Here is a 57049-nt window from a genome sequence, read left to right on the forward strand (position 1 = left end):
GACGACTGGCTGCGGTTCACGTCATCGTTCGGATGCACGAGGCGCGCTTCGCCACGCTCGCCGCCGAGCAGCTCGCTGGCGCGGTTGGCGAGTACCTCGTTCATGTTCATGTTGGTCTGCGTGCCTGAGCCCGTTTGCCAGACCACCAGCGGAAATTCGTTCGGGTGCTTACCGGCGATGACCTCGTCAGCGGCATTGACGATGGCGTTGGCCTTGTCCGCGGAGAGCAGCCCCAGGCGCTGGTTGACGACGGCGCTGGCACGTTTGATGCGGGCGAGCGCGTCGATCAGCTCGCGCGGCATGCGGTCGCCGGCAATGTCGAAGTTCTGCAGAGAGCGTTGCGTTTGTGCGCCCCACAGGTGGTCGGCAGGGACTTCAATGGGGCCAAAGGTGTCGCGTTCGGTACGGGTCGTCATGGCAGAGGAATGGCACGGGGTGACTGGGATGAACGCTCCAGTATAGGCAGAGCGCGGTGTCCTTGTTGGTGGTAGGGGCGGTATGGCGGCACGTTACGCAATCCGGCGCGCCGGGTACACGGTTTGCGGGCACAGGCGAGGCGCGCCACAATGACGGCTGCGTCGCATCCAGCAGCCTCTGCCCCGCCCCATGCCCACCACGCCCTCCGCCTCCGTCGACCCATCGCTCAAACCGCTGCTCTGGCTGGTGGCGATGGGTCTGTTCATGCAAACCCTCGATTCCACCATCGTCAACACCGCCTTGCCGGCCATGGCCCGCAGCCTGTCGGAAAGCCCGCTGAAGATGCAGTCGGTCATCATCGCCTACACGTTGACGACCGCCATGCTGATGCCGGCCTCGGGCTGGCTGGCCGATCGCTTCGGCACGCGAAAGATGTTCTTCGCCGCCATCTTCCTGTTCACCATTGGCTCGTTGCTGTGCGCGGAATCGCGCAGCCTGACCATGCTGATTGCCGCGCGCGTGGTGCAAGGTGTGGGCGGCGCGTTGCTGATGCCCGTGGGGCGGTTGACCGTGCTGCGCGTGGTGCCGCGCGAGCAGTTCCTGCCGGCCATGAGTTTCGTCACCATCCCGGGGCTGATCGGTCCGCTGATCGGCCCGACGCTGGGAGGCTGGCTGGTGGAGGCCGTGTCGTGGCACTGGATCTTCCTGATCAACATTCCCGTGGGGGTGATCGGCGCGCTGGTCACGCTCAAGGTGATGCCCGATGTGCACGCTGAAGACGACAGCCGCTTCGACTGGTCGGGCTATCTGATGCTGGCCTTTGGCATGGCGGCGGTGTCGTTCTCGCTCGACGGGCTGTCGGAGCTGGGCTTCAAGCACGCGACGGTGCTGGTGCTGGTGATCTTTGGTCTGGCCGCGCTCACGGCTTACTGGCTGCATGCGGGGCGCGTGGCCGGGCCGCTGTTTCCGCGCACGCTGTTCGGCATTCCGAGCTTTTCCATTGGTGTGCTCGGCAACCTGTTTGCACGTATCGGCAGCGGCGGGATGCCGTTCCTCATTCCGCTGCTGTTGCAAGTGAGCCTGGGGTACACGCCGCTTCAGGCCGGGCTGATGATGGTGCCGGTGGCCGCCGCCGGCATGGCCGCCAAGCCTTTGGGCACCTGGGCCATCAAGCGCTACGGCTATCGCCGCATGCTGTCCGTCAACACGGTCATGGTCGGCCTGATGATGGCCAGCTTTGCCGTGATGACGCCCAACGTGCCGGTGTGGCTGCGCATCGTGCAACTGGCGATCTTCGGCACCTTCAACTCGATGCAGTTCACGGCCATGAATACGCTCACGCTGAAGGACCTGACCGGCCCGCTGGCCAGCGCGGGCAACAGCATGCTCTCGATGGTGATGATGCTGTCCATGAGCCTGGGTGTGGCCGCCGCCGGCGCACTGCTGACGGGCTTTACCGACTTCACCGCCGGGCCGGAGGGACGCGACACGCTGGCGGCGTTCCACAAGACGTTTGTCTGCGTGGGCGTCATGACCTGCGCGGCCGCGTGGATCTTTGCCCAGCTCTCGCGCTTCGAGTCAACGCACGTCGTCAAGCGGCCCGAGATGGAAGTGCACTGAGGGACGGTGCACTTCGGCGATTCGGCGGACTACTTTTTCCAGTAGCCGCGCATCTTCTTGCTCAGGTCAACCTTGGCGGCGGCAAGCGCTTCGGCTGCGGGGTCTGCGCCCGGCTCCGGTTCCGGCCATGCGCACGCTTCGAACAGCGGCAGCAGCGCAGGCGGAATGAAGCGCGTGCGCGACGCATAGATGTGCCGGTCGCCGTTGGGGGTTTGCTGCGTGACGTAGAAGCGCTGCGGCACCAGGATGTCCAGATGCTCACGCGCACGTGTCATCGCCACGTAAAGCAGCCGGCGTTCTTCTTCCAGTTCTTCGTGCGAGCCGGCGCCCAGATCGGCCGGCATGCAGCCGTCCACGGCGTTCAGCACATACACCGCTTTCCACTCCTGACCTTTCGATGAATGGATCGTCGAGAGGATCAGGTAGTCCTCATCGCGATACGGGTCGCCCGATTCATCGCTGGTCAGCTCGGGCGGGTCGAGCGTCATTTCGGTCAGGAACCGCTCGCGCGTGGCGTAGGTGGCGGCCATGCGGGCGAGCTGGTCCAGATCGCCCTGGCGCACGGCCGCATCGTCGTGCAGGCGCTCCATGTGCGGGGCGTACCAGGCGCCGACGGCTTCGAGTTCAGCGGCCCATTCCAGGCTGTCTTTGGGCGTACGCAGGGTTTGCATGAGCGCCAACAGCGCAGACCAGTCGCCGGCCAGCCGTGCCGGCGGGTCGTAGGCGAGCAGCGCGGCAATCGGGTCCGCCGCTTCCGCCATGGCGTCGAGCACGCGTGCCGCCGTGGCCGGGCCAGCGCCCGGCAGCAACTGGATCACGCGAAACCCGGCAATGCGGTTGCGCGGGTTCTCGGCCCAGCGCAGCACCGACAGCACGTCCTTCACATGCGCGGCTTCCAGAAACTTGAGGCCGCCGTATTTCACGAACGGGATGTTGCGGCGCGTGAGTTCGATCTCCAGCGGCGCGCTGTGGCTCGCGGTGCGAAACAGCACCGCCTGCGATTTCAGCGTCAGTCCGCCTTCTCGGTGATGCAGCACCCGCTCGGCCACGCAACGGGCCTGTTCGGCCTCGTCACGCACCGAAATCAAACGCGGACGATGCGTCGATGCGCGGTCCGTCCACAACGTCTTGGCAAAGCGCTCCGTGGCAAAACGCATCACGCCATTCGAGGCATCCAGAATCGGTTGCGTCGAACGGTAATTGCGCTCCAGCAGCACTGTGTGCGCCGGCCGCGAAAAGTGCCGCGGAAAATCGAGGATGTTGCGCACCGTCGCCGCGCGGAATGCGTAGATCGATTGCGCGTCGTCGCCCACCACGGTCACACCGCGGCCGTCCGGGCGCAGCGCACGCAGGATGGACGACTGCAGCCGGTTCGTGTCCTGGTATTCGTCGACGAGGATGTGGTCGAAGCGCGCGCCGATCTCAGCGGCCAGGTCTGCGTCAGACACCATCGCGTGCCAGTAGAGCAGCAGGTCGTCGTAGTCGAGCACGTGCTGCGCCTGCTTGGCTTCGACATACGCATCGAACAGCGTGCGCAATTGCGTCTCCCACATCGCGCACCACGGAAAGTGGTGCTTGAGCACGGCGTTCAGCGGGCTCTCGGCGTTGATGGCGCGCGAGTAGATCGCGATGCAGGTCTGCTTGAGCGGGAAGCGGCGTTCCTTGGTCGACAGGTTCAGTTCATGGCGCACGACGTTGAGCAGATCGGCCGAGTCGCTGCGGTCGTGGATGGTGAAATCGGGCGCGAGGCCGACGCGGTCGGCGTATTCGCGCAGCAGGCGCGCGCCGATGCCGTGAAAGGTGCCGGCCCAGGGCAGCGTGGTCTTGTATGACGTGCCCGCGGAATTGAGCGCGTTGTTCGATCGCTCGCCCTGCATGGCCCGCGCGAGCAGGTGGCCGGCCCGGTTCGACAGTTCGCTCGCCGCGCGGCGGGAAAACGTCAGCAGCAAAATGCGTTGCGGATCGGCGCCGTTGGCCACCAGATGCGCCACGCGCCAGCCCAGGGTGTGCGTCTTGCCGGACCCAGCGCCGGCCAGCACGAGCAGCGGGCCGGTTTCCGCCGCGTTTGCCCCGGAAATACCGAACTCGACCGCCTGGCGCTGCTGGTCGTTCAGCTGGGCCAGGTAACCGGGCGTGGCCGGCACAGTGGCGGTGTCTGGGGTGGGGGAAGCGGCAAGCACGGCAGGGCGTCACAAAAAAATAACTGTATGAATATACAGCACTGTGATGCCTGCCTGTGGAAAGTGAGGGTGGTTGACGGAAGGCTGACGGCGATGGCCGATCAGATCCCGTCCCGCAGCTTTTTCGCGAAATCCTGCGGCGATGCCCGGCGGTTGACCGCATCCACCAGATCCGCCAGGAACCAGGGCAGCACGAGCTGCGTGCCCGGATCGCTCAGGCCGACGCGGAGCCTCTCTGTAGCGGCGGCTTCGGCAGGCTTCGCCTGCTGGGCGGCCTGCGGAGGCTGGCTGTGGGCGAGCATCCCTTGCAGATCCTGATCGGTGAAGGTGAACGTTGACGTGGTCAGGGCCGACGCCGTCATCGCTGCGGACATCAGCATCGTGGCCACGACGAGGTGTTTGAGGGTGTTGGCAGGCATCGCGGCCTCCAGGACAAAGCGGTTGGACGAGGGGCGACCGGCGTGCAGCGCGGCGGCCGCAGCAATGATCTACCCTCCGATCCTGGCGGCGGCTTAGGGTTCCGTTTCGCTCAGGAAATCCTAAATGTGGCGCGCAATCCGATCAATTGGCCTGCGGTTGCAGGGCGATCACGGCCATCCCTGCCAACGCAATGGCCGCGCCGCCGATGTCCCAGCGGGTGAGCGTCACGCCGTCGACCAGACGCAGCCACACGAGCGCCACAGCGATATACACCCCGCCGTATGCGGCATAGGTGCGGCCGGCCGCGGTCGGGTGCAATGTCAGCAACCACGCAAACAGCGCCAGCGAGGCGGCTGCCGGCAGCAACAGCCAGATCGGCTTGCCTTGCCGCAGCACGAGCCACGGCAGATAGCAGCCGACGATTTCCGCCATGGCGGTGACGGCAAACAGCACGGCAATACGAAGCAGTTCCAAAACGGGCCCCGAAGCAATCAAGACGTAGACGGCGCCGATTGTGGCATGTGGGGCGGCGCTGCCACGATGGTCACCCGGTCTCAGGCGGGCGAGGCGGCGTGCGCCTCCAGCAGGGCATCGATCTCGGCTTGCGTGCCCGCATACGCGCCGGCGCGCGTGGCGGTGAGGGCGGCCGCTGCAGCCGCTTGGCGCAGGTGTGCCTGCACGGGCGCATCGGGCGACCGCAGCAAGCTCGCCAGCCAAGCACCCATCGCAGCATCGCCGCAGCCGACGGTGTCCGCCACCGGCACGGCAAAGGCCGGTTGGGCGATACGGGCATCGTCTTGCCCGCCGTGCGCCGCTGCCAGCCATTCCATGCCCTCGGCCCCGAGCGTGAGCAGGATGTCGGCCTGCGGCGCGAGGGTGCGCAGCGTGGTCAGCGGATCGGCATCCCCGGGAAACAGGTGGCGCAAGTCTTCATCCGACACCTTGATGACCGATGCGATGGCAGCCATGCGCAGCAGCAGCGGCGCGTAGTGCGGAGCGTTCATCGCCGTGCGCCAGTTCGGGTCGAAGGTGATGCGGGTGCCTTGCGCGGCCAGCGTTTCGGCCAGCGCCACGAGGCGGCTGCCCAACGGCTCGCGCGCCAGGCTGATGCAGCCGAAGTGGGCGATTTCCACGGCGGTTTGCCAGCCGGCGGGCAGGGCTTGCGCATCGAAATGCAGGTCGGCGCTGTCGTCGCCGACGAAGAAGTAGTGCGGCGGCTGGGTCGACGTGACCATCGCCAGCAACGGCGAGCGATCCACGCGCTGCAGATAGCGCAGGTCGAGCCCGGCGGCCTGGGAATCGGCGAAGAGCGCATCGCCGAACACGTCGTTGCTGATGGCGCCGGCATAGCCCGTGGGCACGCCCAGACGCGCTGCCACGCGCGCGACGTTCCAGCATGCGCCGCCTGGCCGGGCGAGCCATTGGCCGTTGCCTTGGTGCAGGAAATCGGTCAGCGCTTCGCCAAAGACGACGAGGCGGGGCAAGGGCGGGGCGTCGGTCATGCAGGCAAGGGGAGATCGGTGGTTTGGGCAGAAGGCGTGACCGGCAGCGGTGAAGCGCGCCGATACAGCGCACGGAATGTCGACAGCCGTTCGGCAAGGCGCGCGTGGCGTGCGGCATCGGGCCGATACGTGGCCTGCACGGGTGGCTTGGCGCAGACGGCCGCTTCGATGCCGCCGTCCGCCATCCAGCCCAGGCGCGCGGCACCGAGCGCGCCGCCGGCTTCGCTGCCGACATGGGTCGTCAGTTCGGTGTTGAGCGTGTCGGCCAGCAATTGCGCCCAGAACGGGCTGCGCGAGCCGCCGCCCACAAACGAGAGCGAGGCCACCTGCGTGCCGGCTGCGCGCAAGGCGTCCAGGCCATCCGCCATGCCGAAGGCGACGCCTTCGAGCACGGCGTAACCGAGCGCGGCGCGGTCGCTGGCATGCGTGAGGTTGTGAAAATGGCCTTGCGCAAACGCATCGTTGTGCGGCGTGCGCTCGCCGCTGAGGTAGGGCAGGAAGAACGGCGCTGACTGGCGTTCGGATTCGGCCAGCGCAGCGATTTCAGGCAGCAGCGTGGCTTCCGGCACACTCGTCAGCCGGCAGAACCAGCGCAGGCAGCTCGCCGCGGACAGCATCACGCTCATCTGGTGCCAGCGCCCCGGCAGCGCGTGGCAGAACGCGTGCACGGCTTGAGCCGGGTTTGGGCGGAAGCGGTCATTGACGACAAAGATCACGCCCGACGTGCCGAGCGACAGAAAGCCATCGCCCGGCTGGGTCGCGCCGATGCCCACGGCGCTGGCCGCGCCATCGCCACCGCCGCCAGCTACGACGACGCCACGCGGCAGCCCCCATGCGTCGGCCACCTCGGGCAGCAAGGTGCCGCTGGCCGCGCTGCCTTCCACCAGGCGCGGCATCTGGCTGCGTGACAAGCCCGTCGCGGCGAGCAGTTCGTCAGACCACGTGCGTCTTGCCACGTCGAGCCACAGCGTGCCGCCCGCATCTGAGGGGTCGGACGCGCGCTCGCACGTCAGGCGCAGGCGCAGATAGTCCTTGGGCAGCAGCACGCAATCGATGGCGCTGAACACGTCGGGTTCATGGCGCGCGCTCCACAGCAGCTTCGGCGCGGTAAAACCGGGCATCGCCAGGTTGCCGGCAACGGCGTGCAGGTCGGGCACGCGGCGGGTGAGTTCAAGGCATTCAGCGGTGCTGCGCGTGTCGTTCCACAGCAGGGCAGGGCGCAGCACGCGGTTGCGCGCGTCGAGCAGCACCGCGCCGTGCATCTGCCCCGACAGGCCGATGGCCCGCGTGGCGGCGAAGGCTTCCGGTGCCGCATTGCGCAGTTTGCCGATGGCGGCGCTGGTGGCCTGCCACCAGTCTTCGGGCGTTTGCTCGGCCCAGCCCGGATGCGGCCGCGATACGGTAAGCGGCTCGCCGGCCGTGCCGACGATGCTGCCCGCCGCGTCCAGCAACAGCACTTTGACTTCCGAGGTTCCGAGATCGATGCCGAGGTACATGAGGCCGCCGGGTCCGGTTGCTTGAACCGTGGATTGTCGCGCGAATCCGCCGTTGCGTTTGCTGATGACTAGCCGGCAGTGGCGGCTTGTTCGACGGCCAGCCACGCCCGCACACGCGCGATGGCGTTGCGGACAAGACCGGTGAGCGCTTCCGTGCCCGCAAGGCTGCCCCACAGGGCAGTGTTCCGGCAGTACACGGCAACCGGGTCGTCGGCCTCGAGCATGGCGTGTGCGGCAACCGGATCGAACAGGCCATCCTGGTAGGCATACGGCAGCGTGCCCGCTTGCCAGCGCTCCAGGAAGACGAAGAACAGCGCCGGCAGCATCGCCGTGGCAAGGGGCACATGCCCGCGCGCAAAGGCTTCCGCCAGCGTGGGCGTGATGAAGCCCGGAATTTTCGAAAAGCCGTCTGCCGCCACGCGCTGGTTGGTGTCGCGGATGTGCGGATTGGCGAAGCGGTCGAGCACGGTGTCGCGGTACGCAGCGAGGTCGATGGGGCTGGGCTGGTTGGCCGTGAGACACGGGATGACATCGTCGGTCACGTAGGCGCTCGCCATGCGGTGGATGGACGGCACGGCCACGCTTTCATCGATGGTGTGCAGCCCCAGGAGCGTGCCGGCCCACGCAATGCAGCTATGGCTGGCGTTGAGCACGCGGATCTTCGCTTCCTCGTACGGCAGCACCGAGGCGACGAACTCCACGCCCACGCGTTCGAGCGCGGGCCGCCCGGCGCGGAAGTCGTCTTCCACCACCCATTGCGCAAAGGTCTCGGCCATCACGGGGCAGCGGTCTTGCCAGCCGGTTTGTGCGGCCACCCGTTGGCGCAAGGCGTCGGTGGGCCGCGGCGTGATGCGGTCGACCATCGTGTTGGGCGTGCTGGCGTGCGCGTCGAGCCATGCGATGAGGTCGCTGTCGCCGGGCTCGCCGCGCAGCGTGAGGAACTGGCGCAGGCCGCTTCGGAAGCGCTCGCCGTTGTGGCGCAGGTTGTCGCAATTGAGCAGCGTGAGCGGAGCGCCGCCGCGCTGCAAACGCAGGCGCAGCAGGCGCGCCAGTGCGCCGTAGAGCGTGCTGGCACCGCCGCGCAGGTCGGCGGCGATGTCCGGCTGCGTGGCGTCGAGCTGGTGCTGCTGGTCGAGGTAGTAGCCGCCTTCCGTCACGGTGAAGGAGATCACGCGCGTGTCGGGTGCCGCGCCGATCTCGCACAGTGCCGCAAGTTCGGCATCCCACGGCACGACCGCGTCGATGGACTGGATGCGCGTGTATTGGCGATGACCGGCGGTGTCGACTGTCTCCAGTGTGTAGGCGCCGTGCTGGGCAGCGAGGTCATGCAGCAGCGTGCCGGCATCGTCGCGGATGTTGGCCAGCGCCAGGTGCCACGATGTGTCGCCGGTCTCGCGAAGGCGATGCAGATACCACGCCTGATGCGCGCGGTGGAAGGAGCCGGCACCCAGGTGCAGCCAGGTGGAAGAAGCGTTGGGGGAAGGCATGGTCGGGGCGTGCAACGTTGTGCGGTGTGAACCTCAGGCGGCCTGTTGGGCCTGCGTGGCCTGCAAGCGCGGCAGCGCGCGGCCGTCGGCGTCGAACAGGTGGCAGTGCGCGGCGTCGGCAGACAACGTGATGGCGCTGCCGTGCGCGAGCCGGGTCGATTCCGGCACGCGCAGCACAAGGCCGTCGGGTGCGGCTTCGCAGTCGGCATGCAGATAGGCCACGTCGCCCAGGGACTCGATATGCGTGACGGTGCCGCGCAGGGTGCCCGCCGCGTCGAGATGCAGATGCTCCGGCCGGATGCCGAGCGTGACGGCATCCCCCGCGCGCAGCTCACCCGGCGACACGGCCACCGGCTGTTGGCCCCCCGCGAGCGTCACGGAAACGCCCGATGCATCGACACGATCGACGACGCCACGCAGGAAGTTCATCTTGGGCGAGCCGATGAAGCCCGCCACAAACTGGCTGGCCGGATGGTGATACAGCGTTTGCGGAGAGCCGACCTGTTCGATGCGTCCGTCACGCAGCACGACGATCTTGTCGGCCAGCGTCATGGCTTCCACCTGATCGTGCGTGACGTAGATCATGGTGGTCTTCAATGCGTCGTGCAGGCGGGCAAACTCCAGGCGCATCTTCACGCGCAGCGCGGCATCGAGGTTGGAGAGCGGCTCGTCAAACAGGAAGACCTTGGGCTCGCGGGTGATGGCGCGACCGATGGCCACGCGCTGGCGTTGGCCGCCCGAGAGCTGGCGCGGCTTGCGATCCAGCAGCGCATCGATGTGCAGCACTTCGGCAGCGCGGCGTACGGCAGCGTCGATGGCTTCGCGCTTCATGCCCGAGAGCTTCAGCCCGAAGGCCATGTTGTCGTACACGCTCATGTGCGGGTATAGCGCGTACGACTGGAACACCATCGCAATGCCGCGTTTGGCGGGTACCACGTCGTTCACGCGCGTATCGCCGATCAGCAGGTCGCCGGCATCGATGCCCTCCAGGCCTGCAATCGTGCGCAGCAATGTCGACTTGCCGCAGCCCGATGGGCCGACGAAGACGACAAATTCGCCATCGGCAATGTCGAGGTTGATGTCGTGCAGGACGGTGTTCTGCTCGTAACGCTTCTGCAGATTGCGCAGGGTCAGGCTGGCCATGGCGAGGTCTCCTTGGGCGTGTTCTGTGTGCGGATCAGGCGGGCGTGGCGAGCGTTGACGTCAGCGCGTCGGCCAGTGCCCGCATGTCGGTAAAGACGTGGCGCGCGCCGGCAGCCAGCAGGCGCTGTGTGGCAACTGCCGGTACATGTGCGACGCCGGCAAAGCCGAATACGGTCAGGCCGGCCGCGCGGGCGGCGCGCACGCCGGTGTCGCTGTCTTCAATGACGAGGCATTGCGCGGGGCTGGCGCCCAGGCCCGCGCAGGCGGCGAGGTACACATCCGGTGCCGGCTTGGGCCGCGGTGTTTCATTGGCGCTATAGATGTGCGGGCCGAACACATCGAGCAGGCCCGCTCTGCGCAGGCTTGCTTCAATGCGCGGACGGCTGCTGTTGCTGGCGACGGCCTTGGGCTGCGGCAGCGCGGCCAGCAGGTTGGCAATGCCGGGCACCGGCTGCGATTGCGTGGCGCAGTCGTGTTCGACATCGGCCAGCACGCCGGCCAGTTGCGTGTCGGACAGATGAAAGCCGATGCTGCTCTGCAGCTCCGTCAGCAGCGCCATCGTGTTCATGCCCAGGCGCGGCTCCAGTACTTCTTCCAGCGCGGCGGATGAGAGATGCGGTACGTGCGGGCCGAGCGTGCGGATCAGTGCGCGCAACGCCACCGATTCGCTGTCGATCAGCACGCCGTCGCAATCGCAGATCAGGTAGGCGGGGGCGCGCGCGTTGGCATATTCGCTGGCATGTGGCGTCATTTCACGGCCCCGAATGTCAGGCCACGCACGAGTTGCCGTTGTGCCAGCCAACCGAGCACGAGGATCGGCGCAATGGCCAGAACCGAGGCCGCCGACAGCTTCGCCCAGAACAGCCCCTCGGGGTTCGAGTACGACGCGATGAACACGGTGAGCGGCGCGGCGTCGATGCTCGTCAGGTTCAGGCTCCAGAAGGCTTCGTTCCACGACAGGATCAGCAGGAGCAGCGCGGTGGAGGCCAGGCCCGGCAGCATCGTCGGCAGCAGCACGTAGACGAGTTCCTGCCAGAGGTTGGCGCCGTCCATGCGCGCGGCTTCCAGAATTTCGCGCGGCACGTCGTTGCAGTAGGTGAAGACCATCCACACGGCAATCGGCAGGTTGGCGAGCGTGTAGACGATGACGAGCGCGGTGATGGAATCCAGCAGCCCCGCCGTCTTTGCCAGCAGGTACACCGGCAGCAGCACGCCCACGGCCGGCATCATCTTGGTCGACAGCATCCACAGCAGCACCTGCTGCGTGCGCTTGTTCGGGAAGAACGCCATCGCATAGCCCGCCGGAATGGCAATCGCCAGGGCCAGCAGCGTGGAGATGATCGACACCGCCAGCGAGTTGCCGAGGAAGCTCGGGTAATGCGCGCGCTCCAGCACCTCGCGGAAGCTGTCGAGCGTCGGCGTGAACAGGAGCGTGGGCGTATAGGCGTCCTGCTCGGTCTTGAAGGCGGTCAGCGCTGCCCAGGCGATGGGGAAGAACAGCGCCAGGGCAATCGCCCACGCCAGCACACCGGCCAGCCGCGTGCGCCAGGTTGAGGTGAGGGTGCTCATTGCTCGTGCACTCCCTTCAGGTTGCGGGCCAGCATGCGGACCAGGAAGAACGCCACCACGTTTGCCAGCACCACGGCCACGATGCCGCCGGCCGACGCAATGCCGATGTCGAACTGCTGCAGGCCGAGGCTGTAGACGAAGTAGGCGAGGTTGGTCGTGGCCGTGCCGGGGCCGCCCGCGGTGGTGGTGTGGATCTCGGCAAAGATCGACAGCAGGAAGATGGTCTCGATCATCACCACCACCGCGATCGCGCGCTTCAGGTGCGGCAGTACGATGTGCCAGAAGATGCGCACGGGGCTCGCGCCGTCGAGCTGCGCGGCTTCCTTCTGCTCGGGGTCGAGCGATTGCAGCGCCGTCAGCAGAATCAGGAAGGCAAACGGCGTCCACTGCCACGCCACGATGATGATCACGGAGAGCATCGGATGCGTCGCTAGCCAGTCCACTGGCTCGGCCCCGAACAGGCGCGCCACCCAGGCGGCCAGGCCGTAGACCGGGTGCAGCATCATGTTCTTCCAGATGAGCGCCGCTACTGTCGGCATGACGAAGAACGGGCTGATCACGAGAATGCGTGCCACACCGCGCCCCGCGAACGGCTGGTCGAACAGCACCGCCAGCAGCGTGCCGGCCACGACGCTGATCACCAGCACCGAGCCGATCAGCACCAGCGTGTTGCCGATGGCCGGCCAGAAGGCGGGGTCCTCGATCAGGAAGCGGTAGTTGTCAAGCCCTGCCAGGCCGGTCTGATCGGGGGTGAGCAGGTTGTAGCGGCTGACGGAGAAATACAGCGTCATCGCCAGCGGCACCGTCATCCACAACAGCAGCACCAGCACCGACGGCGACACCAGCAGCGTCGGCAGCCAGCGCCGCGCGCCGTTTTGTGGTTGTACGGGCTGGGCGGGTGACGGCGTGCCGCCCATGCCGTTCACCCGCGACTCCAATACATGTTCCATGACACCTCCGGGCGCAGCAGCGGCTGCATCACTTCAGATAGCCGCCTTGGCGCATCGCACGCTGCGCCTGCGATTGCGAGACACGCAGCGCGTCGTCCACCGTCGTCTTGCCCGTGAGCGCGCCGGCAATCGCCTGGCCGACCACCGTGCCCAGCGACTGGAACTCCGGAATCGTCACGAACTGCACGCCGGTGTAGGGCACTTTCTGTGCGGACGGATCGTTCGGGTTGGCCGTTTCGATGGCGTGGCGCACGAAGCCCGAGAACGGCGCGGCTTTCTGGTAGGCGGGGTCGTCATACGTCGACGCGCGCGTGCCCGGCGGCACCTCGCCCCAGCCCTGCGCCTTGGCCACGGCGCGGATGTAATCCTTCGATGTCGCCCAGGCCGCGAACGTCTTGGCAGCCTCCGGCGATTTCGACGACTTCGGCACCGCGAGCGCCCAGATCCACAGCCAGTGCGAGCCCTTGGGCGTGCTGGCGATGGGCGCATTCGCAAAGCCCACCTTGTCGGCCACCTTGGAATCCTTCGCGCTGCTGACCATGCCGGCCGCGACGGTGGCGTCGATCCACATGCCGCACTTGCCGCCCGAGAACAGCACCAGGTTTTCGTTGAAGCCGTTGCTGCTTGCACCGGGCGGGCCGTATTTCTTCAGCAGGTCGACATACGTGTTGACCGCCTGTTTCCACTGCGGCGTATCGATCGTCGGCTGCCATTTCTCGTCGAACCAGCGGCCGCCGAACGTGTTGACCATGGTGGATACCAGCGCCATGTTTTCGCCCCAGCCCGCACGACCGCGCAGGCAGATGCCGTACACGCCCTTGGCCGGGTCGTGGAGCTTGGCGGCGAACTTTGCGATGTCGTCATACGTGGGCTGCTCGGGCATCTTCAGGCCGGCCGCGCTGAAGAGATCACGCCGGTAATACGTCATCGAGCTTTCGGCATAGAAGGGCACGGCGAACAGCTTGCCGCCCTGCGAGAGGCCGTCGCGCACCGTCGGCAGCAGGTCAGCCGTGTCGTAGCTGGCGGGCATGTCCAGCGGTGTGAGCCAGCCCTTCTTGGCCCACAGCGGCGCTTCATAGCCGCCGATCGTCATCAGGTCGAACTGGCCGCTGCCGGTCGCGATGTCGGTGGTCACGCGCTGGCGCAGCACGCCTTCTTCCAGCGTGACCCAGCGGAGTTTGATATCGGGATGCGCCTGCTCGAACTGGCTCGACAGTTTCTGCAGCACGATCATGTCGGGGTTGTTGATCGTGGCGATGGTGAGCGTGGTGGGCGCGGCGTGCGCGGAAATGGCGGTGAAGGCCGGGAGGGCAGCGAAGGCGGTCAGCTTGAGTAGCCGGGATGGGCGGGCCATCCCGCGCAGAAGCGTGCGGAACATGCAGTCGTCTCCTTTCTTGGAATGTGGCGATGCGGGCGCACCGCCTGGACTTGCTTCGGGATTTGAGCAATTGTCCGTGTTGTGAGCAAATAATCGGATGCGATGTTGCGCTTGTCAAGCAAATGCTCGTTGAAAGAGCAAAAGCACGCTACGATGCATCCCATATCGCCGAGGTTTTAGAGGAGGCGCTGCGTGTCCAAGCAGCAAGAGAAGCGAGACCAGGCCGCCCGCGCGGCGTGGCTCTATTACGTGGGCAACCACACGCAACACGACATCGCCGAGCAGTTGGGCGTGTCGCGCCAGATCGCCCAGCGGCTGGTCGCCTATGCGGTGGAGCACGGGCTGGTGAAGGTGCGCGTGACGCACCCGGTGTCGACGTGTCTGGAGTTGGCCGAGAGCCTGCGCAGCCGTTTCCGGCTGGAGACCTGCCACGTGGTGCCCGCCAATGCCGACGACGCCGACGCCGCCCAACGCATGATTGCCGTGGCCGCTACGGAAATCATGGAGCGCCACCTGCTGGCCGACGCGCCGCGCGTGGTGAATGTCGGCTCCGGCCGCACGCTGCGCGCCGCGATCGACCAACTGCCCGACCTTGACCGGCCGCAACACCGCATCGTCTCGATGGTCGGGGCGATTGCGGCGGATGGGTCGTCCAACCGCTACGACGTTGCGCTTGCCGCCGCGGAGAAAACCCGCAGCCGCTACTACCTGCTGCCCGCGCCGCTCGTTGCCGACAGCGCCGAAGACACGCGCCAGTGGTGCCACCACCGGCTCTACGGGGTGGTGGCCGATCTGGCAGCGCAGGCGGATGTCACCTTCATCGGTGTCGGCACGATCGGGCCGGGTTGCCCATTGCAGGTCGACGGCTTTATCAGCGCGAAGGATGTTGACGATCTGCTCGCCCATGGCGCCGCGGGCGAACTGATCGGCCGGCCGATCGATGCCCAGGGCCGTTTGCTCGATGTGCCGTTGCAGACCCGCATTACCAGCTTGCCGCTCAAGCCGATGCCGTCTCGCCCCGTCATCGCCGTTGCCGGCAGCGTGGCGAAGGCGGGCGCGATTGGGGCGGCGTTGCGAGGCGGCTGGCTGACCGGTCTGGTGACCGACGAAGCCTGCGCGCAACGCATCCTGGCTGCATTGGACTGAACCCACCACACCGAGGACGCGATGCTCGAACTCCGCCCGACCTGCGAACACTGCAACACCGCACTGCCGCCCGACGCGACCCACGCGCGCATCTGTTCATTCGAATGCACGTTCTGCGCGACCTGCGCGGACGGCGTGTTCGGCAATGTCTGCCCGAACTGCGGCGGCGGTTTTACGGCGCGGCCGATCCGCCCGTCGAAGGATTGGAAGAACGGCAACTTCCTGGGCAAGTATCCGGCAAGTACGACGGTCAAGCATCGCCGGGCGGACTTGGCCGCGCATGCCGAACTGGCGGCGGCCGTTGGATCGACGCCGCCGGAAAAGCGCTGACCGAATAGCGCTGACCGGACAGCGAAAACGCGCGCGGCCTAACGCGGCTCGGGTGCCGGCAATACCGGAGTGACCTTGTACCCGCGTGCCGCCAGCAGCGCCGGAATCCCTTTCGGCCCGATCATGTGCAGCGCCCCCACGGCGCCAAACACACGCTGGCCGCTGTTGTGCACGCGCGCAATGTTCTCGGCCATGGCGCGATTGCGGTTCGTCACCAGGCGCTGGAAGGCGCGTTTGTCCGACGCCGTCTTCAGGCAATCGCACCATTGCGGGTAGTGCTCGAGCGTACTGAGGTCGCTGTCGGCCCAGGCATTGGCGAGTGTGAGCGTCTGCGTGCGCGCCTCGCCGGATTCAATCGCGTCGAGCACGGTATCGAACTGCTGCGCAACCTCGTTCTTCGGCACGATCTCGTTGAGCACACGCACCTGCTGCGCCAGCGTTTCGAGCGGCACGATCGGCAGGTGCACGCTCTTGGCGTAGGTGGTGAGAAACAGGTCGATGCCGAAATCGGGATAGAGCCCGTCCGTGCGCACCCCCAGCACCGCCAGCGAGGCCAGCTGCATGGTCGGCTGGAACTTGCGGATCTGTGTGAGGGCCGTGTCGGGCAGGCACGCCGCGGACAGCAGTTTGTTGAAGCGTTCGCCGCGACGGCCGGTCAGGAGCCGGCGGTCTTCTGCGCTGTTGTGCGCGGTCAGCGGCTTGCGGTCGGCGTCCTTGTCGAGCAGGTCGAGTTCGAGCGCGATGCTGTCGACTTGCTGAAGCGCGCTGCGCACGGTGGGGCCGGGCAGCATCCAGTCGGCCCGCGCAACGTGGATCGTGCCGTAGAGCCACGAGGTGTGACCATTCTTTTCGATGCGCCAAAGCAGGCCGTGGTCGGTCGCGCGTTGCGCGGCGGCGGCCCAGCCGTCCTTGGGGATGAAGCTGGAGGCGGGTGGCGGACAGTTCGGAGCCGATGCCGGCGTGGCGTCTTGCGCGACAGCCGTGCCGACGCCTGCGAATAGGAAAAACGCGGCCGCGAGCGCGCGCCACGTGGTGTGATTGCGTGCCATTTGGCTGCTCCCCGAATATTGTTGTGTCGTCTGTCCAGTGTAGCGGGCGCAAGCCATTGCGTGCCGCGGGATGATCGCCTCAGACGCGCTATTCGCTCAGCTTCGGCGGCACGGCATGCGCGCCACGCGTCTCACGAAACCACAACGCCAGGCTTTCGTCTTCCAGCGCGTAGGCGCCGCGGGATTCCTTCCAGATCAGGTTCTTGTCGCGCAGCGCGTCCAGCGCGGCCTGCACCGTGGCGGTAGAAAACTCGCTGTGGCCCAGCTTGGCCGCATACGCCTTCATCGACTCTTCCGAAAACGGCGAATAGCCTTGCCCGCGCTCGATCAGCACCGCCAGCACGGCGCGCTGGATTTCGGTCAGTGCGCTGTAATCGCTTTCGATCTCGCCCCAGATGCGGTCCCGAAAACCCTGCGCGCCGCGCTTGAGCAGCTCGCCCAGGCTGGCGGCTTCACCCAGCTCCAGGGCGATCTCGCTGACGATGCCCTTGAGCATCTCCGGCCGATGCCCGACGAGCTGGAAGGCGGCAAACATGTCGTCTTCCTTGAACTGGTTGTTCGGCGCCAGGTGCTGGTTGACCCACGCCGTGTACGCCGACACATATGGCCGCCCCAGCAGCGGGAAGTTGGTCACGCGCGAGCCGAAAAACGGCTGGGTGCGATTGAGCAGCAGGTTGGCGAGCTTGTCGCGGTTCGACCCCGTAAAGACGAGGAAGAGGCGCGGTTCGACCACGCCCTGGTTCATCTGGTCGCGCGCGGCCTTGAGCGCGAACATGGCGTTGGTGCCGGCCTCAGTGGACAGCGCGTGCTGCGCCTCGTCGATGATCAGCACGACGGGCCGCTGCACCGCCTTGTAGAGCACATCGAGCGCGTCGGCCAGGGTGATGCCCGGCGGCAGCCCGATCTTGCCGAGGTTGAACGTGAACGTACGCAACACGTCGACCTTCTCCATGCCGGCCTGCTTGGCGAGCTTCGCGATCGGGCCGTCGAACTGGGCCAGCTTCGATTTGATGGCGTCGGCGATCAGCAGGCCGGGGTCGCGGGCGCGGTCGGCCCATAAATCTACGTAGATGGCGATCCACTTGCGGCGCTCGACCTCCGGCACCAGGTCTTCGCGCAGGAACGTGCTTTTGCCGGTGCGCCGGGGCGCCGCCAGGAACAGGCCGGAGCGCGCATCGGCCAAGCCCTTGCCTTCCAGGCTGTCGCACAGCGTGTTGGCGAGGTCCTGGCGGTGGAAGTTGAAGCGGCCGGTATCAGTGTCGGAATCCATGGAAAGCCCTGTTTTAGACTCGATTATAGAAGTCGGTATAAATTATAGTCGATTCAATAATTAAGGCTAATTCCGCCCGAATTGCCGGCCGGATAGCAGTCGGCTCCGCCGATTTGCGATTGCGCGGCACTGTGCCGCAGGCAATTCGGGGAACTGTGTGCAGCGCTATACTCCACACATTCTGACGTTGCCTATCCATGCTCCATCGCCGTTGGCTCTTCCTCGTCTGGCTTGCGATCGTACTGAACGTACTGTCGCCGGTGCTCGCCTCCGCACGCGCGGCGGCCACGGGCACGCTCGACGTCGAGCTGTGCAGCGCAACGGCCCCGCATGGCAGCACCGTGCAGGTCGCCATCGATCTGCAAGGCGATGGCTCCGCCGACAATTCGGCCGCCCACCACAGCGTGGCGCACTGTCTGTATTGCCCGGGGTTTGCTGCCGGGCTGGCGCTGGCCTCGTTGCCGGCGTTGGATGTTCCTTCCGCCCATTTCATCTATCGCGTGCGGCAGCCGGCCACCCCGGCGCCCGTGTACGCGCGCAGTGCGTTGCGCGTGGCCGAGTCGCGCGCGCCTCCTGTATCTCCGTCGTTGTCGATCTGACGCGCCTGCGGACGTAACGCCGTGGCGCTTTTGCGTTCGGCCCTGCTTGGGCCGACGCCATCGCAATCCGGAGACCTTTCCGATGTCATTCCACAAGCGCACCGGGGCCGCTGCCCCTAAGCGCACGCTGGTGTGCCGTGCTGCGCTCGCGCTGGGCGCAGCGGCACCGCTGTCTGCTTTTGCCGCCGACGATGCGGCATCCGTACCCCCGCCTGTCACACAGGAACTGGCGCCCACCGTGGTGCGGGCCAACGCCAACCCCGCGCCGTTCGCCCGCAATACGCCGGCGGTCGTGCAAAGCGTCACGGCCGATCAGCTCGCCGACCGCAACGTCGTCACCACCGAAGACGCCGTCAAATACCAGCCCAACGTGATGGTGCGCCGCCGCTTCATTGGCGACCGCAACTCCATCTTCGCCGGCCGCGACTTCAACGAGATTCAAAGTGCGCGGGGCCTGCTGTATGCCGACGGCATCCTGCTTTCGAACCTGCTTGGGTCGAGCTACAGCTTCCCGCCGCGCTGGTCGATGGTCGGGCCGGACGACTTGGCGCGCGTCGATATTCTGTATGGGCCGTTCTCTGCGCTGCTGCCGGGCAACTCGATGGGCACGACCATTGCGATGACGTTGCGCCGTCCCGAAAAGTTCGAGGCCGCGGCGCAGACGCAGATCATGAGCCAGCACTACAACGATGCCTACGGCTTTTCGCGCAATGTCACCGGCAACCACGAGAGTGCGTCGCTGGGCGACCGGATCGGCAAGTTCTGGTATGCGCTGTCGGTCGACCGGCTGGAGAACGACAGCCAGCCGATGCAATACGCCACGCCCAACTCGAGGTTCACTGCGGGCGGCACGCCCGTGCCGGTCACGGGTGCGCGGCAGGATCTTGGCCCCAACGGCCAGCCCCGCGTGATTCTCGGGCCCCAGATGCTCGAGCGCACGCAGCAGCTGCAAGAGACGCTGCGATTCGGCTACGTGTTCAGCGACAGTCTGGAAGCATCGCTCACGCTGGGCCATTGGGAGAACCATTTCAACGACCAGGCGCTCAGCTTCCTGCGCGATGCGGCCGGCAACACCGTCACGGGCGGCAATGTGCTGATCAACGGCACGCCATACACGATCGCCCCGAACACCTTCGCCCCGCAAAACGGCGACCAGGAAAACTGGCTCTACGGCCTGGGCGTGAAGGGCAATATCGGCGGCTGGAAGATCGACACCAACGCTTCCGCTTACAACGTTTCGCGCGACATCCTGCGCGCGTCGAACACGGCGGCCGGCAATGGACCCGGCACGGTGTTCTACGGCGACGGCACCGGCTGGTCCAACTTCGACATCAAGGCGACGTCGCCCACGGTGTCCGGCCATACCTTCACGACCGGTTACCACTACGACCAATACCACCTGCGCAACCAGACCTTCAACGCGACGAACTGGTCGGCGGAAACGCTGTCCACGTTGAAATCCAGCTACCAGGGCGACACGCAAACGCAGGCCGTCTTCCTGCAGGACGCGTGGGCGTTTGCGCCGCGCTGGCTCGCCACGCTGGGCCTGCGCTACGAAAGCTGGCGCGCCTACAACGGCCAGCTCGGCAACGGCACGAGCACGTTGGGCTACGCCAGCCGCACCGAAGACGCGTTTTCGCCCAAGGCCGCCATTCAGTGGCAGGCGACGCAAGACACGCTGCTGCGCCTGTCGTACGGCCGTGCGGTGCGCTTTCCGACGGTGGCGGAGCTGTTCCAGGGCACGATCAGCGGCAACACGATCGTCAACAACGATCCGAATCTCAAGCCTGAACGCGCCAATGATTTCGACTTCACCGTCGAGCAGGCTGTGCCCTACGGCGTGCTGCGTACCAGCCTGTTCCAGAGCGACGTGCGCGACAGCATCTACACGCAGACCAACATCACCGTCACGCCCAACGTGACGAATGTGCAGAACGTCGATCGCGTGCGCACGCGCGGCATCGAACTGGCGTACTCGGGGCAGGACGTTTTGCAGGGCGCCGGCGTGCGTGGCGTGGACGTCGAAGCCAACGTCGCCTTCACGCAATCGAAGACGCTGGCCGACGCCGCCAACCCGACCTACGTCGACAAGACCTGGCCGCGCATGCCGCGCGTGCGTGCCAATCTCTTTGCGAGTTGGCATGCCACGCCCGGCTGGACGGTCGGCGCGGGCGTGCGTTACTCCGGCCGCCAATACGGCACGCTCGACAACACCGATGTGCTGCCGAATGTCTACGGCGGCACCAGCAGCTTCTTCACCGTGGACCTCAAGGCCAGCTACCGTATCGACAAGCACGTCACGCTGGCGCTCGGCGTCGACAACCTGACCGATCGGCGGTATTTCGTGTACCACCCGTATCCGTCGCGCACCTTCTATGGGCAACTGAAATGGCGTCTGTAATGCAGTCGATTCCTCGATTCCTTGCCGGTGCGCTGCTGGCCTTGGCTGCCACGGTGGCGGCCGCGCATGAAGGCCACGACCACGGCGCCATGGCAGCCAAGCCGGCCGCCAAACCGCAGCTCGCCACGACGGCCGCGTTCGACAAGGCAGGGCGGCTGTGGGTGACGTGGGCGGAAGGGCAGCACGTGGTGGTCGCTTCGTCCGACGATCTCGGCAAAACGCTGTCCGCGCCGCAGCGCGTGAACCTGCAACCCGAACCGATCTATACCGACGGCGAGAACCGCCCGAAGGTCATCGCCAGCCCGGACGGTGCGCTGTATGTGAGCTGGTCGCGCCCGCTCGATGCGCCGTATACGGGCTTCGTGCGTTTCTCGCGTTCGCTCGACGGCGGCAAGACGTGGAGCGCGCCAGTCACGGTCCATCACGATCGCCAGCCGATCACGCACCGCTTCGATTCGATTGCTGTCGACAGCGCCGGCCGCATCTTCGTCACGTGGATCGACAAGCGCGACCTCCTGCGCGCGCAGGCAGCCAAACAGCCGTATGACGGCGCGGCGGTGTATTACACCGTTTCGACCGACCGCGGCGCCACCTTTGCGCCCGAGCGCAAGATCATCGACCAGACCTGCGAATGCTGTCGCATTGCGCTCGCGCCCGATGCCGACGGCCACATGCTCGCCCTGTGGCGCAACGTGTTTGCGGGGCAGATTCGCGATCACGCGTTGGCAACATTACCGATTGGTAATGCGCCGCTTGCCGTCACGCGCGCGACGTTCTCGGAGTGGCGCGTTGATGCGTGTCCGCACCATGGTCCCGCGTTGGCCGTCACGGCCGATGGCGTGCGGCACATGGCGTGGTTCTCCGTGCAGCAGGACAAGCCCGGCCTGTTCTACAGCCGGCTCTCGGCCGGCGGCAAACCGATCGGCGAGGCTTGGGGTTTTGCCGGTTCGCCACAAGCCGGCGCGCAGGCATCGCACCCCGCATTGCTCGCCGCGGACGGCGCGCTGTGGCTGGTCTGGAAACAGTTTGCCGACGACCGCATGCAGATCCTGCTGCGCAAATCCACGGACGGCGGCGCGCACTGGACAGCGCCCGCCAGCGCGGCAAGCACCAATGGCGGCAGCGACCACCCGCAACTGCTCGCGCGCGACGGCCGTGTCTACTTGTCTTGGCGCACGCAGGCGGAGGGCTACCGGCTGATCGATATCGGCAATGTCAGTCCGTCCAATCCATCATTGGAGGCATCGAAATGAAGGGACGATGGAAATCGTTTGCGATGGGCGTGGCGCTGGCCGCCGCCGCTTTTGCAGCGCAGGCCGCCGGCACGCTGCAATTCCAGCCGCTGCATGCGCGCGATGTGCCGGCACTGCTGCAGACACCACAGGCGCGCCCGCTCATCGTCGAAATCTGGTCGTTGGAATGCAGCTACTGCCGCGAGAACGTCGCCCGTATCGCGCAATGGCGGCGCACCGCCAAGAAGAATGTGGATGTGGTGATGGTCTCGATGGACGGCCCCGACCAGGCCGAGATGCTGAACCGCGCCCTGGCGCCGCTGGCCCGCGACAGGAAGATCGACATTGCCCGCGTGCCGCAATACGCCAATGCCGAAGACATGCCGGAACGCCTGCGCGCCGCGCTCGACCCCGGTTGGCAGGGCGAGATGCCGCGCACGATCATCCTGCGCCCGGACGGCAAGCGTCATGCATCGAGCGGCTTGCTGACGCCCCGAATGTTGGAAACAGCGCTTGGGGATTAATCAGAAAACGACACGGACCCCCCTCGTTGTTGGGGTATGGCGGGGGGCGTGCACTTTTTATAATGGCCTCGCTTTGTGAATTCCGGCGCATTGCTCGTTCACAAAGCACACCCGACCATCTTTCGTCGTCAAAGGCTGAAGATGTTAAGCCCGCCCGCCCCCCGGCCCGCGGGCTTTTTCTTTGCCCGGTCGATACTGGATCTGTACTGCCCGGGACTGTGCGGTGGCGGGGGCGGATGATAACGCGCCCTCAGCGGGCTGTCGCGTGCGAAGAAGAGGGGTATGCCGTCGATGGGCGCTCCGCGTCGTTGGATGCGGCTCCCAGGCCTACGGCCGCGGCGGCCAGCAAGACCGCGATACCACGCGCGATGTAGAACACCGCTTGCGCCCCCGCTATTTCCGGTTCGGCAGATGGGGTCTCGGCACCGTGGGCGTGCCAGGCTCTGCGCGTGACACGGCAGGGCAGCGGATCGCGATGGGCCCGCGGTGCGGGCGTGCGGCGTGTCGGATGAGGCTGCATGTGCGACATGGCGGTTCTCCTCATGCTCAAGCGTGCGACCAGGCGCGCCAGAACAGCAGCGCCGCCATCGAAAAACCGAAAGTGGAAATCAACGCCCGTACCACCGACACAGGCAAACGCTTGCCGACATGCGCGCCGAGATAACCGCCCAGCGCCGCGGCCACCAGCATGACCAGCGTCTGCGGCCACCACACCATGTTTGCCAGCGCAAAGCAGGCCACCGCCACAAGATTGGTCGCACCCACCAGCAGTGTGCGTGAGGCGTTCAGTGCTTTGATGTCGTCGTGGCCAAACAGGGCCCAGACGGCCATCATCATGATCCCGACCGCGCCGCCGAAGTAGCCGCCATAGATGGCCAGCGCGCCTTGCGCGATCAGCAGCGTGGTGCGCCCGATCTGCACACGCCGGCGCAGCCATGCCCCGGCCTGCTTGCCGAAGGTGAACGCCAGCGAGCCGATCAGCAGCAGCCACGGCACGATGAAATCGAACGCGCGAGACGACGTGTTCATCAGCAGCAGCGCGCCGAGCAGTCCGCCCACCAGGCTGATTGCGACCATGGCGCGCATCGAGACATGCCCGAAGCCGCGATAGTCCGCGCGATACGCCCAGGCCGACGTGGCCGCGCCGGGCAGCAGCGCGACCGTGCTCGACGCATTGGCAAAGACCGACGGCACACCCGCGAACATGAGCGCGGGCAGGGTGACAAACGAGCCGCCGCCCGCCAGCGCATTCATCATGCCGGCGAGCAGGCCCGCGCCAAAAAGCAGCAGCGTGGCGGATTCCATTGGGGGCGATGTCTCAGCGGTTTTGTTTTTAGGTGCCTCAGTTTCAGGCACTGGCGACCCCGTCACAATGTGCGATACATTGACCCAGCCTCAGTGCAAGACGGAGGCTGACGCCAACTTTGAGACGCATCGTGCGCTTCGACCTCACAGACCTCCGACTCTTCCTCCACACCGCTGAAGCCGGCAGCATCACGGCGGGCGCCGAGCGCGCGCATCTGACATTGGCGTCGGCCAGCGCGCGCATCCGCGGGATGGAAGACACGCTGGGCGTGCCGCTGCTCACGCGCAACCGGCGCGGCGTGGAAACGACCGCGGCCGGCCGCACGCTCGTCCACCACGCCCGCGTCGTGCTCCAACAGATGGACCGCATGCGCGGTGAGCTGGGCGAATACGCGCGTGGCTTGAAGGGCTACGTACGGCTGCTTTCCAACACGGCCGCCATGACGGAGTTCCTGCCGGAAACGCTCAGCGCTTTTCTCGCCGCGCATCCCGAAGTGGACATCGACCTGGAAGAGCTGGTCAGCCATGAGATTGTCGAAGCGATTGCGCAGGGGCGCGCCGACATCGGCATCGTCAACGACGCGGTCGACTTGTCGGGGCTGGAGACCTTTCCGTTCCGCCACGACCGCCTCGTGCTGGTGACCGCGCGCGACCACCCGCTGGCCGAGCGCCGCGAGCTGGCCTTCGTTGAAACCTTGCAGGAAGATTTTGTCGGCCTGACGGGCGACAACGCATTGCAGGCGTATCTGGCAGGGCATGCTGCGCGCGCCGGCCATCGGCTCAAATACCGCGTGCGGTTGCGCAGCTTCGACGCCGTCTGCCGCATGGTGGAACGCAACGTGGGCGTGGGCGTCATCCCCGAACATGCGGCGATCCGGCTGCAGCGCTCCATGGGCATCCGCCGTGTGCGCCTGACCGATGCCTGGGCGACGCGCCTGCTGCGGATCTGCGTGCGTCATTTCGACGATCTGCCCGTCTTTGCGCGCCAGCTGATCGAGCATTTGCGCGAGGCTTGAGCGGGGTGCGTGTCCGTCATTTGGCGGAGAGATGCTGTTTGAACTCGCGCCGCTGAAAACGCGTCGGTACACTGCAAGCAGTTGCGGGCCGTCCAGCCACTGACGTGCGGCGCCGCACCAACCCTCCGCTCAAGGAGCACATCATGGCGTCTGCCGGTGTTCCCCCAGGTGTTCCGCCGATCGGCCTGCTGCACGCGGCGCGTGCGCTGCGCATCTATCGGCGCCACGAGATCAATGCGCTGGCGTGGATCGCGCTGGGCGTGTGCCTGCGCAGCCCGGCGCCGATGGTGGCCATCAGCGTTGCGTTGCTGATCGTGTGCGCGTGGTCGCTCACGCGGCACATCCAATATATGAAGCCGTTGTACGAACTGCCGGTGTTCAGCCGGTTGCTGGCACACAGCGGCATGGCATTCGCGGCCATCAACGCGGCGCTGCTGGCGGTAGAACTCGCCACGGGTGCCGGACGCGGCGCATGGTTCGACGCCGACGGCTGGCTTGCCCCCGCGTGGCCGCAGATTTTGCCGGACATGGCCGGCACGATCGAGCTGATGCTCGTCAGCGCGCAATGGATCGTCGTGCTGGGCGTGGTGATGGCCGCAACGGCCTGGGCGTGGCTGAGCCTGGGCGGTGGCCGTTCGTTGCGCTTTCCGCCGCGCTCGCAATGAGCGCATGGCTCGGGACAATCCGGGCTGGTCTGGCGAAGGAATTCCTCCTATAAGTGGCGATGTCGGTTGCAGGTGCGTTTCTGTAGCGCCCGGACTGTAGCGCCCGGACGAGGCGTGCTGTTGGAGCGTGCATCACACGCTCCGAACCTCAGGAGACAGGCATGACATCGCTGGATGCCTTCCTGCGGTGCCGCGACTTTCTGCTCGCGCACCGTGAGGATTACGACACCGCCGTGCGCGATTTTGCGTGGCCCACGTTGGACCGCTTCAATTGGGCGCTCGATTATTTCGACACCATGGCGCGCGGCAACGACGCCATCGCCCTCTGGGTCGTCGACGATCAGGGCAACGAGACGCGCCTGTCGTTCGCGCAGATGGCCGAGCGCTCGGCGCGCGTGGCCAACCATTTGCGGGCGCTGGGCGTGCAGCGCGGTGACCGCATCCTGCTCATGCTCGGCAATGTGCCGGGGCTTTGGGACGTGATGCTCGCCAGCATCAAGATCGGCGCGGTCATCATCCCGGCCACGACGCTGCTCACCGCCGAAGACCTGCGCGAACGCATCGCCATGGGCGAGGTGAGCCACGTGGTGGTGGGCGGGGCAGATTGCGCCAAGCTCGACGCCGTTTCGGGCACCTTCACGCGCATCGCGGTCGGTACGGAAAAGGCGCCGGCCGGCTGGCACCGCTTTGAAGACGCCTACGATGCCTCCGCCGAATTCACGCCGGATGCGCCCACGCAGGCCAGCGATCCGTTGCTGCTGTATTTCACGTCCGGCACCACGTCGAAACCCAAACTCGTGATGCATACGCATGCGAGCTATCCGGTCGGGCATCTGTCCACGCTGTACTGGATCGGCCTGCGCCCCGGTGATGTGCACTGGAATATCAGCTCGCCCGGCTGGGCGAAGCACGCGTGGAGCTGCTTCTTTGCGCCATGGAATGCCGGCGCCACCGTCTTCATCTACAACTACGCGCGCTTCGAACCCAAGGCGGCGCTCGACGTGCTCTGCCGCGCCAAGGTGACGACGCTGTGCGCACCGCCCACGGTGTGGCGCATGTTGATCCAGGAAGATCTGGCCGCGTGGAAGCCAGCGCTGCGCGAACTCGTCGGAGCAGGCGAGCCGCTCAACCCGGAGGTGATCGAACGGGTGCGTGCCGCGTGGGGCATCACCATCCGCGACGGCTATGGCCAGACCGAAACCACCTGCCAGATCGGCAACAGCCCGGGGCAGCCCGTCAAGGCGGGCTCGATGGGACGGCCGCTGCCGGGCTACCGCATCACGCTGCGCGACCCCGACGGCCACGAGGCGGAGGAGGGAGAGATCTGCATCGAATTGAATTCACGGCCGACCGGCCTGATGGAAGGCTACGCCGGCAACGCCGACAAAACTGCCGAAGCGATGCGCGGCGGCGTGTATCACACCTCCGACATTGCGGCGCGCGATGCCAGCGGCTACCTGACCTACGTCGGCCGCGCCGATGACGTATTCAAGGCATCGGATTACCGAGTCAGCCCGTTCGAGCTGGAGAGCGTGCTGATCGAGCACCCGGCCATCGCCGAAGCCGCCGTTGTGCCGAGCCCCGACCCGCTGCGCCTGGCCGTGCCGAAAGCCTTCCTGGTGCTGCGCGCGGGGCATGAAGCCGGGCCGGAACTGGCGCGCGACATCCTCCGCTTTTGCCGCAGCCGATTGGCTTCATACAAGCGCGTGCGCCGCATCGAATTTGCCGATCTGCCCAAAACCATCTCGGGCAAGATCCGGCGCGTCGAACTGCGCATGCGTGAAGCCGCGCGCAGCGAGAGCACCGCTGGCGTACGCAACCTGCTGGAATATTGGGAAGAGGATTTCCCGACCGACTGATGTGCGATGTGCGCGCTGTGTTTTGGCGTTTGGGCGTTTTGGCACCCACGGAACATGCGGCCCCCCGACCGCACGTTCCGCTGCGCCAGCGCTGAGGGACGTCAGCGCGACGAGCGAGGGACCAGGCGCAGTTGACGCACGCGATCCAGGTCGTAAGCGGGGACACCGCCGTGTGGCAGCGATGCGCGTGAGGCGGCCAGGTCGCGGCCGCGCACGATGACCGGCGCGAGCGAGCCGGCGCGGATCAGGTCCGACGCAGCCAGCTCAATCCAGTCGCGGTAATTTCGATAGACCTCTTCGGCCGTGATCTTCTGGTGCGCGCAATCGCAGAGCGACAGGGCTTCGGATGTGACGAAACAGCTCACGACCTTGCCGTCGACGATGGCTTGGAAGAACAGGTCGCCTACGGACCTGAAGGTCTTGCCGGTAAATGAAATGTTCATGATGCTCCCCCCATTGACCAGGCGCGCCGGTTGAGCGGCGTACCTCACATGCCGCTTTCGCGGCGTAGTGGCCACATGCAGGAGCGTGATTTCCGAATGGAGGGATGACGATGCTCCAGATGCTGAATCCATCCGGATGCGGTTGACCCAGTGAAGCGGGTCGGACTGTCCCTCGGTGCCGTTATGCCGGTCTGTCAATTCGGTGTTTGACTGCGATTCGCCCTCGCGCTGCGACCTTCCCCGTACAAAATTTGCTTATGTTTTTATGGTTACCACAACCGGTGCAGCAGCCCGAACCCTATGGCGATCGAGACGGCCAGCATCCAAAGAAACACGGTAGAGGCGCGCGTCGGGAGGCGCGTTTGAAAAAGGCGCCGACGCGTAGGAATCACCTGCCAATTGGCGGCGTGGCGTTCCCACCCCAGGCGAGCGGTGAAGCCCGCGGTTCCCCGTTTCATTGTTCCCATGGCTCGCTCCCGAATGCTCGTCGATGCCTGTATTTAGTTTTATTTAATTCTGCTTTTCTTCGGTTGCATTCTAGGACACTCTATGCAGACCGCCAGCGCCTCTTGGCATGATTCTTATCCTCCATTTGGCTCATAAACGGGAGGTTTAGGACATAGCGGGGATGGGAATATGAAGTGATATTCATCACCAGCGAAAGACGATTAATCGACGCGCAAACGCTTACGTTTCAAAATGCCCTGTTGATCGTGCTTCGCAACCTGCCTGCAAGGTACCGTCGATACAGTCATACGCCTTCGTTGGGGCCAGGCCATGTTGCAAGTCTGCACAGAAGCGGGCGCCCAGCGTAAAACAGCAAGAACGCAATGCCGGCTGCGGTACAGTGCCGCCGGGCCGCCAAGGCATGAGAGAACGTGCAGGACATCAACATGACGCAAGCAAGACGCGCCCGGAACATCAGGGCGTTCGCAGGGTTCGGGCGTTTGGGGAGCGCCGCCCTGGTGGCATCGGCTACATGGGTGGCAGCAACCACCGCGCTCGCTGCCCCGCCAAGCCTGGCAACGCGCCGCGCCGCCGTGGAGTCGACCTTGGCGCATGCGGCCAGCTGCCAGCATCTGGGCGATTACTACTGGGAAATTGGCGACGCCGGTGGCGTGCTGATGCGCGGGCAGCAGGGCCAGCGCATCGGCGCCAACAAGACAGTGCGGCTGGCATCGGCATCCAAATGGGTGTTTGGCGCCTACGTGGTCGAACGCGCCAAGGGCAAACCCACACCTGCCGAAATCGATGCACTCACCATGCGCTCCGGTTACGACGGGCTCAATCCGCTGCTGTGCAATCGTAATGACACGGTGCAGAGCTGCTTTGAGCGCGGTCGCAACGCGACTTTCACCCCGGGGCACGTCGGGCGTTTCAGTTACAACGGCGGCCATGACCAGAAGCTGCTGATCGATCTCGGCCTGGGCCGCGCCGACGCCGAGGCGCTCAACAACGACCTCGACCGCCAGCTTGCCAATGCGCCCGGCCTGCGCGACGGCGGCCAGCCGCTCGGCATCCGCTACCTCGCGCCCGAGCCAGCCGGCGGGATGATCGCCACGCCGGCGGCTTATGGGCAGTTCTTGCGCCGCCTCATCCGCGGCGAATACCAGCTCGGCAAAATGCTCGGCCAGCATGCCGTCTGCACCGAGCCGGGCACCTGCCCGACGGCGGTCAGCACGCCGGCCGCGCTGCCGTGGCACTACGCGCTCAACTACTGGATCGAAGACCAACCCGGCGGCGACGGCGCGTTCAGCTCGGCCGGAGCATTCGGCTTCTATCCGTGGATCACCGCTGACAAACGCTACTACGGCATGCTGGTACGCGAGACGCTCGGCCCACGCGCCTATGTGCGCAGCGCGGCATGCGGCGCACTGATCCGCCGTGCCTTTGCAGACGGCAAGCCGCAGCACCCTGCGGAAGGCGCCGGCAGCGCCGATTTCGCCGACTGACAGACCCCGTCGATCAAGCGGGCAAGCCATCGCCTAACGTGGTTGAAGGTGGCGCCGCATCCAGTCGGCACCCTGGGCGCCTTCGGCACGCCGGTTGCGACGCACGGGCCACCTACCTACATGGAGATGGCCCATGGTCCGGCACCCCCTGCGCGGCAGCGAACGCACCATTCCTCAAGACGCCCGCATCCTCGGCGATGCGCACCCCGCGGAGCAGATCCGCGCGCTCGTGCAGTTGCGCCGTCCGAATGAGGCGGATTTGGATGCGCGCCTGTCCGGATTTGCACACGCGCATGCAGCCGGAACGCCACCGCCCACGCCCCTCACGCGCGAACAATGGGCCGCCCAGTTTGGCGCCACCACAGACGACATCGACGCCGTCCGCAACTTCGCCCGCGAACACGGTTTGCAAGTCGTTGACGTGAGCGTGGCCGCCGCCACCGTCACGCTCGAAGGCGCCGTCGAACAGTTCTGCAAGGCATTCGATACGCATCTGCATCGCGTGGCACATGGCGATTGCGAATACCGTGGGCGTTCCGGCCCGCTGCGCTTGCCGGAGTCGTTGCAGGACGTGGTCGTTGCCGTGCTGGGGCTCGACTCGCGTCCGCAGGCGGAGCCGCATTTCCGTTTCGTGCCGCTGCCCACGGGAACGACTGAGCCCGGAGGCATCCGGCCCGCGCGTGCAGCGCCCACGGCGTCGTACACGCCGGTGCAGCTCGCGCAGCTCTACGGTTTTCCGCAGGGCGATGGCGCGGGCCAGTGCATTGCGTTGATTGAACTTGGCGGCGGCTATCGGGAAGACGATCTGCGGGCGTACTTCCAGGAGCTTGGCGTGCCAATGCCGACAGTGACAGCCGTGCCGGTCGGGCAGGGCGCCAATCGGCCAACGGGCGACCCGGGCGGCCCGGACGGCGAAGTCATGCTCGACCTCGAGGTGGCGGGCGCTGCGGCACCGGGCGCCACGCTGGCCGTGTACTTCACCGTCAATACCGATGCCGGTTTCGTGCAGGCCATCAACGCCGCCATCCATGACACCAGGCTGCGGCCATCGGTGGTGTCCATCAGTTGGGGCGCGCCGGAAAGCGCCTGGACGCCCCAGGCCATGCAAGCCGTGAACGCCGCACTGCAAAGCGCAGCGACGATGGGCGTGACGGTGTGTGTGGCCTCAGGCGACAGCGGCTCCAGCGACGGCCAGCCCGATCGCGCGGACCACGTCGACTTTCCCGCCTCCAGCCCGTACGCGCTCGCATGCGGCGGCACCAGCGTGCGCGCCAACGGAAACCGCATCGCCGAGGAAACGGTGTGGAACGACGGCGCGCAGGGCGGTGCGGGCGGCGGCGGGGTGAGCGCCGTCTTTGCGCTGCCAAGCTGGCAGCAAGGCCTTGCGGCGCAGCAGACGCGGGGCGCGAGTGTGCCGCTGGCGCGGCGCGGCGTGCCCGATGTGTCGGCCGATGCCGACCCGCTGACGGGCTACGTCGTCCGCGTGGATGGCGAGACCGGTGTCGTGGGCGGCACCAGCGCGGCCGCGCCGCTGTGGGCTGCGCTCATCGCGCGCATCAATGCCATCAAGGGGCGGCCGGTGGGTTATCCGCATGCGCGGCTGTATCAGAACCCCGGCGCGTTCAACGACATCAAGCAGGGCAACAACGGCACCTTTGCCGCGGCGCCCGGTTGGGACGCCTGCACCGGCCTGGGCAGCCCCAAGGGCGACGCGATCGCGAACCTTTTCTAGCAGCGAGGCACGCATGACCACCACCGACCAGCCGTTCTTCGACCCCACCGCCTACGGCAACGGCCCCGACGACAGCGTGACCGACACCAGCGAGGGCATGGCGATCACGCACCACACCGTGCGCATCGGCGGACGCGACATCGCCTACACCGCGCACGCCGGCCACCTCGTCACGGTCGACCCGAGCAGTTCGCAGCCGGTGGCCAAGATGTTCCATGTGGCCTTTGTGGCCGATGCACCGGAAGGCGGCGCCCAGGCGCGGCCGGTCACGTTCTTCTATAACGGCGGGCCGGGGTCTTCGGCGGTGTTTGTGCTGCTCGGGTCGTTTGCGCCGCGCCGCATCGTGACGTCGATGCCGTCGTTCACGCCGCCCGCGCCGTATCGCATGGAAGACAATCCCGACAGCCTGCTCGATCGTTCCGACCTTGTCTTCATCAACCCGGTCGGCACCGGCTATTCGACGGCCATCGCGCCCAAGCGCAACCTCGATTTCTGGGGCGTGGACCAGGACGCGCGCAGCATCGCGCAGTTCATCAAGCGCTGGCTGACGGCCAATGATCGATGGAATTCACCCAAGTTTCTGTTTGGCGAGTCTTACGGCACGGCGCGTTCCTGCGTGCTGTCGTATGTGCTGCACGAAGACGGGGTCGACCTGAATGGCATCACGCTGCAGTCGTCCATCCTCGACTACACGCAGGCGGGCAATCCGGTGGGGCTTTTGCCGACGTGCGCGGCGGACGCGTGGTTTCACAAGCGCGCCACCTCGCCCAAAGGCGGCCCGCTGCCCGCGGACGTGGGCGACTTTGCCGAAGCCGCCGCCGTATTTGCCAGTACCGATTACGAAAAAGCGCTTGCCAAGCCCGCGCATGCCGATCCGGCCGTGCTGAAAGCGTTGGCGGCCTACACCGGCATCGACGCGGCCACGCTGCAGGGCTGGCGCTTGGATGTGGCGGCGTCTGACGGCGCAGGCACGTCGCTGTTCCTGACCACACTGCTGGCAGACAAGGGCTTGTCGCTGGGGGCGTACGACGGCCGCGTCACGGGCATCCACACCGGCATTGCGGCCAGTGTCGATCCCAACTCGGGCGGCAACGATCCGACCATGACGGCGGTGTCCGGCGTCTACACGGCCATGTGGAATACCTACCTGAACGACGACCTGAAGTTCACGTCCAACTCCGCCTTTACGGACTTGAACGACCAGGCCTTCCGCCATTGGGATTTCCGGCACACCGACCCGACCGGCGCGCAGAAGGGGCTCGATGCCAATGGCAATGTCGCCCTTTACACCGCCGGCGACCTGGCCGCCACGATGAGCCTGAACGTAGACCTGAAAGTCTTCTCCGCCAACGGCTACTACGACTTCGTCACGCCGTTCTACCAAACCATGCTGGATCTGAAGGCGATGCCGTTGCTGGATGCCGATGTGCGCAAGAACCTGTCGGCGGGGTTCTATCCGTCGGGGCACATGGTGTATTTGGATGGCGGCTCGCGCACGGCATTGAAGGCCGACCTCGCGCGCCTGTATGACGCCGCCACGACCGACCACCAGGCCGTCGCGCGCATCCGCATGCTGCAAGCGCGCAAGGCCTGAGCCCCCGGTTTGCGGATCAATACCCGCGGTAATACGGGTGGTAGTAATGCGGGCGGTCGTAATAGCCGCCCGCCGGCACCACCACGCAGGCGCTCAGCGCAGAGGTGGCGGCAGCAGCAAGGATGAGCAGGGCGATGGTGCGTTTCATGATGAGGCTCCGTGGTGATGACCGTTGTTCTGGCCTCACTGTATGGAAATGCCTCGCAACCGCGCTTTACCGTTTGTAAGAAAAACTGTGACGCCCAGGCCGGTAATCGGTTGTCCTGCCCGCATTGGCAACGCGCGGATCGGGGCCGCCGTAATTTGCCGTTACCTTTGCGGCGGGACTATGGAGCGCCGGGCGGCTGCTTGGGCACTGTCAGTGCAGCGCCACAATGTTCCACGAACTTATCGTCACGGTATTGACAGATCGTCGAGATAGGCGGGAAATACACCACACGGCAAACGTTGTGCTTCAAGTTTGAACGCCCGGCGCCGATAGCCGTTTACATAGAGACAGATGTCAGGGCGCCTCGGCCCAGTCGAGGCAGCAAGCCCTGCGGGGACCATGCGATGCGCGCTACCCAACGGTGCGCATCGGCAACATATCGGGGGGATGCATCATGACGAATTTTCTGGAATCCACCATCGCCTGGGCTGCACCGTGCCTGATCGCCACCGCGATCGTTGTGCCGGTCATGTGGAGCAAGCTGCGGGCGCGCCGTGTGCTCGAAGCCCTGCATCAGGCGCGCGAACACCGCGACGAGTAATCAGCCGATCAGCCTTGCGGGGCGATCGCACCTTGTTGTCACGGCAGTAGAAAACGAAAACGGGCGCCAGCAGCGATGCGGCGCCCGTTTGGCATTGTGCGAGGCAGGGTGCGGCGCGTCCCGTTGCGCCCCCATCCTGTTCGCTCAGGCTGCCACGGCCTGGCTCACAACGTCGCGCATGGCGGCGTGTGCGGCTTCCAGGGCCTGTGCACGCGCGTCCGGGCCCATCGCCAGGCGTTCTGCGCGCACGAATTGCACATCGGTGATGCCGAAGAACCCGAACACGGTCTTCAGATAGGCCTCCTGGAAGTCCATGGCGGCGGCCGGGCCGGCGGAGTACATACCGCCGCGCGTCGATGCCACGATCACCTTCTTGCCACCGGCCAGGCCAACCGGGCCGGTTTCCGTGTACTTGAACGTACGGCCGGCTTGCGCCACGCGGTCGATCCAGGCCTTGAGCTGACTCGGCACCGAGAAGTTGTACATCGGCGCGCCGATCACGATCACGTCGCTGGCGAGCAGTTCATTCACGAGCGTTTCCGAGCGGGCATGCTCGGCGCGGGTCGCGTCGTCAAAATCGTCGGTGCCCGTGGCGCGGAAGCCCGCGGCAATGGCGCCGTCCAGGTGAGGAATGGCTTCGACCGACAGGTCGCGGTGGACGACGGTGGCGCTCGGGTTTTCGCGGCGCAGCTCGTCGACAATGGCGGCGCTCAGGAGGCGCGAAGCCGAGGCGTCACCGAGGATGCTGGAATCAATGTGAAGGACTTGCATGGTGTCTCTCCAAGAAAAAGGTGGGTTGCTGCAAAGATAGTGCGGTGCAGCGAGTTCCAGTAGTGGGTCGAATCGACACACATCGTTCTATGGGTGAGACAATGCGCCGGTCCTTTGGAGAACGGCCATGGAAGACCTGAACGACCTCGTCCTGTTTGCCAGCGTGGTGACGCACGGCAGTTTTTCCGGCGCCGCCAGGGCGCTGGGGATTCCGAAATCGCGCGTGAGCCGGCGCGTGGCCGATCTGGAAACGCGCCTGGGGGTGCGGCTGCTGCAACGCTCGACGCGGGCCGTGCATGTGACGGACGTGGGCTCGGCGTTCTATGCGCATTGCGAATCGATGACGCAGGCCGCCCGCGCCGCCTTCGAAGTGGCCGAGCACGCGAGCGAAAAGCCTTCGGGCCGGCTGCGCGTGAGCTGTCCCGTGGGCGTGGCGCATGTGTTCATCGCGCCCGTGCTGTCCAAATTCCTGCGCGCGCAGCCCGATGTGAGGCTGGAGCTGGACGTGACGAACCGCCGTGTCGACGTGATCGGCGACGGCTACGACGTGGCGCTGCGCGTGCGCTCGACGCTGGACGATTCGAACCTCGTCGTCCGTAGCTTTGGCGTGAGTGACCAGGTGCTGGTGGCCAGCCCGTCGTTTGTTGCCGAGCATGGCCCGTTCGAGACGCCCGAATCGATGCGCGGCGTGATGGGCGTGGGCGTGGAGGGCGCCGCTGGCGAGCGGACGCGCTGGCGCCTGACCACGCCCGAAGGCGGTGCGGTCGATATCGAATACACCCCCGCATTGGTGACGGACGACCTGTACCTGATGGGCCAGACCGCGCTGGCTGGCATTGGCGTGGCGCAACTGCCGTTCAACCTCTGCGCGGAGCCCGTGCGCGACGGTCGGCTGGTCGTGCTGCTGCCGGAATATCGCTTGCCGGTGCACCAGTTTCACGCGGTGTTTCCGTCACGCCGGGGGCTGGTGCCGGCCGTGCGCGCGTTCATCGAATTCCTGGCCGAGGAGCTGCCCGGCATCACGGCGAATGTCAGCCGCTGTTATGAAGACATCGTCCCGAAACCCGATCGTTGACTCTGCAACGAATGCGAATCGGCAGTATCATCAACGGCTTCGCTTCCCCCATTGGCGTGCGTGCTCCGAGCGGCATGCGCGCACTCTCCCATGTCCTCCCGCCCCAGCATTGAACCGCCCAAGCCAGACACGCCCACTGCGCCAATCGCGTCGGCACCCAGCGCGGCATCGAGCCCGCTGGACGCGCTACCGGTTGCCGACATTCCGGTGATGGCGGTGATGGGCGGGCTGATGCTCGCCATCTTGCTGGGCGCGCTGGAACAGACGATCGTTGCCGTGGCGCTGCCCGTGATCGCAGGCGAATTCAACGGCTTTGCGCTGATGGCGTGGCTGGTGTCGGCGTATCTGGTGGCGTCCACGGTCGTCACGCCCATCTACGGCAAGTTGAGCGACCTCTACGGCCGCCGCGCCATGCTGACGACGGCCATCGTCCTGTTCGTGCTGGCGTCGGTGGCGTGTGCGTTGGCGACCAGCATGCCGATGCTGCTGGTTGCGCGCGTGCTGCAAGGCCTGGGCGGTGGCGGCTTGATCTCGGTGTCGCAGGCCACGATTGCCGATGTGGTGCCGCTGCGCGAGCGCGGGCGCTACCAGGGCTACGTGAGCGGCATGTGGGCCATGGCCAGCCTCGCCGGGCCGGTGATCGGCGGTTACCTGACGCATTACCTGTCGTGGCGCTGGATTTTCTGGATCAACCTGCCGCTGGGCATCGTCGCGCTGCTCGTTGTACGCCGCACGCTGCGGCATCTGCCGGTGGCGCACCAGCGTCGCCCGATCGACGTGCCGGGCGTGGTGCTGTTTGCCGCGGGGCTGACCGCGCTCTTGCTGATGATCACCCGGGTGGGGCAGGGCACGCCGCTCACGCAGCCCGACAACCTCGGCCTGCTGGCGGGCGCGGTGGTGTTGCTGGGCGCGTTCGTCTGGCAGGAAAACCGTGCCGTCGAGCCGATCATTCCGCTGTCGATGTTCCGTGTGCGCACGGTCACGATCTGCTGCCTGGCGCTGTTCCTGTGTTTCTTCCAGTTGATTGCCACGTCGGTGCTGATGCCGCTGCGCTTTCAGATGGTGGCCGGTGCCAGCCCCGATGCGGCCGCGCTGCGCCTCGTGCCGCTCACGCTGTCGATTCCGCTTGGCGCCTTTATTGCCGGCCGGTGGATGACGCACAGCGGCCGCTACAAGCCGTTGATGCTGATTGGCGCAAGCGTGGTGCCGTTTGCCGTCGCATCGCTGGGTTTGCTCGACCCGCACAGCGTGCTGGCGCTCACCCTGGCAATGATCGTGCTCGGCCTGGCGATCGGCGTGCAGTTCCCGACTGGCCTGGTCGCCACGCAAAACGCGGTGCCGCCGCAGACGGTGGGCCTTGCCACGGCGCTGACCGCCTTCTCGCGCCTGTTGGGTGGCGCGGTGGGCGTGGCGGTGCTGACCTCCGTGTTGATTGCGCTGCTGCGTCAGGCTGCGCCCGGCGCGCAGGTGGCGGCCGGCGGCGACGTGCTGATGGACCTGTTCCACGCGGCCCTGGCAAGCAATGGCGCCGACGCCCAGGCGTTGCAACGCGCAGGCGAAAGTGCGTTCCGGCATCTGTTCTTCTTTGCCGCTGCGGTGTCGGTGATTTCGCCGCTGCTGATCGTGCGGCTGGAAGAGAAGGCGCTGCGCGGCAAGGTGTCGCTTGCCGAAGCCATCGAGTAAAAGACGAGCGCGCTAGCTCGTGGCAGGCGCCAGCGCGCGCCGACGAGCGCGGCGCGCCACGCTGCCGTCATGCAACGCCCAGCGCAGCGTCGGTGCCACGGTGCGCATGGCCGCCGAGGCAAACGCCGTCTGCAGCGGCGGCCGCTTCAGATCAAGCATCTGGATGGCCCACGGCGGCAACAGCTGGATGCCCGCGTCCAGAAAGAGGCGTACCGCCGGGCGCAACCCCGGGCGCGGCGCCTGCCACGTCATCAAGACGTCCACCACCGTGCGCGTGCGATCGCTGGCCACCAGCTCGGCGCGCATCGCGTTCAAATAAGTCTGGACCGCCGCCCGCGATTTCGGCACGTCTTGCGCGCCAAGCATCTCGGCCACCAGCGCGGTCTCTTCAAAGTAGCGATCCTGCTGCGCGCCGCTCAGGGTGCCATCCACGTAGCGCAGATAGCCCGCCAGGAAGCTCGACATTTCGGCCACGTGCACCCAGGTGAGCAGGTCGGGGTCGTTGGCGGAATACGGCCGGCCATCGGGCGCGATGCCCTGCACGCGGTGGTGGATGGTCTTCACGCGTTCAATGAGCGCCAGCGCATCGTGCCGGCTGCCATACGTGGTGCCGGCCACGAACTGGGCGGTGCGGCCCAGGCGCCCTTGCAGGTCTTCACGAAAATTGGAGTGGTCCCACACGCCGGCCAGCGCGCGGGGGTGCAGCGCCTGCAACAACAGCGCGCTGATGCCGCCGGCCATCATCGCCGGAAAATCGGCGTGCACCTTCCAGCAGACTGCATCGGGGCCGAACAGGCCGGGGTCGCCCGGCGGCGACGCAATGTCGAGGGTGAGGCTGCCGGTGGCGCGCGTCAGGCCGCGGACCTGATTGGCGATGCGTTCGCGAATGGCGTCGAGTGGCGAGGGCATGGTGCCGAAAGTGCCGGGAAGCACGAGGCGAAGAAGCGTTCATTTTACCGAGCCGCATCGGCGCATGCCTTGGCAGTCGTGATGACAGAACGCCGCACGGACGATGTGCCGGCGCAGGACCATTTGTTGCGACGGCATGTGCATCCGCGCCTCCTAGAATGAAGAACGATTCCACGAGAACGCCATGCCTATGACCCCCCGTCGATATACCACCTGGTCTGGCTCGCTTGCCGTGATTGCCTTGATGGCAGGCCTGTGCCTGAGCCTCCCCGCGCGTGCGGCAGACAACGCGCAAGCGCTGCGCGACAAATACCAGACCGTGGCGCCCCAGCTGGCCGATAACGTGTTCCATCGTCCGTTGGTGCTGGAATCCACCGAAGCGCCCGAACGGCTCAAGAGCGACATCTATAGCGTGCTCGACTACCCGTTCGCCGCCGTCAAGAGCGCGCTGGGCGATCCGGAGCACGGCGCTTCCAACTGGTGCGACGTCCTCATCCTGCATCTGAATATCAAGTATTGCCACGCCACGCAGGGCACGGATGGCAGCGTGCTGAACGTGAACCTCGGCCGCAAGGTGGAGGACTCGCTGTCCAGCAGCTATCGCCTCGAGTTCGGTTATCACCCTGTTGTCAGCAATGCGGATTACTTCCGCGTGGAACTCAGCGCGGCTTCCGGCCCGCTCAGCACGCGCGACTACCACATCATGCTGGAGGCCATTCCCGCGCCGGGCGCCGGCAACCACACCTTCCTGCACCTCACGTACGCATACGGTTACGGCGCGGCGGGGCGCCTGGCGATGCGCACATACCTTGCCACCGTGGGCAGCGGCAAGGTGGGTTTTACCAAGACGGCGGAATCTTCATCGGGCGGGGACCCCGAATATGTGGGCGGCGTGCGCGGCCTGCTCGAGCGCAACACGATGCGCTACTACCTCGCCATCGACGCCTACCTCAAGTCGCTGTCGGCGCCGGCGGACAAACGCTTGCAGCAGCGGCTGAATACCTGGTTCAGCGCCACCGAGCAGTACCCGCGCCAATTGCATGAAATCGAACGGCAGGACTATCTGCAGATGAAGCATCACGAAATCGAGCGCCAGCAGACGGCGCAGTGACGCTCTTGGTAAGTCAGGCCGGGCGGTAGACCTTGGCGAAGCGCTGCGCCTGCACGACGCCGTAGTCGCCGGGGGCGTATTGAAGCACCCAGTCACCGGCCTGGCCATGCAGTACATCGCCGGCTTCGGAGCGCGCCATCGAGAACGCTTCGCGCATCTGCTTGGCCAGCACCACGCTCGGCCGGTTGCGGTAGGCGCCAGCCTGACCATGCGCGAGCGATGCATCGGCGGGAGCGTACTTCGCATCGAAACGCTCGCGCGAGACGACCCAGCGGTCGCCGGTTGAACCGGTGATCAGCGCATCGCCGGGGGCGTAGCGGTTCGGGCCTTCCAGGCTCATCAGCTCGCCGGCTTCGGAGGCAAAGTCGACGTGGACAATCTCATCCTTGACGAAGGGGCGGGCGGCGGGGTCCGTGCGGAGGTCGACGTGTTGCAGGGCGGGCATGAGGTGACGCGAAAGGCGGTGAAAGCCCGGTCGGGCGAAAGGCTGTAAGCGTAGCGCAAATGGGGCCGTTGGGCCCCGTGTTTCCGTCGCGGCGTCGGTCATGCCGTGTAGGGCCGTGTAACCAACGTCGATAGAGCGATGGGCCGATCGCGCGCACAATACCGCAGCTCAATTTCGCGGAGTGTGCATGCTCATCGATTGGTCCCTCATCGCCACGCGCGAGGCTGACGCGCTGCACGACACGATCGTCGACGTGGAAGGCTGGGCGATGCCGCTGGACGCCGCGGCGCAGTCCGCCGACTATTTCCTGCTGAGCGCTGAGGCGCCGTGCTGCGGCGGTTGCGTGTCGCGCAACCCGGCCGCCAGCATCGAGGTGTTTGCAGCGCAGCCGATGCCGGTGGGGGACGTGACGCGCGTCCGCGGCCGGTTGATGCGTTTGCAGGACGACCCCGCAGGCTGGCGTTATCAATTGGTGGATGCCGCGCTCGCACCCGGGCAGCCTGCGGCCGGATCGCCGCGCATCAGCCGTCGCGTGTTCCTCGCGGCGGGTGCGGCGATGGGCTTGGCAGCCTGCGCGCCGGGCCGCTTTGCCAACTACACCGATGCGCCGTCAGAGGCGTCGTCCATGTGGACACCGCCGGCCGGCACGCTGACCATCGATATGCACAGCCACGCCGGGCGCGTGATTGTCTCGCGCGACCCCAAGATCGGCGCCAACCGCCCCTTCTTGCCGGTGGCGGAGCCCATGCGCGCCGGCGGCATGCAGGTCATCTGCCTGGCCATCGTGACCGACACCACCGCCGTCCACGTGGGCGCTGGCGGCAACCGTTTCGAGGCGTTCCGCACGCCCGAGCCCGGGGAGCTGTACCAGCTCGGCATGACAGAGTTTGCGCGTGCCCAGCGGCTGATCGAGCGTGAGCAACTGCAGGTGGTGACCGACGCCGCCTCGCTGGCCGCCATGGGCACGCAAGGGCCGAGCGTCATCATCGCGTCGGAAGGGGCTGATTTTCTGGAGGGCCGCATCGAGCGCGTCGACGAGGCCTACACGCAGCACCGTCTGCGGCACCTGCAACTGACGCACTACCGCGTGAATGAACTGGGCGACATCCAAACCGAACCGCCGGTGCATGGCGGCCTGACGGATTTCGGCGCAGACGTGGTGCGCCGCTGCAACGCGCTGGGCATTGTGGTGGACGTGGCGCACGGCACGTATGACCTCGTCAAGCGGGCCGCGGCGACGACCACCAAACCGCCGGTGCTGTCGCATACGGCGTTGTCACGGGCGCCCAGGTCGCGCAGCCGGCTGATTTCCGCCGACCATGCACGCGCAGTGGCGGACACGGGCGGCGTGATTGGCGTATGGCCCAATGCGGCGGACTTTCCCAACCTCGATGCCATGGCGTTGGGCATCAAGCGCATGGCCGATGTGGTGGGCGTGGCGCACGTGGGGCTGGGCACCGACATGCTGGGCTTTATCCGGCCGCCGGTGTTCACGGGCTATGCGCAGCTGCCGGCGCTGGCGACGGCGTTGCTGAAGGCGGGATTCACGTCAGTGGAAGTTGGGCAGATTCTGGGTGGCAACTATCGGCGCGTGTTTGAGGCGACGGTGGGTTGATCGAGGCCCGCAAGGCGGCCAACACCTTGCGGGCCCGATCACCGCACTTCCCCGTGTGCCCTGCTTGTCAGCGGTGTATCAGCGGTCGTATTCGACCGACGTCGTGAAGTTCAAATCCAGCGGATCGGCCCACGACATGTTGGTGAACGACATGTCTTGCGCGCCCGTCCAGCCCGTCACGGCCGGGAAGGCCGTTCCTTGATCGCCCGCCACGTTCACGGTGAGCGTGGTTCCGGGTGCCGCCGGTGATGCGCGGCCCACGCCATTGACGAACACCGCCGGCTGGCCCGACATCGTGGAACGGATCTGCACATTGACGCGCTTCACGAACGGCACACCGGCCTTGGTCGTCCACGTGACGGGCAGGGTGGGGCCACCCGCAAACGTCGACGCCGTGCCCGGGGTGAGGATGTCGCGCGTGGCCTGCGAGATGTCCTGCCACGTGTACTGGCGCAGCGCATCCGGCGAGGGCGATGGCGTGCGCAGGCGCACCGTGTACGTCTTCGACGGCTGGCTGGTGACACCACCTTGATAGATGGCGATGGTGTAGGCGCTGAACGGCGTGATGGTCGCCAGCTCCGTTGCCGTCAGTTGCGGCTTGGCCCAGGCCGTGTTGTTGCGCGGTGCGTCGCCTGGCCACGTGAAGCTGCCCTGGTTGGCCGGGTCTTGCGCCACGCCTGCCAGGCGGAAGTTGTTGCGGCAGGCGCTTTGCTTGGCCAGTAGCGCAAGCTGCGCCGGGGTCTGGCTTGCGCCAATCTGGGCGCGGATGTTCAGCGTGTCGCACGTGCCGGAAGACGGCTGCAGGAACACGCCATTGCGCAGGCCCGGGCCAGTCACGATCGCAAAATCGACAGGCGTGCCGGCGGCGTCGACGATGCCGACCTGCATGTTGATCGAATCGACAAACGCATTGGTGCCCGTCATTGCGGTGGCGCTGTTCAACCAGTCCCACTTCTGCGCGTTGGCGTTGACCTTGGTGAACACGGCGCGCTGGTTGCCGACGATGCGCCAGCCGTTGTCGCCGCTGGCGCGCGAGGCCGGCTTGACCGCCACTTGCACGTGCTGCTGCATGCCGTCGCGAAGGCCGTCGGCGCGGGTCCAGGCGAGCTTGACCCACAGCGTGTCACCGCTGCTGGATGCCACGCGGATGATCTCCGGCAGGCTGAAGCTGGCGTTGTTCATTGCGTCATCGGCAAACAGGCCGGGCGCGCCGCCGCCCAATGCGGGGCCGAATTCCTTGTCGGCAGTCAGGCCGTTGTTCAGATAGGACGAGGGCACGCCGTTGATGAGCGCACCGCTGGCCACGTCGTCCACGAAGATCTGGCCGCAGACGGGCACGCTGCCGCCCGTGCGCGCCGCGCCCGTGGAACCCGCAAAGCACTGATTGAGCGCCGTTTGCAGCGCCACCAGATCGGACGCGGTCGGCAGGTTCGAGACGGGGTTGCCATTGATGGTCGCGACGCTTGGCAGGCTGGCCTTGTCGCTGGGCTGTGGCGCGACGCCTGGCGAAAGCTGCAACTGCGCAGGCGTATCGCTCGACGCGCCGGCCACGGAGCTGATCTGCACGCTGCCGTCCGGCAACACGTTCACCCGCACCTGATCGAGCAATCGGTCCAGCCCTGGGGCGCCCGCCGTCAACGGGCCCGAGATCAGGTCCGCGCCGGTGTTGCCGGTGGCGGCCAGCAGGTCGGCCAGCGCGGCGGCATAGGCGGCGACGGTGCTGGAGACGGTCTGCGCGGTCACCTTGCTTTGCAGCAGGCCCGTGTTGCCCAGGAGCTTGGTCGGGTTGTCGCCGACGATGGTGGCGGCGATGGCGTTGGTGATGGGCGTGATGTTGATCGTCTGCGTGCCTGCACTGGCAGACAGCGCGATCAGCGTGGCTTGCGAATCGGCAACATTGCCGGCCGCAGACAGCACGAACGGCGCGGCAAGACCGGTGACCGTGCATTGGAAAGCGCCCGTGGTGGCGTTGGCCGGGCAGTCGACCGATTTGCCGGTCGCGTCCATCAGCGTGACCGTGGCGCCCTGCATGGCTGCCCCCGTGGCGGCGACGCCGCTGACGGTCTGCGCTGCCGGGACATTGGTGCCCGGCGATGTGCTGGCGCTGCTGCCGGAATCGCCGCCGCCGCAGGCCGATACGGCAAGCGTGGCCAGTGCGATTGCAATGGGGGTGAGTTTCATGGAGTCCTCCCTGGATCGTGGGTGCGCCGTGCGTGCGACGCCGTTATCCCGTTATTCGGCACGGAGATTCTCGAAGCGCGCCCCAAGCGTCCGCATCATTCATTTGGAGGAAAGTGCTGCCAAATGAATGATGTTGATCGGCGCACGCACGTGCTACGTTTGCGCACATAACATGTCCGCTGCCACTTCGCTTGCATGGGGTGAGCACGGCGGGCGCCAAGGCCAGACAGCCATCCTTCGGGGGAGGGACGCGTGCTCAAAGACCAGCTCATTGGTGATCTGTACGAAGCTGCGGTGACGCAGGAAGGGTTTCTGGACGTCTTCCAGGGTGTGACCGAATCGCTTGGCGCGGACCTGTTTCACATGTTCAGCTGGGATGCCGTGCGTAATGCACCCCAGCTTTCGATCTACTCCCCGAAGCGGGGGCTGGACGACACCATCGGACTGTATGACAGGTACTACGGCGCGCTGGACCCTCGCCGCGGTTTTGTCGAACGTGCGCGCGTGCGCGAGTTTGCCTTCTGCCAGGATCACCTGTCGGACGCGTATGTTGAGCGCAGCGAGTTCTTCCAGGACTATCAGATTCCGGCGGGCTTCCGTTATCTGATGGGCGTGCGTTTGGAGCGTCCCGGCAGCAGTGACCTCCTGCTCGGCATGTTGCGAGCGCACGGCCGGACGCCATTTTCCGATGAGGAGCGCGCCACGGCGGCCGGCATGACCGGACACCTGCAGCGCACCATCAACCTCTGGCAGGACACGCGCGTGTTGCATCGCGATGCAGCCCTCGGCGCAGAACTGATGGAGCAGCTTGGCCTGGCCGTGTTCGCACTCGGGCGGGATCAGCGTGTGCTGTTTGCCAACGCCCAGGCCGAGGCGTTGCTGCGCGCATCGACTTGCCTGCGGCTGGAGCACGGCCGACTGACTGCCGCGTTTGCTGCCGACAACGATGGCCTGCAAGCCGCGCTGGGGCGGGTGGCGAAGTCGCGCAAGGGCGAGAGCCTTGCCGTGCGGCCGGCACTCGGGGCGCCGCACGAAGTCTTCCTCGGTATTTCGCAATTGCCGGCCAACGCTGCGCATGCCGCATTTGGCGATGCCGCCATGCTCGTGACAGCGCGCCGCAAGGGCGATGCGTCACCGGTAACGGCCGTGCAGCTGCGCCAAGCGTTCGGTTTGTCAGCGGCAGAAGCGGCGGTGGGCGAAGCGCTGATCGCCGGCAAGACGCCTGACGAATACGCGGCCAACGCCAACGTCGCCATGTCGACCGTGCGTTCGCAGCTACGGGCCATCTTTGAAAAGACCTGCACGCGCTCGCAGGCGGAGGCGGTGGGCGCCATGCTGTGGGTGCTGTCGCAGCGCAGGCCGCAAGGCTAGACGGGTGTCAGGAAAATACCGGACGGAAGAAGCTGCGCTCGTAGCTGACGATGCAGCCGGTGTCTTCTGCGTACTGGAAGGCCGCCACGCAATCGGGGTCGGTCTTGGCGCGCTCGCGATAGACCTCGTAGGCGGCCAGGCTCGGGAACGAGAACAGGGCCAGCGCGACGTTGTTCGCCCCTTCCGATGGGAGAAAGTAGCCGTGGTGCTGGCCGCCGAATTTCTCGACGAGCGGAATCCACATCTTTCCGTAGGCTTCGAATTCGGCCAGCCGTGCCGGATTGATGATGTAGCGGAGGTAGCAGGTGATCATGGCGCGTGCGGTGAGGTCGGAAGCGCACCAGCCTAAACGTCCGCCCGCGGTCCGGTCAATGCCGTGTGCGGGCGGCGTGTTCAGTCTCAGTAGTAGCGCAACTCCGTCGCCTTGCCGTGGAACACCTTGTACGAGTAGATCGTGTAGCCGACGATGGTCGGCAGCACAATCGCCACGCCCACCAGCATGAATTCAAGCGATTCCGGCGCGCTGGCGGCCTGCCAGATGTCGAGCCGATCCACCACCAGATACGGGAAGAGGCTGTAGGCGAGGCCATTGAAGGCGAGCAGGAAGATCGCCCCGGTACCGACGAACGGCGCCCAGATGAGATGTTCATCGCCCTTGGCAATCTGCTGCGGCAGGCGGCGCAGCACCCAGTCGATCAGCAGGAACAGCACGATGGTCACCAGCGGCACGGGCGCCAGCAGGATGATGTTCGGCAGCGCAAACCACTTGTCGAACACGCGTGTGCTGACCCACGGCGTCGCCAGCGACACGGCGGCCACGCCGAGCGCGGTGAACCACAGGCTGCCGCGTGCCCACTGCACAGCGCGCAGCTGCAGCGCGCCTTCCGTCTTCATGATGAGCCACGTAGCGCCCAGCAGCAGGTAGCCGGCAATCAGGCCGCCCGCCGTGCAGATCGCAAAGATGACGTTGGCGGCGTCGTACTGAAAGCCGGTGATGTATAGCCCGAGCATCAGGCCCTGCGCAGCGGTGGCGATGACGGAACCTGCATAGAACGCGCGGTTCCACCACGGCTTGTGGTGCGCGCGCGCCTTGACCCGAAAGTCGAATGCAACCCCGCGCAGGATGAGGCCGAACAGCATCAGCGCCACCGGCAGATACAGCGCGCCCAGGATCTCGCCATGGGCGGCCGGAAACGCCACCAGCAACAGCCCGACACCGAGCACGAGCCACGTTTCGTTGGCGTCCCAGAACGGGCCGATGGAGGCGATCATGGTGTCCTTTTCGGCGTCGTCTGCGCGGCGCAGCAGGATGCCGACGCCGAGGTCGTAGCCGTCGAGGACGACGTAAGCCAGCACGGCAACCCCCATCAGGGCCATGAAGACCACCGGCAGCCAGCCGGCGGGTTGGGTGAGGTCGGGGATGGCGTTCATGCTTGGCTCCGGGCGGGATGGGCAAAGACCGGGTTGGGTGTTTCGATGACGGGCGTGCCGGTGGCATCGGGGTCGGTGGGGTCGATCACGCCACCGGCCTTGCGGGCCAGATAGAACACCACACCGATGTAGGCGGCGATAAGAAATACATACAGCGCCAGGTACATCGCGAGCGTGCTGCCGATCATCGCGGCCGGCACCGACGACGCTGCCTGCGCGGTGGTCAGCACGCCATACACGAGCCAGGGTTGGCGACCGATTTCGGTGACATACCAGCCGGCCACCACGGCGAGCCATCCGGAAAACGTCATCGCCACCAGAACGCGTGCGAGCCAGCGTGGCAGCTCACCTTTGCGGCGCAGGCGCCAGGCGCTTGTCCACGAGACGGCCAGCATCAGCAGGCCCACGCCCACCATCAGGCGAAACGCGAAGAACACCGGTAGCACGGGCGGATGCCGCTCGAACTGGTCCAGCCCGCGCACCTCGCCGTCCAGTGAATGCGTGAGATACAGCGATGCCGCCTTCGGCACCGCGATTTCGTAGCGATTGCTGCGGGTTGCTTCGTCCGGAATGCCGAACAGCACGGCGGGCACGCCGCGTTCGGTTTGCCAGATGCCTTCCATCGCAGCCAGCTTGGCGGGTTGATGCTCCATCGTGTTGAGGCCGTGTGCATCGCCGGCGGCAATCTGCAGTGGGATCAGCACGGCCGCCAGCACCACGCCGGTCTTGAGCGTGGCTCGCACATCGGCAGCGCGATCGTTGCGCAGCCACCGATACGCCGACAGCCCCGCCAGCAGGAACGCGACCGTGAGGCCCGACGCCAGCAGCATGTGGGTGAATCGATACGGAAACGACGGATTGAAGATGATGGCGAGCCAGCTTGCCGGATGCGCGCGGCCGTCGATCATTTCGTAGCCGGCCGGTGTTTGCATCCACGAGTTGAGCGCGATGATCCAGAACACGGAGATCGTCGTGCCGAGCGCCACGAGAAACGTCGCGAACGTATGAATGCGTTCGCTCACGCGGCCGGTGCCGAACAGCATGATGCCGAGGAAGCTCGCCTCCAGGAAGAAGGCGGTCAGCACCTCGTACGCCAGCAGCGGGCCCGCGATATTGCCGACGGTATTCATATAGCCGGGCCAGTTGGTGCCGAACTGGAAACTCATCGTGACGCCGGACACCACGCCCAGCGCGAAGGTCAGGGCAAACACCTTCACCCACAGGCGGTACGCAGCCATCCAAGCGACATCGCCCGTCTTGCGAAAGCGCAGCTTGAAGAACAGCAGCACCCACGCCAGCGCAATGCTGATGGTGGGAAAGAGGATATGGAATGTGATGTTGGCGCCGAATTGCACGCGCGCAAGGACAACGGGATCGAGTGACATGGGCTTTCTCGGGGGGCTACTTGGACTTGCCGCCAACGACGACGGCAAGCTTGTTCTTCATTTCCAGCAACTTATGCACCTTGGCGCCCATCTTCATGAGTTGCTGCAGCGATTCGGCATCGAGCTTCTGCACGTCGTCGAACCAGTTCGTCATGAGCGTGATGAGCTGGTACATCTCCTTCATGCGCGCCTGGGCGTGGCGGTCGTCGGGGTCGGTCGGGGATTCGAGCATCACGTCGCGCAGCAGCGAGAGCGTGGGGTCGATCTCGCGCTTGCGGCGCTCCTCGGCCAGCGTACGGAAGATGGTCCAGATGTCGTCGGGGGCGGAAAAATATTCCCGCCGGTCGCCCGGCTTGTGCGAGAGGCGGACCAGCTTCCAGGACTCCAGCTCCTTCAGCCCGATGCTCACGTTCGAGCGCGAGAAGCCCAGCGCCTCGGCGATCTCGTCCGCGTTGATCGGCTCGCGCGCGGCGTAGAGCAGCGCGTAGATCTGCCCGACGGTGCGGTTGATGCCCCAGCGGCTGCCCATCTCACCGAAATGCAGGACGAAGCGCTGTTTCAAGGGAGAGAGTTGCATTGTTTTGATCTTTCTCAATTTTCAGGAATTTCTGAAATTTTAGGCGTCCTGCCGCGCAGTGCAATGTGACGCGCTGTCGCGGGCGTGCAGACGTTGCAGGGGGGCGTTCCGTGCCCCGTACATGTGAGTCCTCCTCACATGAAAACGTATGGCGTGTTGTTATCGCGATTTGCACTGCATTAAGACGGCCAGAATTAACGCAAATGAGGGATTAACGGAGCAGGTGGGCTGAGGTAATCGGCGTCGATTTACTGTAATGGCTTACTGGATATGAGGTAGACGTCCGATCATCATTTTCATCAGGCGGGAGCTGCTTAGGAAAATGGCGACTTTAAGAAAACAGCCTTCACAAAAAATGGGGTTATCTCGGTCTTAATAACGCGGCTTTCATGCCGATAACCGTTGCGAAGCAAATCATCAAAGGAGATTCCCCCATGCGTGTCAATGAACCTGTTACCCAGCGCGAATACGAGTTCCCGGACAACGCCACGCTCATGTCGACCACCGACACACAGAGCTACATCGCCTATGCCAACGCGGCGTTTGTGGAGGTGAGCGGTTTTTCCCGCGAAGAGATTGAAGGCAAGCCGCATAACATCGTGCGCCACCCGGATATGCCACCCGAGGCATTTGCCGATATGTGGGCCACGCTCAAGGCGGGGCAACCGTGGACGGCGCTGGTCAAGAACCGCCGCAAGAATGGCGACCATTATTGGGTGCGCGCCAACGCGACGCCCGTGGCGCGTAACGGCCGGACCAGCGGTTATATGTCGGTGCGCACCAAACCCACGCGGGAGGAAATCGCGGGGGCCGAGGCGCTCTACAAGGATTTCCGCACGGGCCAGGCGGGCAGCCGCAAGTTTCACAAGGGCCTGATCGTGAGAACCGGGCTGATGGCGTGGCGTTCGGTCTTTCAGGTCATGCCGGTGCGCTGGCGCATTCGGCTCACTTTTCTCACATTGCTGCCCGCGCTGGTGGCGCTGGCGTGGGGCTTCGGCATGTCCGGCGCAGCGCTCGGTGGTTTTGCCGGTGCGTTGCTCGTGGCCCTGGCGCTGGCGTCGTGGTCGTTGAAGGTTCAGATCGCCACGCCGCTCGAAAAGCTGCAGGAACTGGCGCTGAGTGTGGCCTCGGGCGAGAGCCGGAAAGTCGCCATTGCCGACCGGGTGGACGAGATCGGCATGACGCTGCGCACGATCAGCCAGCTTGGCCTGATGTTCCGCTGGCTGATCGACGATGTGGCGGAGCAGGTCGTCAACGTGCAATCGGCCAGTCAGGAAATCGCCAAGGGCAACGGTGACATCAACATTCGCACCGAACAAGCCGCCGCCAGCCTGGAAGAAACCTCCAGCTCGATGACGCAGATGACCGCCACCGTGGCCAGCAACGCCGAGACCGCGGGGCAGGCCAACACGTTGTCTGGGGAGGCCACGCAGGCGGCCGTCAATGGCGGTCGCGCCATGGAGCAGGTGGTGGCGACCATGAGCGCCATTTCGCAGAGCGCCAAGCAGATCGCCGACATCATCGGCGTGATCGACAGCATCGCCTTTCAAACCAACATCCTGGCGCTCAATGCTGCGGTGGAAGCCGCGCGCGCTGGCGAACAGGGGCGGGGTTTTGCCGTGGTGGCAGGCGAGGTGCGTGCGCTTGCGCAGCGCAGTGCCGGCGCCGCCAAGGAGATCAAGGAGCTGATCGGCACCAGCGTCGACAAGGTGGAATCGGGCTCGCGGCTGGTGGACGATGCCGGCAAGACCATGGACGACATCGTCGAACAGGTCAAAAAGGTCTCGGCCATGATTGCCGACATCAGCCTGGCGACGGCGCAGCAGACCGAGGGCATCACGCAGGTCAGCCAGGCGGTCAACCATCTGGATCAGGTCACGCAGGAGAACGCCACCCTGGTCGGCCAGAGTGCGGCTGCGGCGGAAGGCCTGCGCATTCAGGCCACGCGCCTGGTGGAGGCGGTGAACGTGTTCCGTTGAGCCCGAGGCAATTGCAAAAACCCCGTCGAACGCACATCGCGATTGTGCTGTCTTCGCCTACTATGCCTATGCAGTAACGTCCCTCAAAACGCACATTCTCTGGAGCGCAAACATGGCCTCACATGGTTTGATTGCCTGGTTGATCATCGGCGCGGTGGCGGGCTGGCTGGCCGGCATCCTCGTGAAGGGCGGCGGGTTCGGCATCTTCGTCGACATCGTGGTCGGCATCGTCGGCGCGTTCATCGGCGGATGGCTGGCCGGGGTGCTGGGCATCTCGCTGGGCGGCGGCTGGATCGGCTCGATCATCACGGCGGTGATCGGCGCGGTGATCCTGCTGTTCATCATCCGGCTGATCAAGCGCGCCTAGCGCGCGCACGCCGCGGCGCCAAGAACGGCGGTGGATGCGCATGTCATCCAACCGCCGGATTTCAACATGCACCGCATCACCTAGACTGGTTGAACCAAAGGGCAGCCCCGCCGCGCCACAAGCGCCGGCGGGGCCGGTACACGCTAATCCGGCGAGGCCACCATGTCTGACCAGTTCACCACCGCACCGCAAGAACTCTACGAAGGGTTCGAAATTCACGTTGTGCCAAGCCCGACTCGGGCCAACTCCACGCGCTACACCTACACCGGCTACGTGTGCCACCCCGGCGCCGATCCGCACCTGCCCGGTCATGTCGTGCCCTTTCATGCCGATGGCGATGACACCTTCCGCAGCCCCGAAGAGGCCATGGAGGAAGCCGTGCACGTGGCGCGCAGCATTGTCGACGGCTCGCATCCGGATCTGTCGGTGCTGTCGATCGTGACGCACGGCTACTGACGCCGAAGCTTGATCGGCAGCGTCCCTTCCCGTCAGTCTTGCTTGTGATGTGCCGGTCGCCCTTGGCGGCGGCCGACGCATTTGCTGTGCCGCACCATCCCGAATCGTGCTCGCACCGAAACCGTGCGGCGCGGTGCCCGCGCATGAGGCAAGCGCCCCGCCCGATTTCTGGGCAATTTCTCGCAAACCGCGATAGCGCAAGGCTCTGCGTCCTTGGCATACCTGTTGCATAGCACCATGGCGCGGGTCAAAGGCGATTCGCGCGCTTCGTGGTGAAGGCCCTGGTGCTCAGGGCTACTTGGACAACGGCGTCCCAGACCCCGGCTACTGCAGCCGGGCTCTCGGACGCCTTTCTTTTTTTTCGGCCCCTGATTGGTGGGATTCAACATGACCGGCAAAGCGACCCGAATCGACCTGTTCAGCCTGCGCACGCCGCAGATGCGCGCCTTTCATCTGACGTGGCTCGCGTTCTTCGTGTGTTTCTACGCGTGGTTTGCCTGCGCGCCGCTCATGCCGGTGCTCAAGGGCGAATTCCATCTCACACCTGGCCAGATCGCCAACATCAACATCGCCGCGGTGGCGGTGACGATCTTGGTGCGGCTGATTGTCGGGCCGTTGTGCGACCGCTTCGGGCCGCGCAAGACCTACACCGGCTTGCTGCTGCTGGGGGCCATCCCCGTGCTGGGCGTGGCACTGGCGCAAAGCTACGAGACCTTCCTGTTCTTCCGCCTGGCCATCGGCGCGATCGGCGCGAGCTTCGTCATCACGCAGTACCACACGTCGGTCATGTTCGCGCCCAACGTGGTGGGCACGGCCAACGCCGCGGCGGCCGGCTGGGGCAACGCAGGCGGCGGTGTGGCGCAAGGCACGATGCCGCTGCTGCTGACCGCCATCGTGATGATGGGCGTCACGCAGAGCATGGGCTGGCGCATCGCCATGGTGGTGCCCGGTGTGGCAATGCTGATCGTTGCGGCGCTGTACTGGCGCTATACGCAGGACTGCCCGGAAGGCAACTTCAGCGCGCTGCGCGCCGCCGGCAAGACCATCGACGGCGGCAAGAAGGGTGGCTGGGGCAGCTTCGTCACGGCGGCCGGCAACTACCGCGTGTGGCTGCTGTTCATCACCTACGGCGCGTGCTTTGGCGTGGAAATCTTCATCCACAACATCGCCGCCACTTACTACGTCGATCACTTTGGCCTGTCGCTCTCGGCTGCCGGCATGGCCGCGGCCAGCTTCGGCCTGCTCGCGCTGTTTGCCCGCGCGCTGGGCGGCATCGTGTCGGACCGCGTGGCAGCCAAGCGCGGCCTGGATGCGCGCACACAACTGCTGTGCCTGCTGATGCTGGGCGAGGGCCTCGGCCTGTTCGGTTTTGCCCATGCAGGCAGCGTGCCGGTGGCGATTCTGGCGATGCTCGGCTTCGGCCTCTTCACGCATATGGCGTGCGGTGCCACGTATGCGCTGGTGCCGTTCATCGATCGCCGTGCGCTGGGCGGTGTGGCCGGCATCATCGGCGCGGGCGGCAACGCGGGCGCGGTGGCGGCGGGCTTCCTGCTCAAGGGCATGGCCGATACGCAGGCCACGCTATCCATCCTCGGTGTGCTGGTGGCGCTGTCGGCCATCTGCGCCATCGCCGTGCGTTTCTCGGCAGAGCACAAGGCCCGCGAACAAGCGCTGTACGACAACACGCTGGCCGCCGCCGGCAACGCCTGAAAGAGGACATCACCATGACCATGAAGATCGTCGTCATTGGCCACGGAATGGTGGGCCACAAGTTTCTGGAAAGCCTGCTGCATGCGCCCGGCCATCACCTCCAGGTGACGGTGCTGTGCGAAGAGCCGCGCCCCGCCTACGACCGCGTGCACCTGTCGGAATTCTTCACGGGCAAGACGGCGGAAGATCTCTCGCTCGTGGCGCCGGGCTTTTTCGATCGCGATGACGTGGTGCTCAAGCTCAATGCCCGCGCCACGGCCATCGACACCATCGCCAAAACCGTGACAGCTTCCACCGGCGAAGTGCTGCCGTACGACAAGCTCGTCATCGCGTCGGGCTCGTCGCCGTTTGTGCCGCCGGTGCCGGGCCGCGACCGCAAGGACTGCTTCGTCTATCGCACCATCGAAGACCTGGAAGCCATGGCCGAATGCGGCCAGCGCGCCAAGACCGGCGTCGTCATCGGCGGCGGCCTGCTGGGGCTGGAATGCGCCAAGGCGCTGCGCGACATGAACCTGCAAACGCACGTGGTCGAGTTTGCCGGCCGCCTGATGGCGATGCAGGTGGACGACGGCGGCGGCCGCATGCTGCGCCGGAAGATCGAAGACCTGGGCGTGACCGTCCACACGCAGAAGAACACGTCGGAGATCGTCGACGGCGAAACGGCGACGCATCGCCTGAATTTTGCCGACGGCACGCACCTGGAAGCCGACATGGTCGTCTTCTCGGCCGGCATACGCCCGCGCGATGAACTGGCGCGCGCTTGCGGGCTGGAAGTGGGCGAGCGCGGCGGCATCGTGATCGACTCCGAATGCCGCACCTCCGCGCCGGATGTTTACGCGATTGGCGAATGCGCGCTGTGGGGCGGCAAGGTCTATGGCCTGGTTGCGCCCGGCTACGAGATGGCCCGCATCACCGCCAAGCAGATACTGGCGGCGGACGACGCGTCGGAGTTCAGCGGCGCCGACATGAGCACCAAGCTCAAGCTGATGGGCGTGGATGTCGCCAGCCTGGGCGATGCGCAGGGCGTGACGCCGGGCAGCCGCAGCGTGCTGTTCACGGATGAGCGCAAGCAGATCTACAAGAAGCTGGTGCTGTCGGAAGACGGCAAATACTTGCTGGGCGGCGTGCTGGTGGGCGATGCATCGGAATACGGCACGCTGCTGCAGATGATGCTCAATCGCATCGAGCTGCCCGAAGCACCGGAATTCCTGATCCTGCCGCAGGCCGATGGCAATGCGCGTCCGGCGCTGGGCGTGGATGCGCTGCCCGACAGCGCGCAGATCTGCTCGTGCAACGATGTATCGAAGGGCGCGTTGTGCCAGGCCGTGTGTGCCGGCGCCACGTCCGTGGGTGCGCTCAAGGACGCGACCAAGGCCGGCACCTCGTGCGGCGGCTGCGTGCCGCTCATGACGCAGGTGATGAAGGCCGAGATGAAGAAGCAGGGCCTGGCCGTCAACAACCACATCTGCGAGCACTTTCCGTATTCGCGCCAGGAGCTGTATCACCTCGTGCGCGTGGGCCGAATCCAGTCCTTTGAAGCGCTGCTGGAAGCGCACGGCAGCGGCATGGGCTGCGACATCTGCAAGCCGGCTGTGGCGAGCATCCTCGCTTCGTGCTGGAACGACTTCGTGCTCAAGAAGGAGCACGCCAGCCTGCAGGATTCCAACGACTACTTCCTCGCCAACATCCAGAAGGACGGGACGTACTCCGTGGTGCCGCGCATGCCGGGCGGCGAGGTCACGGCAGACGGCTTGATCGCCGTAGGCCAGGTCGCCAAGAAGTACGGGCTGTACACCAAGATCACCGGGGGCCAGCGTGTCGACCTCTTCGGTGCGCGCCTGGAGCAACTGCCGCTGATCTGGGAAGAATTGATCGCGGCCGGCTTCGAGTCGGGTCACGCGTATGGCAAATCGCTGCGTACGGTGAAGTCGTGCGTGGGATCGACGTGGTGCCGCTATGGCGTGGGCGATTCGGTGGGTTTTGCGATTGCGCTGGAGAACCGCTACAAGGGCCTGCGCTCGCCGCACAAGATCAAGTTTGGCGTGTCGGGCTGCACGCGTGAATGCGCGGAGGCGCAAGGCAAGGACGTCGGCATCATCGCTACGGAGAAGGGCTGGAACCTGTACGTGTGCGGCAACGGCGGCATGAAGCCCCGTCATGCCGAACTGCTGGCGGCCGACCTCGATCAGGAAACGCTCATCAAGTATGTCGACCGCTTCCTGATGTTCTACGTGCGCACGGCCGACCGCCTGCAACGCACCAGCACATGGCGCGACAACCTCGAAGGCGGTCTCAACTATCTGAAGGACGTGGTCGTCAACGACAAGCTCGGCATCGTGGCCGAACTCGAAGCCGAGATGCAGCATGTGGTCGACACCTATCAGGACGAATGGAAGACCGCTGTGACGAACCCCGACGTGCGCAAGCGCTTCCGCCACTTCGTCAACAGCGAAGCGAAGGACACGAATGTCGTCTTCGTCGAAGAGCGCGGCCAGATTCGCCCCGCCACGGTCGAGGAGCGTGCCAAGACGCGGCCCGTGCGCATTCCCGTTGTTGCTGAAGCCGCTTGAGCCCGAGAGAAGAGGAGAACGCCATGCAAGCATCCCGTTGGACGCCCATCTGCGCCGTGGACGACATCGTTCCCAACACCGGCGTCTGCGCGCTGGTGGACGGTGACCAGGTTGCCGTGTTCCGTGTGGCCGGCAACACGTCGCAAGGCGTGTACGCCATCGGCAACTACGATCCGAATTCCCATGCTGCCGTGCTCTCGCGCGGGCTCATCGGCAATCTCGGCGAGCGCATTGTCGTGGCCTCGCCGATCTACAAGCAGCACTTCGACCTGATCACCGGCGAGTGCCTGGAAGCGCCGGCCAACTCTGTGCACGCGTACGCGACCAAGGTCGAGAACGGCACCATCTGGGTGGGAGTATGAGCATGACGTCGGCGCGCCCCAAGCTGGTCGTCATCGGCAACGGCATGGCCGGCATGCGCACGGTCGAAGAACTGCTCAAGCTCGCGCCGGACCTGTACGACATCACCGTGTTTGGCGAAGAGCCGCACGGCAACTACAACCGCATCCTGCTCTCGCCTGTGTTGGCGGGCGAAAAGCAGGTTGACGACATCATGCTCAACACGCGTGAGTGGTACGCGCAGAACCGCATCACGCTGCATGCGGGCGATCCGGTGGTCGCCATCGATCGCCCGCGCCGCACGCTGCGCTCGCGAGACGGCGTGGAGATGCGCTACGACCGCCTGCTGATCGCCACCGGCTCGCGGCCGTTCATCCTGCCGGTGCCGGGGCATCTGCTGCCGGGCGTGATCGCCTTCCGCGACATCCAGGACGTGGAGACGATGCTGGAGGCGGCGCGCAACCATCGGCATGCCGTCGTCATCGGCGGCGGCCTGCTCGGGCTCGAAGCGGCCAACGGGCTGATGCGCCAAGGCATGGACGTGACGGTCGTGCACCTGCCCGACACGCTGATGGAGCGTCAGCTGGACAAGCCCGCCGCGCAACTGCTGCAGAAGGCGCTGGAAGCCAAAGGCCTGCGCTTCCTGCTCGGCGCGCACACGGCGGAGCTGCTGGGCACCGACCGCGTGACCGCCGTGCGCTTCAAGGATGGCACCGAGATCCCCGCGGATCTCGTCGTCATGACGGCCGGCGTACGCCCGAACATCGAGCTTGCCAAGGCGGCCGGCCTGCATTGCGAACGCGCCATCATCGTTGACGACACGCTGCAGACCTACGACCCACGCATCTACGCCGTGGGCGAATGCGTGCAGCACCGCAGCGCAACGTTCGGCCTCGTCGCACCTATCTGGGACCAGGCCCGCGTGTGCGCCGCGCACCTGGCCGGCGCCGGACACCGCCGCTATGTCCAGCAGGCAACGGCCACCAAGTTGAAGGTCACCGGCGTGGACTTGTATTCGGCGGGCGATTTCATCGGCGGCGACGGTA

The 57049-nt window shown here is 65.8% G+C and carries 50 protein-coding genes and 1 pseudogene (2 of these 51 cut by a window edge); 26 read left to right on the plus strand and 25 right to left on the minus strand.

Going from position 1 to position 57049, the window contains the following annotated elements:
* Positions 1-416: the beginning of a class II fumarate hydratase gene (gene fumC / locus R2676_RS06285; protein ID WP_027679202.1), read on the minus strand. The gene continues 970 nt to the left of window position 1, outside the view; 416 of the gene's 1386 nt are visible here — the first part of the coding sequence; the start codon lies at positions 414-416; its stop codon lies beyond the left edge, outside the window.
* Positions 417-606: 190 nt separating this feature from the next.
* On the opposite strand from fumC, the gene mdtD reads away from it, so the two are divergent.
* Positions 607-2037: a multidrug transporter subunit MdtD gene (gene mdtD, locus R2676_RS06290; RefSeq protein WP_206273589.1), complete on the plus strand. Its 1431-nt coding sequence runs from the start codon at positions 607-609 to the stop codon at positions 2035-2037.
* 29 nt (positions 2038-2066) lie between these two features.
* On the opposite strand, the gene R2676_RS06295 is transcribed toward mdtD, so the two are convergent.
* The 11 genes from R2676_RS06295 to R2676_RS06345 all read right to left on the minus strand — a co-directional run bounded on the left by R2676_RS06295 (position 2067) and on the right by R2676_RS06345 (position 14138).
* Positions 2067-4217 (minus strand): ATP-dependent helicase, encoded by a 2151-nt coding sequence (locus R2676_RS06295; RefSeq protein ID WP_206273588.1) that lies wholly within the window; start codon positions 4215-4217, stop codon positions 2067-2069.
* A 101-nt stretch (positions 4218-4318) separates the two neighbouring features.
* Entirely contained in the window at positions 4319-4636 is a 318-nt protein-coding gene (locus R2676_RS06300; protein WP_206273587.1) for a hypothetical protein, read from the minus strand.
* 142 nt (positions 4637-4778) lie between these two features.
* Entirely contained in the window at positions 4779-5111 is a 333-nt protein-coding gene (locus R2676_RS06305) for a YnfA family protein (protein WP_206273586.1), read from the minus strand.
* Positions 5112-5191: 80 nt separating this feature from the next.
* Positions 5192-6139, minus strand: coding sequence for a carbohydrate kinase family protein (locus R2676_RS06310; protein ID WP_206273585.1), 948 nt, complete (start codon positions 6137-6139; stop codon positions 5192-5194).
* The gene (xylB, locus tag R2676_RS06315; protein WP_206273584.1) at positions 6136-7635 is read right to left on the minus strand and encodes a xylulokinase; all 1500 of its coding nucleotides are present in this window, start codon (positions 7633-7635) and stop codon (positions 6136-6138) included. The genes R2676_RS06310 and xylB overlap by 4 nt, the downstream gene beginning before the upstream one ends.
* A 68-nt stretch (positions 7636-7703) precedes the next feature.
* Positions 7704-9122 (minus strand): D-arabinitol 4-dehydrogenase, encoded by a 1419-nt coding sequence (dalD, locus tag R2676_RS06320; protein ID WP_206273583.1) that lies wholly within the window; start codon positions 9120-9122, stop codon positions 7704-7706.
* 33 nt (positions 9123-9155) lie between these two features.
* Positions 9156-10265, minus strand: a complete 1110-nt coding sequence (locus R2676_RS06325) for an ABC transporter ATP-binding protein (RefSeq protein WP_206273582.1) — start codon at positions 10263-10265, stop codon at positions 9156-9158.
* Positions 10266-10299: 34 nt separating this feature from the next.
* Positions 10300-11016 carry an HAD family hydrolase gene (locus R2676_RS06330; protein ID WP_206273581.1) on the minus strand — a complete coding sequence of 239 codons (717 nt, stop codon included), beginning with the start codon at positions 11014-11016 and terminating at the stop codon, positions 10300-10302.
* The gene (locus tag R2676_RS06335) at positions 11013-11834 is read right to left on the minus strand and encodes a carbohydrate ABC transporter permease (protein WP_027679192.1); all 822 of its coding nucleotides are present in this window, start codon (positions 11832-11834) and stop codon (positions 11013-11015) included. Before R2676_RS06335 ends, R2676_RS06330 begins: the two co-directional genes overlap by 4 nt.
* Positions 11831-12784, minus strand: coding sequence for a carbohydrate ABC transporter permease (locus R2676_RS06340; RefSeq protein WP_410482476.1), 954 nt, complete (start codon positions 12782-12784; stop codon positions 11831-11833). Before R2676_RS06340 ends, R2676_RS06335 begins: the two co-directional genes overlap by 4 nt.
* Before the next feature lie 28 nt (positions 12785-12812).
* Positions 12813-14138, minus strand: a complete 1326-nt coding sequence (locus tag R2676_RS06345; protein WP_410482480.1) for an ABC transporter substrate-binding protein — start codon at positions 14136-14138, stop codon at positions 12813-12815.
* Between the two features lie 216 nt (positions 14139-14354).
* Here R2676_RS06345 and R2676_RS06350 point away from each other — a divergent pair, with 216 nt between their 5' ends.
* Together R2676_RS06350 and R2676_RS06355 are read left to right on the plus strand one after the other, a co-directional pair.
* Positions 14355-15308, plus strand: a complete 954-nt coding sequence (locus R2676_RS06350; protein ID WP_206273579.1) for a sugar-binding transcriptional regulator — start codon at positions 14355-14357, stop codon at positions 15306-15308.
* A 21-nt stretch (positions 15309-15329) separates the two neighbouring features.
* The gene (locus R2676_RS06355; RefSeq protein ID WP_206273578.1) at positions 15330-15638 is read left to right on the plus strand and encodes a DUF1272 domain-containing protein; all 309 of its coding nucleotides are present in this window, start codon (positions 15330-15332) and stop codon (positions 15636-15638) included.
* A gap of 38 nt (positions 15639-15676) precedes the next feature.
* On the opposite strand, the gene R2676_RS06360 is transcribed toward R2676_RS06355, so the two are convergent.
* Together R2676_RS06360 and R2676_RS06365 are read right to left on the minus strand one after the other, a co-directional pair.
* Positions 15677-16687 carry a TraB/GumN family protein gene (locus R2676_RS06360; RefSeq protein ID WP_206273577.1) on the minus strand — a complete coding sequence of 337 codons (1011 nt, stop codon included), beginning with the start codon at positions 16685-16687 and terminating at the stop codon, positions 15677-15679.
* 88 nt (positions 16688-16775) lie between these two features.
* Positions 16776-17957: an ATP-binding protein gene (locus R2676_RS06365; protein ID WP_027679186.1), complete on the minus strand. Its 1182-nt coding sequence runs from the start codon at positions 17955-17957 to the stop codon at positions 16776-16778.
* Positions 17958-18154: 197 nt separating this feature from the next.
* On the opposite strand from R2676_RS06365, the gene R2676_RS06370 reads away from it, so the two are divergent.
* The 4 genes from R2676_RS06370 (at position 18155) to R2676_RS06385 (ending at position 22713) form a co-directional block, all read left to right on the plus strand.
* Entirely contained in the window at positions 18155-18556 is a 402-nt protein-coding gene (locus tag R2676_RS06370) for a DUF2946 domain-containing protein (RefSeq protein ID WP_206273576.1), read from the plus strand.
* A gap of 82 nt (positions 18557-18638) precedes the next feature.
* Positions 18639-20957 carry a TonB-dependent receptor gene (locus tag R2676_RS06375; protein ID WP_206273575.1) on the plus strand — a complete coding sequence of 773 codons (2319 nt, stop codon included), beginning with the start codon at positions 18639-18641 and terminating at the stop codon, positions 20955-20957.
* Positions 20957-22210 carry a sialidase family protein gene (locus R2676_RS06380; protein WP_206273574.1) on the plus strand — a complete coding sequence of 418 codons (1254 nt, stop codon included), beginning with the start codon at positions 20957-20959 and terminating at the stop codon, positions 22208-22210. The genes R2676_RS06375 and R2676_RS06380 overlap by 1 nt, the downstream gene beginning before the upstream one ends.
* A complete protein-coding gene (locus R2676_RS06385) occupies positions 22207-22713 on the plus strand; it encodes a thioredoxin domain-containing protein (protein ID WP_206273573.1) in 507 nt (168 codons plus the stop codon). The genes R2676_RS06380 and R2676_RS06385 overlap by 4 nt, the downstream gene beginning before the upstream one ends.
* Positions 22714-23259: 546 nt before the next feature.
* Here R2676_RS06385 and R2676_RS06390 read toward each other — a convergent pair.
* Entirely contained in the window at positions 23260-24018 is a 759-nt protein-coding gene (locus tag R2676_RS06390; RefSeq protein ID WP_206273572.1) for a sulfite exporter TauE/SafE family protein, read from the minus strand.
* Between the two features lie 131 nt (positions 24019-24149).
* On the opposite strand from R2676_RS06390, the gene R2676_RS06395 reads away from it, so the two are divergent.
* From R2676_RS06395 to R2676_RS06405, 3 genes are all read left to right on the plus strand, one after another.
* A complete protein-coding gene (locus tag R2676_RS06395; protein WP_039375943.1) occupies positions 24150-25034 on the plus strand; it encodes a LysR substrate-binding domain-containing protein in 885 nt (294 codons plus the stop codon).
* Positions 25035-25177: 143 nt separating this feature from the next.
* Positions 25178-25699 carry a hypothetical protein gene (locus R2676_RS06400; RefSeq protein ID WP_102066175.1) on the plus strand — a complete coding sequence of 174 codons (522 nt, stop codon included), beginning with the start codon at positions 25178-25180 and terminating at the stop codon, positions 25697-25699.
* A gap of 161 nt (positions 25700-25860) precedes the next feature.
* Positions 25861-27558 (plus strand): AMP-binding protein, encoded by a 1698-nt coding sequence (locus R2676_RS06405; protein WP_206273571.1) that lies wholly within the window; start codon positions 25861-25863, stop codon positions 27556-27558.
* A gap of 101 nt (positions 27559-27659) precedes the next feature.
* Here R2676_RS06405 and R2676_RS06410 read toward each other — a convergent pair whose 3' ends face one another.
* Entirely contained in the window at positions 27660-28001 is a 342-nt protein-coding gene (locus R2676_RS06410) for a DUF1488 family protein (protein WP_027679177.1), read from the minus strand.
* Between the two features lie 893 nt (positions 28002-28894).
* On the opposite strand from R2676_RS06410, the gene R2676_RS06415 reads away from it, so the two are divergent.
* From R2676_RS06415 to R2676_RS06425, 3 genes and pseudogenes are all read left to right on the plus strand, one after another.
* Positions 28895-29953 (plus strand): serine hydrolase family protein, encoded by a 1059-nt coding sequence (locus R2676_RS06415; protein ID WP_206273570.1) that lies wholly within the window; start codon positions 28895-28897, stop codon positions 29951-29953.
* Positions 29954-30086: 133 nt separating this feature from the next.
* Positions 30087-31499, plus strand: a pseudogene (locus tag R2676_RS06420) (S53 family peptidase); the annotation flags it as partial.
* 46 nt (positions 31500-31545) lie between these two features.
* Positions 31546-33279: a S10 family peptidase gene (locus R2676_RS06425; protein WP_206273569.1), complete on the plus strand. Its 1734-nt coding sequence runs from the start codon at positions 31546-31548 to the stop codon at positions 33277-33279.
* A gap of 16 nt (positions 33280-33295) precedes the next feature.
* Here R2676_RS06425 and R2676_RS06430 read toward each other — a convergent pair whose 3' ends face one another.
* Positions 33296-33427 carry a hypothetical protein gene (locus tag R2676_RS06430; RefSeq protein WP_004627564.1) on the minus strand — a complete coding sequence of 44 codons (132 nt, stop codon included), beginning with the start codon at positions 33425-33427 and terminating at the stop codon, positions 33296-33298.
* Positions 33428-33881: 454 nt separating this feature from the next.
* Here R2676_RS06430 and R2676_RS06435 point away from each other — a divergent pair, with 454 nt between their 5' ends.
* Entirely contained in the window at positions 33882-34028 is a 147-nt protein-coding gene (locus tag R2676_RS06435) for a hypothetical protein (protein ID WP_206273568.1), read from the plus strand.
* Between the two features lie 144 nt (positions 34029-34172).
* Here the strand turns inward: R2676_RS06435 and R2676_RS06440 are convergent, their stop codons facing one another.
* The gene (locus R2676_RS06440) at positions 34173-34799 is read right to left on the minus strand and encodes an FMN-dependent NADH-azoreductase (RefSeq protein ID WP_206273567.1); all 627 of its coding nucleotides are present in this window, start codon (positions 34797-34799) and stop codon (positions 34173-34175) included.
* A 127-nt stretch (positions 34800-34926) separates the two neighbouring features.
* Between R2676_RS06440 and R2676_RS06445 the strand changes: the two genes are divergently transcribed.
* Together R2676_RS06445 and R2676_RS06450 are read left to right on the plus strand one after the other, a co-directional pair.
* The gene (locus R2676_RS06445) at positions 34927-35874 is read left to right on the plus strand and encodes a LysR family transcriptional regulator (protein WP_206273566.1); all 948 of its coding nucleotides are present in this window, start codon (positions 34927-34929) and stop codon (positions 35872-35874) included.
* Positions 35875-35964: 90 nt separating this feature from the next.
* Positions 35965-37557: an MDR family MFS transporter gene (locus R2676_RS06450; RefSeq protein WP_206273565.1), complete on the plus strand. Its 1593-nt coding sequence runs from the start codon at positions 35965-35967 to the stop codon at positions 37555-37557.
* Between the two features lie 12 nt (positions 37558-37569).
* On the opposite strand, the gene R2676_RS06455 is transcribed toward R2676_RS06450, so the two are convergent.
* A complete protein-coding gene (locus R2676_RS06455; protein WP_206273564.1) occupies positions 37570-38466 on the minus strand; it encodes an oxygenase MpaB family protein in 897 nt (298 codons plus the stop codon).
* A gap of 184 nt (positions 38467-38650) precedes the next feature.
* Here R2676_RS06455 and R2676_RS06460 point away from each other — a divergent pair, with 184 nt between their 5' ends.
* Positions 38651-39577 carry a hypothetical protein gene (locus tag R2676_RS06460; RefSeq protein ID WP_206273563.1) on the plus strand — a complete coding sequence of 309 codons (927 nt, stop codon included), beginning with the start codon at positions 38651-38653 and terminating at the stop codon, positions 39575-39577.
* A gap of 13 nt (positions 39578-39590) precedes the next feature.
* Here the strand turns inward: R2676_RS06460 and R2676_RS06465 are convergent, their stop codons facing one another.
* On the minus strand, positions 39591-40022 hold the full coding sequence (locus tag R2676_RS06465; protein WP_206273562.1) for a PGDYG domain-containing protein: 432 nt from the start codon (positions 40020-40022) through the stop codon (positions 39591-39593).
* A gap of 187 nt (positions 40023-40209) precedes the next feature.
* On the opposite strand from R2676_RS06465, the gene R2676_RS06470 reads away from it, so the two are divergent.
* The gene (locus R2676_RS06470; protein ID WP_206273561.1) at positions 40210-41637 is read left to right on the plus strand and encodes a dipeptidase; all 1428 of its coding nucleotides are present in this window, start codon (positions 40210-40212) and stop codon (positions 41635-41637) included.
* 78 nt (positions 41638-41715) lie between these two features.
* Here the strand turns inward: R2676_RS06470 and R2676_RS06475 are convergent, their stop codons facing one another.
* Positions 41716-43818 carry a hypothetical protein gene (locus R2676_RS06475; RefSeq protein ID WP_206273560.1) on the minus strand — a complete coding sequence of 701 codons (2103 nt, stop codon included), beginning with the start codon at positions 43816-43818 and terminating at the stop codon, positions 41716-41718.
* 252 nt (positions 43819-44070) lie between these two features.
* Between R2676_RS06475 and R2676_RS06480 the strand changes: the two genes are divergently transcribed.
* Complete coding sequence (locus R2676_RS06480) at positions 44071-45189, plus strand: helix-turn-helix transcriptional regulator (protein WP_206273559.1); 1119 nt, start codon at positions 44071-44073, stop codon at positions 45187-45189.
* 7 nt (positions 45190-45196) lie between these two features.
* On the opposite strand, the gene R2676_RS06485 is transcribed toward R2676_RS06480, so the two are convergent.
* The 4 genes from R2676_RS06485 to R2676_RS06500 form a co-directional block, all read right to left on the minus strand.
* Positions 45197-45502 (minus strand): NIPSNAP family protein, encoded by a 306-nt coding sequence (locus R2676_RS06485; protein ID WP_027679166.1) that lies wholly within the window; start codon positions 45500-45502, stop codon positions 45197-45199.
* Positions 45503-45588: 86 nt separating this feature from the next.
* Positions 45589-46620 (minus strand): cytochrome d ubiquinol oxidase subunit II, encoded by a 1032-nt coding sequence (locus R2676_RS06490; protein WP_206273558.1) that lies wholly within the window; start codon positions 46618-46620, stop codon positions 45589-45591.
* A complete protein-coding gene (locus R2676_RS06495; protein ID WP_206273557.1) occupies positions 46617-48005 on the minus strand; it encodes a cytochrome ubiquinol oxidase subunit I in 1389 nt (462 codons plus the stop codon). Before R2676_RS06495 ends, R2676_RS06490 begins: the two co-directional genes overlap by 4 nt.
* Before the next feature lie 16 nt (positions 48006-48021).
* Positions 48022-48582: a GbsR/MarR family transcriptional regulator gene (locus R2676_RS06500; protein ID WP_004627541.1), complete on the minus strand. Its 561-nt coding sequence runs from the start codon at positions 48580-48582 to the stop codon at positions 48022-48024.
* A gap of 434 nt (positions 48583-49016) precedes the next feature.
* Between R2676_RS06500 and R2676_RS06505 the strand changes: the two genes are divergently transcribed.
* From R2676_RS06505 to R2676_RS06535, 7 genes are all read left to right on the plus strand, one after another.
* Positions 49017-50561 (plus strand): methyl-accepting chemotaxis protein, encoded by a 1545-nt coding sequence (locus R2676_RS06505; RefSeq protein WP_206273556.1) that lies wholly within the window; start codon positions 49017-49019, stop codon positions 50559-50561.
* A gap of 112 nt (positions 50562-50673) precedes the next feature.
* Positions 50674-50928, plus strand: coding sequence for a GlsB/YeaQ/YmgE family stress response membrane protein (locus R2676_RS06510; protein ID WP_004627540.1), 255 nt, complete (start codon positions 50674-50676; stop codon positions 50926-50928).
* Between the two features lie 162 nt (positions 50929-51090).
* Positions 51091-51384: a hypothetical protein gene (locus R2676_RS06515; RefSeq protein WP_027679162.1), complete on the plus strand. Its 294-nt coding sequence runs from the start codon at positions 51091-51093 to the stop codon at positions 51382-51384.
* Positions 51385-51771: 387 nt separating this feature from the next.
* Positions 51772-53094: an MFS transporter gene (locus tag R2676_RS06520; RefSeq protein WP_027679161.1), complete on the plus strand. Its 1323-nt coding sequence runs from the start codon at positions 51772-51774 to the stop codon at positions 53092-53094.
* Between the two features lie 14 nt (positions 53095-53108).
* Positions 53109-55664, plus strand: coding sequence for a nitrite reductase large subunit NirB (nirB, locus tag R2676_RS06525; RefSeq protein WP_206273555.1), 2556 nt, complete (start codon positions 53109-53111; stop codon positions 55662-55664).
* A gap of 23 nt (positions 55665-55687) precedes the next feature.
* Positions 55688-56026: a nitrite reductase small subunit NirD gene (gene nirD / locus R2676_RS06530; RefSeq protein ID WP_206273554.1), complete on the plus strand. Its 339-nt coding sequence runs from the start codon at positions 55688-55690 to the stop codon at positions 56024-56026.
* A 2-nt stretch (positions 56027-56028) separates the two neighbouring features.
* Positions 56029-57049, plus strand: partial view of an NAD(P)/FAD-dependent oxidoreductase gene (locus R2676_RS06535; RefSeq protein WP_206273665.1) — the 5' portion only. Its footprint extends 206 nt past the window's final position; only the first 1021 of its 1227 coding nucleotides appear in the window; its start codon is at positions 56029-56031; its stop codon lies beyond the right edge, outside the window.

It is taken from the genome of Ralstonia flatus (genome assembly GCF_958439105.1).
In the GTDB taxonomy this organism is placed as follows: Bacteria; Pseudomonadota; Gammaproteobacteria; order Burkholderiales; family Burkholderiaceae; genus Ralstonia; species Ralstonia flatus.

What these genes read in the sequence shown, in the direction of transcription:
- R2676_RS06435 (WP_206273568.1), top strand. Translation starts at nt 33,882, where the DNA reads ATGACGAATTTTCTGGAATCCACCATCGCCTGGGCTGCACCGTGCCTG.
- R2676_RS06440 (WP_206273567.1), bottom strand. Translation starts at nt 34,799, where the DNA reads ATGCAAGTCCTTCACATTGATTCCAGCATCCTCGGTGACGCCTCGGCT.
- R2676_RS06340 (WP_410482476.1), bottom strand. Translation starts at nt 12,784, where the DNA reads ATGGAACATGTATTGGAGTCGCGGGTGAACGGCATGGGCGGCACGCCG.
- R2676_RS06380 (WP_206273574.1), top strand. Translation starts at nt 20,957, where the DNA reads ATGCAGTCGATTCCTCGATTCCTTGCCGGTGCGCTGCTGGCCTTGGCT.
- R2676_RS06385 (WP_206273573.1), top strand. Translation starts at nt 22,207, where the DNA reads ATGAAGGGACGATGGAAATCGTTTGCGATGGGCGTGGCGCTGGCCGCC.
- R2676_RS06345 (WP_410482480.1), bottom strand. Translation starts at nt 14,138, where the DNA reads ATGGCCCGCCCATCCCGGCTACTCAAGCTGACCGCCTTCGCTGCCCTC.
- R2676_RS06490 (WP_206273558.1), bottom strand. Translation starts at nt 46,620, where the DNA reads ATGAACGCCATCCCCGACCTCACCCAACCCGCCGGCTGGCTGCCGGTG.
- R2676_RS06405 (WP_206273571.1), top strand. Translation starts at nt 25,861, where the DNA reads ATGACATCGCTGGATGCCTTCCTGCGGTGCCGCGACTTTCTGCTCGCG.
- R2676_RS06430 (WP_004627564.1), bottom strand. Translation starts at nt 33,427, where the DNA reads ATGAAACGCACCATCGCCCTGCTCATCCTTGCTGCTGCCGCCACCTCT.
- R2676_RS06375 (WP_206273575.1), top strand. Translation starts at nt 18,639, where the DNA reads ATGTCATTCCACAAGCGCACCGGGGCCGCTGCCCCTAAGCGCACGCTG.
- R2676_RS06450 (WP_206273565.1), top strand. Translation starts at nt 35,965, where the DNA reads ATGTCCTCCCGCCCCAGCATTGAACCGCCCAAGCCAGACACGCCCACT.
- mdtD (WP_206273589.1), top strand. Translation starts at nt 607, where the DNA reads ATGCCCACCACGCCCTCCGCCTCCGTCGACCCATCGCTCAAACCGCTG.
- R2676_RS06335 (WP_027679192.1), bottom strand. Translation starts at nt 11,834, where the DNA reads ATGAGCACCCTCACCTCAACCTGGCGCACGCGGCTGGCCGGTGTGCTG.
- R2676_RS06355 (WP_206273578.1), top strand. Translation starts at nt 15,330, where the DNA reads ATGCTCGAACTCCGCCCGACCTGCGAACACTGCAACACCGCACTGCCG.
- R2676_RS06330 (WP_206273581.1), bottom strand. Translation starts at nt 11,016, where the DNA reads ATGACGCCACATGCCAGCGAATATGCCAACGCGCGCGCCCCCGCCTAC.
- R2676_RS06310 (WP_206273585.1), bottom strand. Translation starts at nt 6,139, where the DNA reads ATGACCGACGCCCCGCCCTTGCCCCGCCTCGTCGTCTTTGGCGAAGCG.
- R2676_RS06520 (WP_027679161.1), top strand. Translation starts at nt 51,772, where the DNA reads ATGACCGGCAAAGCGACCCGAATCGACCTGTTCAGCCTGCGCACGCCG.
- dalD (WP_206273583.1), bottom strand. Translation starts at nt 9,122, where the DNA reads ATGCCTTCCCCCAACGCTTCTTCCACCTGGCTGCACCTGGGTGCCGGC.
- R2676_RS06470 (WP_206273561.1), top strand. Translation starts at nt 40,210, where the DNA reads ATGCTCATCGATTGGTCCCTCATCGCCACGCGCGAGGCTGACGCGCTG.
- nirD (WP_206273554.1), top strand. Translation starts at nt 55,688, where the DNA reads ATGCAAGCATCCCGTTGGACGCCCATCTGCGCCGTGGACGACATCGTT.
- R2676_RS06370 (WP_206273576.1), top strand. Translation starts at nt 18,155, where the DNA reads ATGCTCCATCGCCGTTGGCTCTTCCTCGTCTGGCTTGCGATCGTACTG.
- R2676_RS06465 (WP_206273562.1), bottom strand. Translation starts at nt 40,022, where the DNA reads ATGCCCGCCCTGCAACACGTCGACCTCCGCACGGACCCCGCCGCCCGC.
- R2676_RS06505 (WP_206273556.1), top strand. Translation starts at nt 49,017, where the DNA reads ATGCGTGTCAATGAACCTGTTACCCAGCGCGAATACGAGTTCCCGGAC.
- R2676_RS06515 (WP_027679162.1), top strand. Translation starts at nt 51,091, where the DNA reads ATGTCTGACCAGTTCACCACCGCACCGCAAGAACTCTACGAAGGGTTC.
- R2676_RS06390 (WP_206273572.1), bottom strand. Translation starts at nt 24,018, where the DNA reads ATGGAATCCGCCACGCTGCTGCTTTTTGGCGCGGGCCTGCTCGCCGGC.
- R2676_RS06415 (WP_206273570.1), top strand. Translation starts at nt 28,895, where the DNA reads ATGACGCAAGCAAGACGCGCCCGGAACATCAGGGCGTTCGCAGGGTTC.
- R2676_RS06510 (WP_004627540.1), top strand. Translation starts at nt 50,674, where the DNA reads ATGGCCTCACATGGTTTGATTGCCTGGTTGATCATCGGCGCGGTGGCG.
- R2676_RS06300 (WP_206273587.1), bottom strand. Translation starts at nt 4,636, where the DNA reads ATGCCTGCCAACACCCTCAAACACCTCGTCGTGGCCACGATGCTGATG.
- R2676_RS06475 (WP_206273560.1), bottom strand. Translation starts at nt 43,818, where the DNA reads ATGAAACTCACCCCCATTGCAATCGCACTGGCCACGCTTGCCGTATCG.
- R2676_RS06365 (WP_027679186.1), bottom strand. Translation starts at nt 17,957, where the DNA reads ATGGATTCCGACACTGATACCGGCCGCTTCAACTTCCACCGCCAGGAC.
- R2676_RS06400 (WP_102066175.1), top strand. Translation starts at nt 25,178, where the DNA reads ATGGCGTCTGCCGGTGTTCCCCCAGGTGTTCCGCCGATCGGCCTGCTG.
- xylB (WP_206273584.1), bottom strand. Translation starts at nt 7,635, where the DNA reads ATGTACCTCGGCATCGATCTCGGAACCTCGGAAGTCAAAGTGCTGTTG.
- R2676_RS06500 (WP_004627541.1), bottom strand. Translation starts at nt 48,582, where the DNA reads ATGCAACTCTCTCCCTTGAAACAGCGCTTCGTCCTGCATTTCGGTGAG.
- nirB (WP_206273555.1), top strand. Translation starts at nt 53,109, where the DNA reads ATGACCATGAAGATCGTCGTCATTGGCCACGGAATGGTGGGCCACAAG.
- R2676_RS06455 (WP_206273564.1), bottom strand. Translation starts at nt 38,466, where the DNA reads ATGCCCTCGCCACTCGACGCCATTCGCGAACGCATCGCCAATCAGGTC.
- R2676_RS06495 (WP_206273557.1), bottom strand. Translation starts at nt 48,005, where the DNA reads ATGTCACTCGATCCCGTTGTCCTTGCGCGCGTGCAATTCGGCGCCAAC.
- R2676_RS06460 (WP_206273563.1), top strand. Translation starts at nt 38,651, where the DNA reads ATGCCTATGACCCCCCGTCGATATACCACCTGGTCTGGCTCGCTTGCC.
- R2676_RS06325 (WP_206273582.1), bottom strand. Translation starts at nt 10,265, where the DNA reads ATGGCCAGCCTGACCCTGCGCAATCTGCAGAAGCGTTACGAGCAGAAC.
- R2676_RS06360 (WP_206273577.1), bottom strand. Translation starts at nt 16,687, where the DNA reads ATGGCACGCAATCACACCACGTGGCGCGCGCTCGCGGCCGCGTTTTTC.
- R2676_RS06410 (WP_027679177.1), bottom strand. Translation starts at nt 28,001, where the DNA reads ATGAACATTTCATTTACCGGCAAGACCTTCAGGTCCGTAGGCGACCTG.
- R2676_RS06425 (WP_206273569.1), top strand. Translation starts at nt 31,546, where the DNA reads ATGCGCGGCTGTATCAGAACCCCGGCGCGTTCAACGACATCAAGCAGG.
- R2676_RS06485 (WP_027679166.1), bottom strand. Translation starts at nt 45,502, where the DNA reads ATGATCACCTGCTACCTCCGCTACATCATCAATCCGGCACGGCTGGCC.
- R2676_RS06445 (WP_206273566.1), top strand. Translation starts at nt 34,927, where the DNA reads ATGGAAGACCTGAACGACCTCGTCCTGTTTGCCAGCGTGGTGACGCAC.